Annotated in this window: 52 protein-coding genes (1 of these 52 running past the window's edge); 25 read left to right on the top strand and 27 right to left on the bottom strand. The window is 34.0% G+C overall.

Annotated features, from left to right (window positions below; all coding sequences use genetic code 11):
* The 4 genes from AC4PRO_RS13975 to AC4PRO_RS13960 form a co-directional block, all read left to right on the top strand.
* Positions 1 to 719 carry the 3' end of a CheR family methyltransferase gene (locus AC4PRO_RS13975; RefSeq protein WP_492117760.1) on the top strand. It extends 2680 nt beyond the left edge of the window, so 719 of the gene's 3399 nt are visible here — the last part of the coding sequence; its start codon lies off the left edge, out of view; its stop codon occupies positions 717 to 719.
* 21 nt (positions 720 to 740) lie between these two features.
* Positions 741 to 1139, top strand: coding sequence for a response regulator (locus tag AC4PRO_RS13970; protein ID WP_492117759.1), 399 nt, complete (start codon positions 741 to 743; stop codon positions 1137 to 1139).
* A 167-nt stretch (positions 1140 to 1306) separates the two neighbouring features.
* On the top strand, positions 1307 to 1630 hold the full coding sequence (locus AC4PRO_RS13965; protein WP_492117758.1) for a LytR/AlgR family response regulator transcription factor: 324 nt from the start codon (positions 1307 to 1309) through the stop codon (positions 1628 to 1630).
* 140 nt (positions 1631 to 1770) lie between these two features.
* Entirely contained in the window at positions 1771 to 2268 is a 498-nt protein-coding gene (locus AC4PRO_RS13960) for a hypothetical protein (RefSeq protein ID WP_492117757.1), read from the top strand.
* A 232-nt stretch (positions 2269 to 2500) separates the two neighbouring features.
* Here the strand turns inward: AC4PRO_RS13960 and AC4PRO_RS13955 are convergent, their stop codons facing one another.
* The gene (locus AC4PRO_RS13955; RefSeq protein WP_492117756.1) at positions 2501 to 3106 is read right to left on the bottom strand and encodes a hypothetical protein; all 606 of its coding nucleotides are present in this window, start codon (positions 3104 to 3106) and stop codon (positions 2501 to 2503) included.
* Positions 3107 to 3659: 553 nt separating this feature from the next.
* On the opposite strand from AC4PRO_RS13955, the gene AC4PRO_RS13950 reads away from it, so the two are divergent.
* Positions 3660 to 4934 (top strand): NAD(P)/FAD-dependent oxidoreductase, encoded by a 1275-nt coding sequence (locus AC4PRO_RS13950; protein WP_492117755.1) that lies wholly within the window; start codon positions 3660 to 3662, stop codon positions 4932 to 4934.
* A 454-nt stretch (positions 4935 to 5388) separates the two neighbouring features.
* Here AC4PRO_RS13950 and AC4PRO_RS13945 read toward each other — a convergent pair whose 3' ends face one another.
* Positions 5389 to 6600 carry a multidrug effflux MFS transporter gene (locus tag AC4PRO_RS13945; RefSeq protein WP_492117754.1) on the bottom strand — a complete coding sequence of 404 codons (1212 nt, stop codon included), beginning with the start codon at positions 6598 to 6600 and terminating at the stop codon, positions 5389 to 5391.
* A gap of 511 nt (positions 6601 to 7111) precedes the next feature.
* On the opposite strand from AC4PRO_RS13945, the gene AC4PRO_RS13940 reads away from it, so the two are divergent.
* Both AC4PRO_RS13940 and AC4PRO_RS13935 read left to right on the top strand, forming a co-directional pair.
* On the top strand, positions 7112 to 7768 hold the full coding sequence (locus tag AC4PRO_RS13940; protein WP_492117753.1) for a response regulator: 657 nt from the start codon (positions 7112 to 7114) through the stop codon (positions 7766 to 7768).
* A complete protein-coding gene (locus tag AC4PRO_RS13935; protein ID WP_492117752.1) occupies positions 7768 to 8814 on the top strand; it encodes a sensor histidine kinase in 1047 nt (348 codons plus the stop codon). The genes AC4PRO_RS13940 and AC4PRO_RS13935 overlap by 1 nt, the downstream gene beginning before the upstream one ends.
* Before the next feature lie 324 nt (positions 8815 to 9138).
* Here AC4PRO_RS13935 and AC4PRO_RS13930 read toward each other — a convergent pair whose 3' ends face one another.
* Positions 9139 to 9570 (bottom strand): FKBP-type peptidyl-prolyl cis-trans isomerase, encoded by a 432-nt coding sequence (locus tag AC4PRO_RS13930; protein ID WP_074723301.1) that lies wholly within the window; start codon positions 9568 to 9570, stop codon positions 9139 to 9141.
* A gap of 481 nt (positions 9571 to 10051) precedes the next feature.
* On the opposite strand from AC4PRO_RS13930, the gene AC4PRO_RS13925 reads away from it, so the two are divergent.
* The 7 genes from AC4PRO_RS13925 to AC4PRO_RS13895 all read left to right on the top strand — a co-directional run bounded on the left by AC4PRO_RS13925 (position 10052) and on the right by AC4PRO_RS13895 (position 18643).
* A complete protein-coding gene (locus tag AC4PRO_RS13925; RefSeq protein WP_492117751.1) occupies positions 10052 to 11419 on the top strand; it encodes an NAD-dependent succinate-semialdehyde dehydrogenase in 1368 nt (455 codons plus the stop codon).
* Positions 11420 to 11764: 345 nt separating this feature from the next.
* On the top strand, positions 11765 to 12439 hold the full coding sequence (locus tag AC4PRO_RS13920; RefSeq protein WP_074723303.1) for an NAD(P)H-dependent oxidoreductase: 675 nt from the start codon (positions 11765 to 11767) through the stop codon (positions 12437 to 12439).
* A gap of 511 nt (positions 12440 to 12950) precedes the next feature.
* Positions 12951 to 13391, top strand: a complete 441-nt coding sequence (locus AC4PRO_RS13915) for a TlpA family protein disulfide reductase (RefSeq protein ID WP_492117750.1) — start codon at positions 12951 to 12953, stop codon at positions 13389 to 13391.
* 136 nt (positions 13392 to 13527) lie between these two features.
* Complete coding sequence (locus AC4PRO_RS13910; RefSeq protein WP_492117749.1) at positions 13528 to 14622, top strand: alkene reductase; 1095 nt, start codon at positions 13528 to 13530, stop codon at positions 14620 to 14622.
* Positions 14623 to 14672: 50 nt separating this feature from the next.
* Positions 14673 to 15728, top strand: a complete 1056-nt coding sequence (locus tag AC4PRO_RS13905) for an NAD(P)-dependent alcohol dehydrogenase (RefSeq protein WP_074723306.1) — start codon at positions 14673 to 14675, stop codon at positions 15726 to 15728.
* 399 nt (positions 15729 to 16127) lie between these two features.
* Entirely contained in the window at positions 16128 to 18044 is a 1917-nt protein-coding gene (locus AC4PRO_RS13900) for a DUF294 nucleotidyltransferase-like domain-containing protein (protein WP_492117748.1), read from the top strand.
* Positions 18045 to 18046: 2 nt separating this feature from the next.
* Positions 18047 to 18643: a 3'-5' exonuclease gene (locus tag AC4PRO_RS13895; RefSeq protein ID WP_074723308.1), complete on the top strand. Its 597-nt coding sequence runs from the start codon at positions 18047 to 18049 to the stop codon at positions 18641 to 18643.
* Positions 18644 to 18652: 9 nt separating this feature from the next.
* Here the strand turns inward: AC4PRO_RS13895 and AC4PRO_RS13890 are convergent, their stop codons facing one another.
* From AC4PRO_RS13890 to AC4PRO_RS13860, 7 genes are read right to left on the bottom strand one after another with little or no spacing between them, the layout of a single operon-like run.
* Positions 18653 to 19144, bottom strand: a complete 492-nt coding sequence (locus tag AC4PRO_RS13890; RefSeq protein ID WP_074723309.1) for a 4'-phosphopantetheinyl transferase family protein — start codon at positions 19142 to 19144, stop codon at positions 18653 to 18655.
* A complete protein-coding gene (locus AC4PRO_RS13885) occupies positions 19141 to 19395 on the bottom strand; it encodes an acyl carrier protein (protein WP_074723396.1) in 255 nt (84 codons plus the stop codon). The genes AC4PRO_RS13890 and AC4PRO_RS13885 overlap by 4 nt, the downstream gene beginning before the upstream one ends.
* Before the next feature lie 11 nt (positions 19396 to 19406).
* A complete protein-coding gene (locus tag AC4PRO_RS13880) occupies positions 19407 to 20681 on the bottom strand; it encodes a beta-ketoacyl-[acyl-carrier-protein] synthase family protein (protein WP_074723310.1) in 1275 nt (424 codons plus the stop codon).
* 37 nt (positions 20682 to 20718) lie between these two features.
* Complete coding sequence (locus AC4PRO_RS13875; protein ID WP_492117747.1) at positions 20719 to 21147, bottom strand: 3-hydroxyacyl-ACP dehydratase FabZ family protein; 429 nt, start codon at positions 21145 to 21147, stop codon at positions 20719 to 20721.
* 20 nt (positions 21148 to 21167) lie between these two features.
* The gene (locus AC4PRO_RS13870) at positions 21168 to 22220 is read right to left on the bottom strand and encodes a type III polyketide synthase (RefSeq protein ID WP_074723397.1); all 1053 of its coding nucleotides are present in this window, start codon (positions 22218 to 22220) and stop codon (positions 21168 to 21170) included.
* On the bottom strand, positions 22217 to 22930 hold the full coding sequence (locus tag AC4PRO_RS13865; RefSeq protein ID WP_074723312.1) for a methyltransferase domain-containing protein: 714 nt from the start codon (positions 22928 to 22930) through the stop codon (positions 22217 to 22219). The genes AC4PRO_RS13870 and AC4PRO_RS13865 overlap by 4 nt, the downstream gene beginning before the upstream one ends.
* 6 nt (positions 22931 to 22936) lie before the next feature.
* Positions 22937 to 24064, bottom strand: coding sequence for an NAD(P)/FAD-dependent oxidoreductase (locus tag AC4PRO_RS13860; RefSeq protein WP_492117746.1), 1128 nt, complete (start codon positions 24062 to 24064; stop codon positions 22937 to 22939).
* A gap of 322 nt (positions 24065 to 24386) precedes the next feature.
* Here AC4PRO_RS13860 and AC4PRO_RS13855 point away from each other — a divergent pair, with 322 nt between their 5' ends.
* Positions 24387 to 25109 (top strand): hypothetical protein, encoded by a 723-nt coding sequence (locus tag AC4PRO_RS13855; RefSeq protein ID WP_492117745.1) that lies wholly within the window; start codon positions 24387 to 24389, stop codon positions 25107 to 25109.
* 6 nt (positions 25110 to 25115) lie between these two features.
* On the opposite strand, the gene acs is transcribed toward AC4PRO_RS13855, so the two are convergent.
* The 7 genes from acs to AC4PRO_RS13820 all read right to left on the bottom strand — a co-directional run bounded on the left by acs (position 25116) and on the right by AC4PRO_RS13820 (position 35332).
* The gene (gene acs, locus AC4PRO_RS13850; RefSeq protein ID WP_492117744.1) at positions 25116 to 27023 is read right to left on the bottom strand and encodes an acetate--CoA ligase; all 1908 of its coding nucleotides are present in this window, start codon (positions 27021 to 27023) and stop codon (positions 25116 to 25118) included.
* A 514-nt stretch (positions 27024 to 27537) separates the two neighbouring features.
* Entirely contained in the window at positions 27538 to 29007 is a 1470-nt protein-coding gene (gene ilvC, locus AC4PRO_RS13845; protein WP_492117743.1) for a ketol-acid reductoisomerase, read from the bottom strand.
* Positions 29008 to 29017: 10 nt separating this feature from the next.
* The gene (gene ilvN, locus AC4PRO_RS13840) at positions 29018 to 29545 is read right to left on the bottom strand and encodes an acetolactate synthase small subunit (RefSeq protein ID WP_074723317.1); all 528 of its coding nucleotides are present in this window, start codon (positions 29543 to 29545) and stop codon (positions 29018 to 29020) included.
* A gap of 4 nt (positions 29546 to 29549) precedes the next feature.
* The gene (ilvB, locus tag AC4PRO_RS13835) at positions 29550 to 31244 is read right to left on the bottom strand and encodes a biosynthetic-type acetolactate synthase large subunit (RefSeq protein WP_492117742.1); all 1695 of its coding nucleotides are present in this window, start codon (positions 31242 to 31244) and stop codon (positions 29550 to 29552) included.
* A gap of 40 nt (positions 31245 to 31284) precedes the next feature.
* Positions 31285 to 32958, bottom strand: a complete 1674-nt coding sequence (gene ilvD, locus AC4PRO_RS13830; RefSeq protein WP_074723319.1) for a dihydroxy-acid dehydratase — start codon at positions 32956 to 32958, stop codon at positions 31285 to 31287.
* 67 nt (positions 32959 to 33025) lie between these two features.
* On the bottom strand, positions 33026 to 34144 hold the full coding sequence (gene leuB / locus AC4PRO_RS13825) for a 3-isopropylmalate dehydrogenase (RefSeq protein ID WP_492117741.1): 1119 nt from the start codon (positions 34142 to 34144) through the stop codon (positions 33026 to 33028).
* A gap of 12 nt (positions 34145 to 34156) precedes the next feature.
* Positions 34157 to 35332 (bottom strand): 2-isopropylmalate synthase, encoded by a 1176-nt coding sequence (locus AC4PRO_RS13820; protein ID WP_074723398.1) that lies wholly within the window; start codon positions 35330 to 35332, stop codon positions 34157 to 34159.
* Between the two features lie 154 nt (positions 35333 to 35486).
* Between AC4PRO_RS13820 and AC4PRO_RS13815 the strand changes: the two genes are divergently transcribed.
* A complete protein-coding gene (locus AC4PRO_RS13815; protein WP_492117740.1) occupies positions 35487 to 37031 on the top strand; it encodes a hypothetical protein in 1545 nt (514 codons plus the stop codon).
* Positions 37032 to 37117: 86 nt separating this feature from the next.
* Here AC4PRO_RS13815 and AC4PRO_RS13810 read toward each other — a convergent pair whose 3' ends face one another.
* The 3 genes from AC4PRO_RS13810 to AC4PRO_RS13800 all read right to left on the bottom strand — a co-directional run bounded on the left by AC4PRO_RS13810 (position 37118) and on the right by AC4PRO_RS13800 (position 38341).
* Positions 37118 to 37342 carry a hypothetical protein gene (locus AC4PRO_RS13810; protein WP_074723322.1) on the bottom strand — a complete coding sequence of 75 codons (225 nt, stop codon included), beginning with the start codon at positions 37340 to 37342 and terminating at the stop codon, positions 37118 to 37120.
* Between the two features lie 113 nt (positions 37343 to 37455).
* Entirely contained in the window at positions 37456 to 37746 is a 291-nt protein-coding gene (locus tag AC4PRO_RS13805; protein ID WP_492117739.1) for a putative quinol monooxygenase, read from the bottom strand.
* 22 nt (positions 37747 to 37768) lie between these two features.
* On the bottom strand, positions 37769 to 38341 hold the full coding sequence (locus tag AC4PRO_RS13800; protein WP_492117738.1) for an NAD(P)H-dependent oxidoreductase: 573 nt from the start codon (positions 38339 to 38341) through the stop codon (positions 37769 to 37771).
* 94 nt (positions 38342 to 38435) lie between these two features.
* On the opposite strand from AC4PRO_RS13800, the gene AC4PRO_RS13795 reads away from it, so the two are divergent.
* Complete coding sequence (locus AC4PRO_RS13795; RefSeq protein ID WP_492117737.1) at positions 38436 to 39329, top strand: LysR family transcriptional regulator; 894 nt, start codon at positions 38436 to 38438, stop codon at positions 39327 to 39329.
* 189 nt (positions 39330 to 39518) lie between these two features.
* Here AC4PRO_RS13795 and AC4PRO_RS13790 read toward each other — a convergent pair whose 3' ends face one another.
* Together AC4PRO_RS13790 and AC4PRO_RS13785 are read right to left on the bottom strand one after the other, a co-directional pair.
* Entirely contained in the window at positions 39519 to 41267 is a 1749-nt protein-coding gene (locus AC4PRO_RS13790; RefSeq protein WP_492117736.1) for a DUF885 domain-containing protein, read from the bottom strand.
* 68 nt (positions 41268 to 41335) lie between these two features.
* Positions 41336 to 43312 (bottom strand): alpha-ketoacid dehydrogenase subunit alpha/beta, encoded by a 1977-nt coding sequence (locus AC4PRO_RS13785; protein WP_492117735.1) that lies wholly within the window; start codon positions 43310 to 43312, stop codon positions 41336 to 41338.
* A gap of 172 nt (positions 43313 to 43484) precedes the next feature.
* Between AC4PRO_RS13785 and AC4PRO_RS13780 the strand changes: the two genes are divergently transcribed.
* The 4 genes from AC4PRO_RS13780 (at position 43485) to AC4PRO_RS13765 (ending at position 46552) form a co-directional block, all read left to right on the top strand.
* Positions 43485 to 44435 (top strand): isopenicillin N synthase family dioxygenase, encoded by a 951-nt coding sequence (locus AC4PRO_RS13780; protein ID WP_492117734.1) that lies wholly within the window; start codon positions 43485 to 43487, stop codon positions 44433 to 44435.
* A 150-nt stretch (positions 44436 to 44585) separates the two neighbouring features.
* A complete protein-coding gene (locus AC4PRO_RS13775) occupies positions 44586 to 44915 on the top strand; it encodes a translation initiation factor (RefSeq protein WP_074723326.1) in 330 nt (109 codons plus the stop codon).
* 105 nt (positions 44916 to 45020) lie between these two features.
* On the top strand, positions 45021 to 45890 hold the full coding sequence (locus AC4PRO_RS13770) for a nucleoside phosphorylase (RefSeq protein WP_492117733.1): 870 nt from the start codon (positions 45021 to 45023) through the stop codon (positions 45888 to 45890).
* A 113-nt stretch (positions 45891 to 46003) separates the two neighbouring features.
* The gene (locus AC4PRO_RS13765; protein WP_492117732.1) at positions 46004 to 46552 is read left to right on the top strand and encodes a GNAT family N-acetyltransferase; all 549 of its coding nucleotides are present in this window, start codon (positions 46004 to 46006) and stop codon (positions 46550 to 46552) included.
* Positions 46553 to 46894: 342 nt separating this feature from the next.
* Here the strand turns inward: AC4PRO_RS13765 and AC4PRO_RS13760 are convergent, their stop codons facing one another.
* Complete coding sequence (locus AC4PRO_RS13760; protein ID WP_492117731.1) at positions 46895 to 47701, bottom strand: AraC family transcriptional regulator; 807 nt, start codon at positions 47699 to 47701, stop codon at positions 46895 to 46897.
* A gap of 170 nt (positions 47702 to 47871) precedes the next feature.
* On the opposite strand from AC4PRO_RS13760, the gene scpC reads away from it, so the two are divergent.
* The 3 genes from scpC to AC4PRO_RS13745 all read left to right on the top strand — a co-directional run bounded on the left by scpC (position 47872) and on the right by AC4PRO_RS13745 (position 51337).
* Positions 47872 to 49389, top strand: a complete 1518-nt coding sequence (scpC, locus tag AC4PRO_RS13755) for a succinyl-CoA:acetate CoA-transferase ScpC (protein ID WP_492117730.1) — start codon at positions 47872 to 47874, stop codon at positions 49387 to 49389.
* Positions 49390 to 49530: 141 nt separating this feature from the next.
* Positions 49531 to 50382, top strand: a complete 852-nt coding sequence (locus AC4PRO_RS13750; protein ID WP_492117729.1) for a substrate-binding domain-containing protein — start codon at positions 49531 to 49533, stop codon at positions 50380 to 50382.
* Between the two features lie 22 nt (positions 50383 to 50404).
* Positions 50405 to 51337 carry a transglutaminase-like domain-containing protein gene (locus AC4PRO_RS13745; protein ID WP_074723332.1) on the top strand — a complete coding sequence of 311 codons (933 nt, stop codon included), beginning with the start codon at positions 50405 to 50407 and terminating at the stop codon, positions 51335 to 51337.
* A gap of 6 nt (positions 51338 to 51343) precedes the next feature.
* On the opposite strand, the gene AC4PRO_RS13740 is transcribed toward AC4PRO_RS13745, so the two are convergent.
* The gene (locus AC4PRO_RS13740; protein WP_074723333.1) at positions 51344 to 52345 is read right to left on the bottom strand and encodes an LLM class flavin-dependent oxidoreductase; all 1002 of its coding nucleotides are present in this window, start codon (positions 52343 to 52345) and stop codon (positions 51344 to 51346) included.
* A 196-nt stretch (positions 52346 to 52541) separates the two neighbouring features.
* Here AC4PRO_RS13740 and AC4PRO_RS13735 point away from each other — a divergent pair, with 196 nt between their 5' ends.
* Positions 52542 to 54800, top strand: coding sequence for an acyl-CoA dehydrogenase family protein (locus tag AC4PRO_RS13735; RefSeq protein WP_492117728.1), 2259 nt, complete (start codon positions 52542 to 52544; stop codon positions 54798 to 54800).
* Here the strand turns inward: AC4PRO_RS13735 and AC4PRO_RS13730 are convergent.
* The 3 genes from AC4PRO_RS13730 to AC4PRO_RS13720 all read right to left on the bottom strand — a co-directional run bounded on the left by AC4PRO_RS13730 (position 54797) and on the right by AC4PRO_RS13720 (position 57315).
* Positions 54797 to 55714: a bestrophin family protein gene (locus AC4PRO_RS13730; protein ID WP_492117727.1), complete on the bottom strand. Its 918-nt coding sequence runs from the start codon at positions 55712 to 55714 to the stop codon at positions 54797 to 54799. The two genes, AC4PRO_RS13735 and AC4PRO_RS13730, sit on opposite strands and share 4 nt — an antisense overlap.
* A 286-nt stretch (positions 55715 to 56000) precedes the next feature.
* The gene (locus AC4PRO_RS13725; protein WP_492117768.1) at positions 56001 to 56237 is read right to left on the bottom strand and encodes a transposase; all 237 of its coding nucleotides are present in this window, start codon (positions 56235 to 56237) and stop codon (positions 56001 to 56003) included.
* A 181-nt stretch (positions 56238 to 56418) separates the two neighbouring features.
* Positions 56419 to 57315 carry a 3-hydroxyacyl-CoA dehydrogenase gene (locus tag AC4PRO_RS13720; protein WP_492117726.1) on the bottom strand — a complete coding sequence of 299 codons (897 nt, stop codon included), beginning with the start codon at positions 57313 to 57315 and terminating at the stop codon, positions 56419 to 56421.
* Between the last annotated feature and the right edge of the window lie 356 nt (positions 57316 to 57671).

Here is a 57671-nt window from a genome sequence, read left to right as displayed (position 1 = left end):
ATAGTCATTTAGACCAGTTTGCTAATGTAGCTAGTCACGATTTGCAAGAGCCGTTGAGAAAAATTTTAACCTTTTCCAACCGCTTGCAAGATAAACACCAAAACGAGATGAGCACAGAAGTACTCTACTATCTCAACAAAATACAAGGTGCATCCAGCCGCATGAGAACACTTATACAAGACCTGCTCAATTATTCGCGACTGCTCCAACACGAAAAAATATTTTCAACGACTGACCTAAACGAAACAGTGAAAAACGTTTTAAATGATTTTGACTTATTAATAGAAGAAAAGAAAGCAAAAATAACGATTGATTATCTACCTATGGTTGATGCGGTCCCTGTGCAAATGAACCAGCTTTTTTACAACCTCATTAGCAACGCTCTTAAATTTTCTAAAACAGATGTTCCGCCTGTTATTAACATTACATCACGAATACTTTCAGAAAAAGAAGTTGAAAAATATCCCTCCTTTAATCCTTCGATTCCTTATGTCGAAATAATTTTCAAGGACAATGGCATCGGCTTTGAACAACAATATGCAAAACAAATATTCATTATCTTCCAACGTCTGCATGATAAAGAAACTTACATTGGCACAGGTATTGGTTTAGCATTGTGTAAAAAAATTATTGAAAACCATCACGGAGAAATTTTTTCAAATTCAAAAGAAAATGAAGGTGCATTCTTTCATGTAATACTACCTCTTATACAACCGTAATAAATAACAAAACCAGAAACTATGGAGGAAATGATTTTTATGATAATAGACGATGATAAAGACGACAGGTTCTTTTTCAAAGAAGCACTAACAAAAATGCTTTCTTCTGTAAAATGTTTAGGTGCAAATGGCGGTATAGAAGCGCTTGAACTATTGAGAAAGGCAGAGCAGCTGCCGCATTTTATATTCCTCGATTTAAATATGCCCCACATGGATGGACGTGAATGCTTGAAGCAACTAAAAAGCGATCAAAAACTAAAAAATATTCCAGTAATTATGTATTCCACTTCTTTTTCAGAAGATACTATAAAAGAACTATACGAACTTGGGGCATCACGGTTTCTCAATAAACCAGCGGATATTAATCAACTTCCCGCTCAAGTTCTTGAAGCAATCAAAAGACCTAAAATACTCTCTTAATGATGTCACTAATGCGTTAACATAGTTGCAAGTTTCCATCAACAACTTGTTCTAGACATTCATATAAATTTGATTGCAGAAAACAGCATTCGCCGTGAACGAAGTAAAGTAGATCAGCAAAGTATTCTCAAACAAAATAGTCTCGCCGATGCAACAAAATCAAGTAAATGACACATAATTTTGCTTTCATAAAAATAGATAAAAAATTAATTAAACTTCACTTTGATGAAATATTAATCATCAAAGGGTTAGGTAATTACGTTGAAATCCTAACGGTTGAAAATAAAAAACACATTTACTATAAATCTTTAAAAGAACTGATCGACAATTTGCCAAATGAATTTATGCGAGTCCATAATTCGTATATCGTGAATTTAACAAATATCGATTCTTTTGAAGACAATCATATTGTTTTAAAGGGAACTAAAATTTCGGTTTCAAAAAGTTATCGGGAATGTCTAAATGCTGCTATTAATAAGTTTCTGCTTTAACAACCAAATAGAATTTGAAGCCGTTTAAATAGAAAACCCACAAGAGTACATAAATAACTTTTCTAACCTAAATAAACGTAGTTAGTTTGTTTTCAAATCATATAATATGACACGAATAATTTTAAACTAATTTTGTAATTATGGTAATTAAAAAAGGAAATTTGCAACAGGTAAAAACAAAAAAAAATTTTCCGTTAATCGAAGATGTTGCAACAATAGATGGATTAATGAAAACATTTTATGAGGTAGTTTCGGGCGAAGCTGGAGAAAAAAGACAATGGGAAAGAGATTTTTCCATTCACAATCCAAATGCGATTTACTCTTATATGTCAAATGCAAACGGAGAATTTAAACAAGTAACTTTAACAGTGAAAGACTTTCACAAAGAAACCGACGATATGGTTTTAAATTCGGCATTTTATGAAACTGAAATTAATCGAGAAGTAAAAGTATTCGGAAATATTGCAAACGTTTGGAGTACTTATGAAACTCGATTAGAAAAAAAAGGATTTGTTGCAAGACGCGGCATAAATAGCGTTCAGCTTTTTTACGCAAATAACAAATGGGAAATTATTTCTTTAGTTTTTGACAGAGAAACCGAAAACAATAGAATTCCACAACCTTTTGATCCTACATAAAAAGCATAAGAAAAACGCCTAATAAAAACTAAGGTTTTGTAGATTTTATAAACCCTAGGAGGGAGGTAACTATGAATTACAAGCTATGACCAAAGCACATCCCAAGTTTATTTCTAACTGTTTAACGTCGAAACTATAATTCACTAGTCGCTAAAAAAGCCGCTATACAATTAAGTACAGCGGCTTTTTCGACCGATTATCAATCAGTTACTAAACAAAAACTTATCTTTTATTAGAACAAAAACTTTACACCAACTTGTAAGTCTCCAATTTTTCTGTCTCCAACAGAGTTCATCGGATTAGCGTTGAAGTTGAAATTAGTTGTTTTCTCACCAACTTTTGGAGTTGTAGTACTTGAACCAACATTAAAAACTGTGAAAGAAGTTTCAACAGTTAACCATTTATTGATTACATAATCAAAACCAGGAGCTAATTCTAAAGCGACAGATGATGTTTTATCATCGGTAATTTTATCTTTACCCATCATAACTGGCAAAGCAGCTTGTCCGAAGAAAAATAAACCACCAGAAACATTCCAGTATTTTCTAGCTAAAGGTTTAATCACAAAAGTATTAGATTCAGCAAGAGTTGTTGATCCGTCTTTTGTTTTTGAATTGATGTTACCTATTCCAAGCGCAACAGTTACTGAAGGAGAGATAAATGTACCAACAATTGGTAAAATCATATTGTTAGTAGATTTTGCTGTTCCGGTTTCCGATGAACCAAAAGACACTTGGCCAGCAGCCCACCAAATTCCTTGTAAACCTTTACTTTTTTCTTGTGCATTAACGGTTAGACTCATAATTGCCACAGCCGCTACTAGTAAAATTTTTTTCATTTTGTTTTTTATTTTAATATTGTTTTTTTATTATGAGTCAAAATTAGTCGCATCCTTGCGCTTAAAAACTGATATAAATCATGTTTCTTTGTTTATACTGGTTATTCATTAACTATTGTTTAAAATATTTGCATTTTTATTAACTTTTTAACTTTTTTTATCTAAAAAAAACAACTAAACTTAGCGAAAAAGCAAAATTATCCTATCAAATAATCGAAAATTCCATGACTCATTTCGTTTTGGGTACAAATTGAGATAAAATCTATTCGATCAGGAAAATTAATATCATTATTATTTTTAAAAATATTGATAATGAGGTTTTTAGACTTGTTATATTTACCACAACATCTATTTAGAGTAATTCATTTCACCAAAATCAATCAGAAAGAACTACGAAATAAAATTATAAATTATTTTCAGGACATGAAAAGCAGAGGAAGTATTACTAAAATTATCCTATCATAGTTTTTTACTATTTGAAAATTAAATAGCCTCTCATAAATAATGTATCTTTATGGGAGATTTTTTTATTAAAACCATTAAATAAGAGCATATGAATATTGTAATAATAGGCGGAGGATTTGCGGGGATTAACCTTGCCAAAGAACTTTTAAACCAAAAAGGGATTCAGGTAACTCTTGTTGACAAAAACAATTACAATTTCTTTCCGCCACTTATATATCAGGTAGCTACCGCTTTTTTAGAACCTTCTAGTATTAGTTACCCGTTCCGTAAATTTTTTGCAGGAAAGAAGAATCTGAAGTTTCGTCTCGGAAAACTTCTAAAAGTAGTGCCATCCGAAAATAAAATCATACTGCACAATGGCGAATTAAGTTACGACCATCTGGTTTTTGCAACCGGTGCCGAAACGAGCTATTTCGGAATGGAAAACGTAAAGAAAAATGCCATTCCAATGAAAACGCTCAATGATGCCATTGAAATGCGCAATACCATATTAAAAAATTTAGAAAAAGCGGCAATTTGCAAGGACACCAGAGAACGTCGAAAACTCTTGACCATCGTTGTGGCCGGAGGAGGGCCAACCGGAGTGGAAGTTTCCGGAATGTATGCTGAAATGAGAAAGAGTATTTTCCAAAAAGAATACCCAGAACTAGGAACCTCGGCAAGTAATATCTATTTAATCGACGGTGGTCCTGCTTTACTGGCCCCAATGAGTAAAGCCTCGCAGGAAGGTACGCTTGAAGCGCTAACTAAATTGGGAGTGGTAGTACAATTGAATACGCAGGTTGTTGATTATGTAGATGATACCGTGTTTTTGTCTACTGGAAAAACGATTCAAACTAAGAACCTGATTTGGGCTGCTGGCGTATCCGCTATGGTATTTGATGGCATTCCTGCCGAAAGTTACGGTAGAGGAAGACGAATGGCCACCGATGCGTTCAATAAAGTAAACGGAACGGAGAACATTTACGCCATCGGCGATACCTGTATTCAACTCACCGATACCGCTTTTCCTGGCGGACATCCACAAGTGGCGCAAGTTGCAATTCAGCAAGGACTAAATTTGGCAGAAAATTTCAAGTTAATGACCCATAATAAACCTTTAATCCCTTTTAAATACAACGATAAAGGTTCGATGGCGATTATAGGTAAAAATAAAGCTGTAGTTGACTTACCAAAACCCAAAATGCATTTCAATGGCTTTTTTGCTTGGCTGATATGGCTATTCATTCACCTGATCTCCTTAATAACATACCGCAATAGGATACAAACCTTCTTCAACTGGATGATTGCTTATTTCTCTCAAGATCAATCGTTACGAATGATAATCAGACCTGATAAGACGAGAAAAAAAACTAGCAATTAATTTTTAAACATATAAGTCATATAAGTTTCTTTGTATAATTTTAAAAATTAAATACATAGAAATATAGGATTTAATAAACTAAAATGAGTATTTTTTTAAAACCATATAAGTCATATAAGTTTACTTGTATGGCTTATATTTTTTTTTACCATATAAGTCATTATAAGTTTCGTTACATAATTTTAAAAATCTAAACACATAGAAACAGAGAATTTACTAATCTGAAGCGATGAGTAGTTTTATTATAAACATATAAGTCATATAAGTTTTCTTTTATAGTTTCGAATGAATAATCAATTTCCACAACCTCTCTGATTTCTATCTCAAAGCGGAGCTTTCTTTTTAAAGACAAAAAAATCTATGTCTCTATGTGGTTAAAAAAAAAAGTCTCGTGTCCACTAATCCATTGGCTCCTTTAACTTATAGGACTTATATGTTTAAAAAACGCAGCAACTTAATGTTTTACTATAATCTTTCGTTTACCAAAACTTAAAACCACTAACGCCACAATAGTACTAACCATAATAATCACGACCATCGGTACCATAGAATCTTTTACAAAAACACCTACTGCAAATGAAGCAAACGCACCTAATCCCAATTGAATCGCGCCCATTAATGCCGACGCACTACCCGCATTTTTTGCAAATGGAGCCAATGTCAAGGCGGCAGTATTAGGGTTTGAAATACCCAAACAAGCCAGGAATATAAACAGCATCCCGATGGTTTCATACAATCCCAAAAGACCGTTCATAGCAGCGATTAAAAAAGCAATACTAATAACTGATTGTGTAATCAAAGCGCCAAAGATCATTTGCTCACTGCTAAATTTCCTCAGTAACAAGGAGTTCAACTGACTGGCACTGATAAAACTCAACGACATAAAAGCAAAAATCCAACCATAGGTTTTGGCATCCACTTTAAAAATATCCATGAATAGAATAGGGGAGGCGGCAACATAAGTAAATAAACCAGAGAAGGCTATTCCTCCTGTAAACGCATACGTATAAAACTGAGGCTCTCTCACCACACTCCAAAAATTAAGAATAATTGGTTTTGGTTTCAACGAGATGGAAGTATCTGGTTCGTGAGTATGCGGCAACCCAAACTGAGCGGCCAAAAGAACCACAATCCCAATCCCCATTAAAATTAAAAACACAACGTGCCATCCGTAGGCTGCCGTTACATAACCCCCAATTGTTGGGGCTAGCATTGGCGAAAGTCCAACGACTAACATCAATAGAGAAAGTACTTTTGGAATCTCTTTTACAGGAAATAAGTCCCGAACCATAGCAATCGAAGCTACCGTAGCAGCACAACTTCCCACGGCTTGTATGAATCGCAAACCAATAAACGTATCAATATCAGTAACAAATGCGCAACCCAAGGATGCCAAAATGTAAACCAGCAGTCCTATAAACAATGGCTTTTTTCTACCATAGCGGTCTAACAAAGGGCCGTAGAGCAATTGCCCCGCCGAAATCCCGATGAAATAACTCGATAAGGTCATGGCAACTTTGGCCACGGTAGTATTTAAGTCTGCTGCAATTCCAGAAAAACCAGGCAAATACATATCAATTGAAAACGGGCCAAGTGCGGTAAGGAAACCTAAAATTAAAACGAGCTGGAAATATTTTAATTTAGATCTATGTGTTGTAGTACTCAAAATTGCTTTTTTATTTTTTTGCAAAGGTAAAAAATTAAAATCCTAAAAAACCACCGCAGCTCCTTATATAATTCAGCTTTAAAATATTATTTTCAGGAGCTTTTCTCGCTATTTGTTTCAAGCTTTCTGGCTTCAACCCTTTTTCTAAGTCGTGGCAGGAGCTTCCTTTGGTCGCTCTGTCACAACAAGAAAAAAGTAGTTTCAGTCCATAAAGGCTTTTCACTGCTATCAAGGCTAAAATATTTAGTGCAAACGAATCCCGTTTACGTTTTTCCGTAAAGTAACTATCTATTAAGAAGGTATATTTGAAAAAGTATTCAGAACGAGAATATTTTAATCAGAATATTCGTAAAAATAGTATATATTTGAATATGGAGATAAACGCTATGGAATTGCGGGTATCTACCCTAAATAAGGTGTATAGTCGCTATTGAGTGGCGAGGATATACGAGTTGTAGGCTATGTTAAAAAAAAGAAGAAAAAATAACCATCAAAAAACCAAATTTAAATTATGATTATATCATTTCAAACTCTTATTGACACACCTGATTTTTGGAAAATAGCAATTGCATCAATATTTTCAATTATTACAATAACAATTGGATACAAAAATTATAAAAAGAAAAGCCCAAATACTACATCACCACTTCAAATCGAGAATAATCCTCAAATATCTCCAACAAATAATAACGCAAATAATTTAACAGTAAACTTTGCAAGTAATTCTGAACAATTAAATTCAGATAAAACCACACCAGTTATAGAAACTATTGATATTGATAAATTGCGAAAGTCAACATCAATTCTTTTTATTGACGATGACACTAAATTTAAGGTTGTAAAAATTCTTATTAACGAAGGGTGGATTAATACTAAAAGCATAACTGACTTGAAATCTTATAATGATGACGTAATTAAAAACAGTGATATTGTTTTTGTAGATGTTCAAGGAGTCGGTAAAATTTTAGAATGTAAAGATGAAGGTTTAGGACTTGCTCTAAATATAAAAAGTAAATATTCAGATAAAAAAGTAGTAATCTATTCAGCAGTGCAAATTCATAATGTATTTCACGATGCAATTCAAAAGGTAGATTTTCTTCTTTCAAAAGATGCGGAACCGTATGAGTTTATCAGTTTAATTGAAAGATTTAGTAAAGAATTAAACTAATGAGTACATATGTCAAACTCATAAATAAAGACAATGTAATTATTTATTCTAATTTACCCAAAGAACAAGATTACTATTTTGAGCTTTGCGAAAATAAAACAGAAATCATTGAAAAATGTGAATTTACAGGTAAAAAAATTAGACACGGCAAAATTAATTCTGAAAACGGAATAGCATATTTAATTACATTTAATTCTGAATTAATAAATAAACCGAGATATTTCAAAGAAAAATTAACTATTTATTCTGAACAAATTCAAGAAATAAATAATATCAAAAATAAATTAACTCAAGATATTCAAGCAGATAATCGAAGACTAATTCATAACATCACTTCATTTAACGGACATAATATTCAAGAATTATATGTGGTTGTTCCAGAAGAAAAATTAAGCAAAGATTACAGAAAAGTAAAAGAAACGATAAAAACATATTTGTCTAAAGATCCTGACGCTGTTGCAGATGCATTCTTAAGAATTGCAAAAAATAGTATTGCAATGAAAGCAGAATTTACGGTTTTTAAAAAATTAGATGGCGGTTCTGCAACACTTCAAAAACAACAACATTATATTAGAAAAGTAGTTTTAACAGTTTTGCATGTTTTTTATCAAGATTTTAAAGAATTAGATGTTCATGTTTTAGTTGAAGATAATGAAAAACTTTTAAAATTTGATTTTGAAACGATTAGAGTTGCACTTTACCATATTATAGATAATACAGCGAAATATATTTCACCAAATACACAATTGAAAATACTTTTTTCTGAAAATATAGATAATAATAATTTCAGTCTAATCGTAGAAATGATTAGTATGGAAATAAAACCAAATGAATTAGATGATGTTCTTCGTGAAGGATATTCAGGAGTTTATGCCAAGCAAAGTGGAAAAAACGGGGATGGATTAGGTTTGTATATTGTAAATAGAATTTTAAATTTAAATGATGCAAAATTAATTGTTCACATAAATCAATTACCACTTTACTCTAAAAAGATCGAAGGAATTAATTATGTTAGAAATACATTTGAAATCGTATTTGACAACTAAAAACACAGCCTACAACCGCTGTTTTGAGCTAGTGGGGTTTTAGTGGAATTATCGCTTCGCATCAAGTTTTCTTTAAGCCGTAAAATTAGCGGCTACGAAGCGTACACAATCTATAAGATATAAAAAAAAAGCCAAATCAACCACAAAAACAACCGAAATAGAATTGTAGGTCTATTTCGGGTTTTATATTTTAAAAAGTAAATTTATACGTAACTCATATAATCATATCAGACTAAAGTAGTGCTTGATAACACTTAAACAAAAAAAAAACGGGACAATAGTTTCAAAAACTACCGTCCCGTTTATAATAAAATACCGTACTAATTATCCTTGAATATCAACTACTTCAAGATCAAAAATTAGTTCTTTTCCTGCCAAAGGATGATTACCGTCAATGACGATAGTCGCTTCTTTCACTTCAACGATAAGTAAATTCATTTCGTTTCCATCAGAAGATTTAGAAACTAATCCCATTCCCACTTCAGGAGTAATATCCTCAGGAAGTTGGCTTTTATCTACTTCTTGAATTAGATCTTGGCGCGCTTCACCATAAGCATCTTCTTGCGAAATAGTAATTGTTTTTTTCTCATTTAATTTCATATCGATCAACCCTTTTTCAAATCCGGGAATCAATTTTCCTTGTCCTAAAGTAAACTCTAAAGGTTGTTTTCCTTCTGAACTATCAAATACTTGACCATCTGATAATTTTCCAACGTAATGTACCTTAACTGTGTTGTTCTCTCTAACTTGAATCATAAAATTGTTTTTTTAATTCTAAAAATACGTTTTGTGTAATTTTTACCCGCTGCGTATTTAAATTTAAACTTACATCTGCTTAGGCGCCAAAACCACGCCAAAGAGCCCGTAAATAGAAATAGTTTGTAAAAATGACTAATTTGGCAACTTATTCCTATAAAATCAATAGATTAACCAACTATTTATGAAAATTACTGAAAATTTAAAAGTAGAGTCCTGTCGCTTTACTATCTTAAAAATCATGACAATGCTGTCAGTATTTCGATTTGGCATTAAATATCCAACTTACTCTTTAAAAGTTAGTCCGTTATAAGCAATTCCCTTAGTAGCGATTTGCAAATATTTTTTTTTCCATCTGCGATAAGAAAATCAGCGAAGCTCTTTGCCAAATTAAACCAAAAGCGATTAAATTTCCGTCTTCTTTTTAGTACTTTTATACTTTACGCTAACAAACAGCTGTACATACTTAAAAATAAAAGCAATGACAAAGACGATAAGCATCAATCCGGCAACGGACGAAAAAATAAGTGAATACGATCGAATTACAAGCACTGAAGCACTCGAAATAATAGCAGCCTCAAAAAAAGAATTCCATCTTTGGAAACAAAAAACATTTGAAGAAAGAGCCAAACTAATGTACGCATTAGCCGATGTTCTTGATGCGAACAAGGAGGAATACGCACAACTAGCCACCCGAGAAATGGGAAAAGTGATTGGTCAAGCCCGCAAAGAGGTTGAAAAATGTGCATGGATCTGCCGCTATTATGCAGAACATACAAGCACATTATTAGCCAATGAAACTGTAAAAACAGAGGCTGTAAAAAGTTATGTTACGTTTCAACCTATTGGAGTAATTCTAGCAGTAATGCCGTGGAACTTTCCTTTCTATCAAGCGATTCGGTTTGCTGCTCCTTCATTAATGGCTGGGAATACTGGAGTTTTAAAACACGCTTCAAATGTTCAGGGCTGTGCTTTTGCCATCGAAGACGCTTTCATCAAGGCAGGATTTCCAAAAGGCGTCTTTACGAATTTGAATGTAGATTCTAAAGACGTAAAAACATTGATCGAAGACAAAAATATTGCTGCCATTACACTTACTGGTAGTGATGCTGCTGGACGTTCCATAGCTTCAATTGCGGGGCAAAACTTAAAGAAAACGGTAATGGAACTGGGAGGTAGTGATGCCTACATAATTCTGGACGACGTAGATTTAGAAAAAGCAACTGATTTAGCTACTTTGGGCCGACTACAAAACAACGGACAAACTTGTATCGCTGCCAAACGATTTATTGTTCATGATGCAATTTATGATGATTTTGTAGCTTTATTCACTAAGAAAATGAAAGCGGCCAAAATGGGGGATCCAACCAGCGCCGATTCCTACTACGGACCGATGGCAAGGCTCGATTTAAGAGATGAATTGCACCAACAAGTACAAAAAACAATACAACAAGGCGGGCGTTTGGTTCTTGGAGGAACAATCCCAGAAGGAAAAGGCGCCTATTATCCTGCAAGCATATTGGTTGATCTAAAACCAGGTATGGAAGCCTTTGACAACGAATTATTCGGCCCTGTGGCCTCGGTGATACGAGCAAAAGATGACACTCATGCTGTGGAATTGGCTAATAATTCGCAATTTGGTTTGGGTTCAGGAGTATTCACTAAAGATATACAACGCGGAGAAAAGTTAGCACTACAACTGGAAGCAGGAAGTAGTTTTGTAAATAAACTAGTCGTTTCTGATCCAAGATTGCCTTTTGGCGGAATCAAAAACAGTGGTTACGGAAGAGAATTAGCTGCTTATGGTATTCGTGAGTTTGTAAATACAAAAACGATTTGGATTGATTAAGAGGTAAATAAATTTTCCTTCTACATTGTCAGTAGAACACTTTTTAATCAACAATGTAGGAGGGAGGCTTATTCTACTTTCCGAATTGAACTTGGAAACAAACCCAATCAAATGCAACTTTTAAATAATAATCTAAACGAGCCGTTGTAACTTCTAGATTTCGACAAAAATAAACCAATCTTTTAGAAGCCCCTCATTTAATGGAGCCATTTAAAAAACGTAAGAGTTAAACTAGAAACGTACGTAATTATGAAAAAGTCAAATCTATCGTACTTGATATAGGTCAAGGAAGTTTCTGCTATGGTAGTGTAACTTTGTAGCCAGTAATAATTTATAAAATAGAACATGAGCACACCTAACATAGCAAAAGAAGATATTATCAATGCATTTGAATTTAGACACGCCACCAAAGAATTTGATGCTACTAAAACTATTTCAGATGAAAATATGGAATTTATTTTAGAAACAGCTCATTTATCGCCAAGTTCTTTTGGTTTTGAGCCTTGGCATTTTATCGTGGTTCAAGATGCAGCATTGCGTGAGTTGATAAAACCAGTAGCTTGGGGAGCGCCTTTAAAATTAGATACCGCAAGTCATTTTGTCTTAGGTTTATCAATGAAAGCACCCATGGTAAAATGGGATTCTGATTACATCATGTCCATGATGAAAGACGTTAAACAATGGCCGGCAGAGACCATAGAAATGTATTCTAAATTCTATAGAGAATTTCAAGAAAGCGACTTTAATTTAGATACGGATAAAAAATTATTCGATTGGTCATCTAAACAAACGTACATTGCTTTGGGTAATATGATGACATCTGCCGCTTTGGTAGGTATTGATAGTTGTCCTATTGAAGGTTTTCACCAAGAAAAAGCAGAGGCTTTATTGAGAGAAAAGTTTGGTGTGGATACAGACAAATATGGTTTGTCCTTTATGGTTGCTTTTGGATACAGAAAAGCCAATCCAGCAAACCCTAAATCAAGAAGAAATATAGAAGATATAGTTACTTGGATGTAATTTATAAAAGTTTTAATTTTATTGGTCTCAAATAGAGTTTAAAACTATGTGTACTTTCAGTGCATCTCGCTTTAGCTTCTAAAAAATGTTAACACCGCAGATTCGCAAATTTTAAAATAATTGATATAAAATAATTTGCGAATCTGCGGTAAATAGTAGCAATACAACATGCAGACTTTAAGTCTGACAACCAAATCTATGGACTTTAAGTCCATAGTGGTTTAGTCCAAACAACTAATTATTAGTTCCAAAGCGTTGCAACTTTGGAACTTTTTTAATTTAAATAAGAGAAAAGGAAAGTGATAGAGTCTAAAGAAAATCTTCCGATAGATCATATTAAATCATAACTTTGTTAATGCGCTGGATGTAATTACAAAAAACACTTAAATAGACGTTTTTAATGTAATTTTTCTTGTTCTAGATACAATTATCACAAAAAACTAATTACACTAATGGATAGCTTCGTTTCATCAATTTTGCAATAGCAATCTTAAATCAAAATCGTAATATAATGAATAAAGAAAATGCAGCTGTTGATTCCATTCTAGTTCAGGATTTTAACGGCAACCCAATCGATCTTATAAAAGAATTCCAAGGAAAAGCGATTTTGGCTATAATCTATAACAATCAGTGTTTGGGATGTACTGGGCGTGCGATTCCTTTGGCATACCAATTACAGAAGGAAAATGAAGAGGTGCAAGTAGTAGGAATTCATACCAGCTTTAATACTACACCAGTAACTGAAAGTGATATTAAAAGCATTTTTACCATTGAGGAACTTCCTTTTCCTATCTTTTTGGATGAAGGACATATGGTTTACGACCAATTTGATTCCGCAGGAACTCCGCAATGGATTTTAATTACAAAAGAGGGAGTTTTATCTCGTTCGATATTTGGCTCTCAGGAAGGGGCGCAAAATCGTTTATTTTATGCTCTTCAGCAACTCGATTAAAATAGTCTTCAGAGTCTCTCTGGAAAACTTAAGCTAAGTTAGAAAAGAGTTAAATCTATCATAATTGATATAGGTCAACGCTATTGTTGCTATAGTAATGTAACTTTGTAAATAGTAGAAATTTATAAAAAAGAACATGAGTAAACAGCATTTATTAACATCATATAGTAAAAACATTAACCTCAATAACAGAGTCGTCGTGGCACCTATGACGCGCAGTAGAGCAGATAACGAAGGCCATGTGCCAACTGATGATCTACACGGTTTGTATTACGAACAACGTGCATCAGCAGGTTTAATTATTACAGAGGGTTCTCAAGTATCTACAGAAGCGGTAGGATACATTAATACTCCAGGAATCTACACAGATGAGCAAGTAGAAGGTTGGAAAAAAGTAACCAAGCGCGTACATGATAAAGGGGGAAAAATCTTTATTCAATTATGGCATGTAGGACGTATGTCGCATCCCGATTTTCATAATGGAGCATTACCGTTATCCGCTTCAGCTATAAATCCGCACGCTAAATCATTTACTCCAGAAGGGTTTAAAGATACTGTTACGCCTAAGGCAATGACTATCGAAGATATTAAAACTACAGTAAAAGATTTTCAAAATGCAGCTGCAAATGCAGTAAAAGCAGGTTTTGATGGCGTAGAAATACATTCCTCTAATGGTTATTTATTTCATCAGTTCTTTAATGGAACGTCTAATAAAAGAACAGATGACTACGGTGGAAGTATTGAAAACAAAACCCGTTTCTTTTTTGAAGTTTTAGATGCGATTAAAGAAGTGATTCCACAAGAAAAAATTGGAGCCCGTTTTAATCCTTCATTGAATGGTCCATTTGGTATGACTATGGATGAAGACACAATCCCAACGTTTGAATACATTATTAAAAAATTAAACGATTATAATTTAGCATACGTGCATCTTTCTGAACCCTTTACAGATGTTTCAGAAATACCCTACGCTGTGACAGAAATCGCTAAACATTTCCGTCCTTTATATAATGGAACATTAATGATTAATTCAGCATTTGATCAAGAAAAAGGGAATAAAGTAATTGAAGAGGGTTATGCAGATTTAGTAGCTTATGGCAAGCCATATATATCTAATCCGGATTTAGTAGAACGTTTTGAAAACAACTTGGATTTAGCAGAATGGGATCAAGATACGTTTTATACAACAGGAGCAAAAGGGTATACAGATTATCCAAAAGCTTCGAAATAACATAGCAATACAGCAACAGAATTAAAAACAACTTTAAAAGACACATAATTATGGCAACTACAACAGTAAAAGCATATGGTGCTACGGCATCAACAGCAGATTTAAAACCTTTAGACATCGAAAGAAGAGCTGTAGGAAAGGACGATGTGAAAATTGATATTACCTATTGCGGTGTCTGTCATAGTGACATACATACCGCAAGAAACGAATGGAATGGATCAACTTATCCAGTAGTACCAGGACACGAGATTATTGGTCGAGTAGTGGAGGTTGGAAATGCTGTTAATAAATACAAAGTAGGTGATTTAGTAGGAGTTGGCTGTATGGTAGATTCTTGCCAAACATGTTCCTCTTGCAAGCAGGATTTAGAGCAATTTTGCGAAAATGGAGCAACATTTACTTACAATAGTCCAGATAAACATATTGAAGACAAACAAACTTATGGAGGTTATTCAACTTCGGTAGTTGTTGATGAAAAATTTGTATTACGTATCCCGGAAAATTTAGACGAAGCTGCAGCTGCACCTTTATTATGTGCAGGAGTTACAACATGGTCGCCATTAAGTCACTGGAAAGTAAAAAAAGGAGACAAAGTAGGTGTGGTAGGTTTAGGAGGATTAGGTCATATGGGTGTTAAATTTGCCAATGCATTAGGTGCTCATGTGGTTATGATTACGACATCTCCAGAAAAAGGAAAAGATGCTAAACGTTTAGGTGCTCATGAAGTTTTAGTATCTAAAGATGCAGAAGAGATGAAAAAACACCAAAATAGTTTTGATTTCATTTTAAATACCATTCCTGTAGGTCATGAAATGGATCCTTATTTAGGATTACTTAAAATTGATGCAACAATGGTTTTAGTTGGTGCAATAGAACCTTTAAAGCCATTTTCTGGAGGAAATATTATTATGGGACGTAAGCGTATTGCTGGTTCTCTAATTGGAGGAATTAAAGAAACACAAGAGATGTTAGATTTCTGTGGAAAACATAATATTACTAGTGATATCGAGCTTATCAATATACAAGATATAAATGCAGCTTATGACCGTGTTACAAGTAATGATGTAAAATATAGATTTGTAATTGATATGAAATCGCTTAAATAGAAATAGTTTTTTTATATAGTTTTTTAAAAAACAGCATCTAAAGTAGTTTTAGATGCTGTTTTTTGTTTTAGTAAAGTACCGAGTTAAATTAGTCTAACCAGCTTATCACAAATTACAATTTAAAATAACATTCTTAGATATAATTAGACCAATAAACATCCCTATTTATAAAGATTTAGATTATTATATTTCGAACTATAATTTATATTATGTAAAATAGGAATTGTATTAAAAAGTCTATACTGTTTTAAAAGTCAACAACAATCATATTTTAAACGCTGCTATCTCTACTACAAACAATACAATTAACTAATTAATAAAACCAAGATTTAACATGAGATAATCAAACAAATAAATAAATATTTTATTAATTTTACCCAACAAAATTATCATAAAAATATGAACACGATTATAACACGGATTGCTGATTTTTTAAAAGAATACTCGCCATTTGATCATTTGACATTTGCAGAGTTATCTGAAATTGCTGCCAATATTCGTGTCGTAAATTTAGAAAAAAACAAAACATTGTTTCAGTACAATGATGTATTGCACGATAGTTTTTATGTTGTTGCTTCCGGCGTGATTCATTTATCGGTTATAGCAGACGCTGAAGAAACGATTTTAAATAAATGTCACGAAGGTGCAATTTTTGGTTTACGCCCTTTTTTTGCAAAAAACAACTATAGAATGACTGCAAAAGCACGCGAAGAAAGCGTAGTTTATGCTATTCCAATTGCTGTTTTCAGACCATTTGTAGCAAATAATACCGAAGTTTTAAATTATTTACTGGAGAATTTTGCCACAAATACACCTAGTTCCACGGATAACGAAAATTCACGTAGCAGCCAGATTTCAGATTCCCTATTTTATACGGACAAACAATCTGAAATGCAGTATTTCCAAACGTTATCCTACAACAATACGCCGCTAATAACTACTGCAAACAGCATGGTCAGCGAAGTAGCTCAGCTTATGGCTGAAATGCGAATTACTAGTGCTGTTATTTGTGATGCTTCACTTCCTATCGGAATTGTAACTGATATGGATATGTCTTCTAAAATTGCTACAGGCCGATTTCCAATTACTGCTTCAGTGGATAAAATCATGTCATCACCAGTAATAACAGTACTGGAGAACGTTTCGCTAGCAGAAGCACAATTATTAATGTTAAAAAATAATGTCACCCATTTATGTGTCACTTTAGATGGTACAAATAAATCGAATGTCAAAGGCGTTATTTCAGAGCACGATCTGATTGTTGCGCAAGCCAGTAATCCCGGTGTCCTAATTAAAGAAATTAAGCGCGCTCAAAATGCGAAAGAACTAAAACAAATTAGGGTACGATTGACAGATCTTATTCAAACTTCGATATACAAAAACATTCCTCTTACCCATATTTCAAATATTACATCTGAGATTAATTTTGCACTTTTAAAGCGTGCAATCGAACTTTCGATTCTTGAAATGGGCTCCCCTCCTGCTCGGTTTGCTTGGTTAAGTATTGGTAGCCAGGGAAGGAAAGAACAATTGCTTCTTACAGACCAAGACAGTATTTTAGTTTTTGAAGATGTAGCTACAGAAAAGTATAGAGAAGTAAAAGATTATTTTCTTAATTTAGGAAAAAAAACGACGCTTACACTACAAGAAATAGGCTATGAATTATGCCCTAATGGGCACATGGCAAGTAATATGTCGTGGTGTAAGTCATTAACAGACTGGATAAAACAATATGACAATTGGATGAATACGCCAGGTGAAAGCAATAATAATTTGAGTAGTGTATTTTTTGATTATGAACTTGTTTTTGGCGAGCAAAAAATTGAAGATGCGATTAATAATGTTGTTTTCAAAAACGCAAATAACAATACCTTGTTCTTTGACTTTTTAGGAAATGATGCATTACGAAAAAATTCTCCTTTAAGTTTTTTCAAAAAATTAATTCTTGAAGAAACTGGCCCTAATAAAGATAAGTTTGACATAAAGACTCGTGCTTTAATGCCTCTTATAGATGGCGCCCGTTTATTTACACTCAGTCATGGAATTAAAGGAATTAATAATACCTATACTCGTTTTAAACAATTAGCGATTGAGGATCCTAAATATTCAGAAATTTATCTGAATTGTGCCGAAGCTTTCTTAACTTTATCAAAATTAAGAACTGTAGAGGGCTTAAAAAATGAAAATACTGGTCAGTTTATAAATTTGGAGGAATTATCAAAAATTGATAAAGAAAAGCTAAAAAATGCTCTTGCTCCAATGAGAGAATTAGAAGAATTAATTAAAAACAAGTTTCAACTGACTCAATTTTCCTAGTTATGCTTGATTGGCTAAAATATATCAACAAGGTATATCCGGAATTCTGGAGAACATACCTAGCTAAATTCGATAAAAAATCGAATCGCTATGTTGTTGTCTCTACTGAAAGGACTGGACTGAATCTGGATAAAGATGTTATCTTGACTATTAGCGCTTTTGCCGTTGTGGATGATAGCATACTTATAGGCGATAGTTTTGAAACTATATTATTGCAATATAAATACCTTCATGACAATAAACTTTCAAATGGGTTTATTATCGAAAGTAAGATGACTAAATTAGGGGAAGCAGATGCTATAAAATCCTTTATTGAATTTATTGGTAATTCTGTTTTAGTGGGACACCAAATTGATTTTGATGTCGAAATGATCAATGCAGCCTTGGAGAAATTAGAATGTGGCCGATTGAAAAATGAAGCCTTGGATATCGATATGATGCATCGCAAACTAAATGAAATTACAGATAAGGAATTTACATTAGAACAATTATCTGAAATTTATAAAATCCCACAAAACGATAGAAAGTCATCAACCGAAGATGCCTATAAAACAGCTTTATTATTTCTAAAATTAAAGTCAAGATTAGGGATTAAGTAAAGTGTTTTTTTATTGTTTTAAGCCAACAAAAGCGCTGAAACGGCCATGGTGGCTTACTGAAACGGGATTTAGAGAATTAGTTATATCCTCGATTAGAAATGGGATTCCCTTCCTTTTTATTATTTTTATTTCAGGTTCTAGCTCTGTCACCAGTTTAAAATCCATAATATCAGTTACCGCAACAGTATGTATTTTATCCTTTACTATTTTAGTTTTTGTATAGAAAGTATGACCGTTGCATAACACAAATCCGTTATTGGCATTTTCATACACACACACTAACTTCAAAGGAAAATAACCTCGTATACCCGTTGCTCTATTGTAGATTTTATAAGCTGCTTCCTTTCTACTCCATAGGTTCCATACCATCGTATCTGGATTCGCTGCAGTTGAAATAAGCAATTGTTCATCTGGAGTAAATATTTTATCCAGATAGCCCGGTCGTTTCCAATTACTTTCGAATCGGGCTAAAGCCAAATCTACAATGTCGTTTCCAATCACTTCTTAGCTAATTTGGTTTCTATTATCTCCAATGTTGATTTCACATCAACCATTTTTTCCATGGATTCATTATCGATATGGATTTTAAAATAATCTTCAACATCTAAAATGATATCCACCAGATTAGCTGAATTGATATTCAAATCCGTTATGAAGTCTGTATTCTCTGTGAAATTCTCAAAAGCTTCTTCATTATTAATGTAGGGCTTTACGATATTTCTTAATTGTACTAAAGTCTCTTCTCTGTTCATGTTTAATTTTTTTAAACGGTATATTTTTTTAAAATGAGGCAACCGTTAACATCTCCAAAACCAAAACTGGCTTTGGCTATAATATTTAATTCTGTTTCAATCACTTTTTGCGGAATTCTTGAGACATCAATTATGCTTTCAATTTCAGGATTTAGGTCTTCACAATTAATATTGGGAAAAATAAATCCTTCATGCAATTGCAATATCGCAGCGACACTTTCGATACTCCCAGCAGCCGACAAACAATGACCTACCATCGATTTAAGAGAGTTAATGTAGGGGAAATCAATGCCGCTTCGTCCTAAAGCTTCACTCCAATTCTCTATTTCTAAACTGTCTTTAGTCGTAGCAGTTAGATGTCCGTTGATAGCATCGATTGCATCCGCTTGGATTCCCGCATTAGTCATCGCATCTTTGATACACTTTTGAACTGCTATAGGATTTGGAGCCGTCATAGTTCCCAATCCACGCTGTCCGCCTGAATTTACATTTCCACCTAATACTTCAGCATAGATTCGTACCCCGCGTGCAAGCGCTGTTTCAAGTTCTTCTAGTACGAAAGCTCCTGCTCCGCTTCCCGGCACAAATCCGGATGCACTAGCACTCATAGGTCTCGAACCCTTTTCTGGGCTTTCATTGTGCTTAAAAGTACAGACACGCAACGCATCAAAACCACCCCAGATATAAGGGCCACTGTCACTGGTACTTCCCGCTAGTATTCTGTTAGCCAGTCCTGATTTAATACGCTCATAGGCCATTAACATACTTTCTGCCCCAGTGGTACAGGCAGAAGAATTAGTGGTCACCTGATTTCCTAAGCCTAATTTCCCACCTAAATAAGCACTAACACCACTATTCATTGTCTGAGCTACAGCAGTACTTCCTAGTCTACGGGTTTGTAGATCATCAATTTTATAAATGCTTTCGCGAAATTTATCGATACCCGAGGTTCCTGTACCAAAAATAGTTCCACTGCCCCAATCTGGTTCTTCATTGCTCATAATTGGCAACTCAGCATCCTTCCACGCATCCATTCCTGCAATTACTCCATATAAAATACCCGAGGAGTTAAAGTTTCTCAGTTCTAATTCTGTGAAATAATGCAATGACAATTCCTCAGAAATTTCCGGTTTCCCTGAAATTTGACACGAGAATTGTAGGCGTTCCAAATCTGGGTCTTTCCTGATACCAGAAATCCCATTTTTAATTGCATGGGTAAAGGCATCAAGCCCTACTCCGTTTGGAGCCACTATACCAAGTCCTGTTATTACTACTCTTCTACTCATGGAATTTTTTTTAAACTACTCTATTATAATCGCTGCATCAAACTATCATTCCTGCAATCTCACCAGTACAAACAACAATACCATTCGCATTTGTCATATTCACTTTGCACTTTAATTTACCGAATCTGAAGAACATTTTTTCTGAAACAACCGTAACTTTCTCATTTGGAAATACAGGTTTTAAAAATTCCATATTAGCTGATGTTAAAGCTATTGAAATGTCTTTATTAAAGTCATTATTTAGTAAAAAAATACCTAAGCAAACTAATCCAATTTGAGCCATAGTTTCTGTTAAAATCACACCGGGCGTCACTGGATAGTTTTCAAAATGACCTTTATAAAAATCTAAGTTTTCATCGAAAGTAAAGTTACCTTCTACTCCACTTTCATCAATTTTAGTGATTTCATCAACAAACAAAAAGGGCTTCGAATACGGTAATCTTGATATAATCTCTTGACTTTTCATCGTTTTTCTCTCTTCTTTGACTAAAACTGCAACAATACTCTTTGTGCCGAAAATCCGGGACCAAAACTTAACATCAATCCAAGATCCCCTTTTGGTGGCCTATTGTCCATGAATCGCTCTAAAACATACAAAACGGTTGCGCTTGACATATTACCATACAAACGCAAAACTTCTTTAGTATCATCGATATTTTTACCTAAATCTGAAAATAAGGCTTCGACTGTTTGTACTATTTTTTTTCCGCCAGGATGAAAAATTAAATGATCCATATCATCAATTTTTAGATTGTTTTTTTCTAAAAAAGGATGGATAATTGTCGGAAAATGAGACGCAATGGTATTTGGTACTTCAATATCTAAAATCATTTGTAAACCGGTATTCGTTAGTTTAAAACCCATCATATGCTCATTTTCATAAAAATGATACATTTCTTCTGCCAGAATTTCGGGGCCTTCATCGTCTTCGTGGGACGAAAGTAAAACGCAGGCAGCTCCATCTCCAAAAATGGCGGCACTTACAATATTAGCCATCGAAAAATCATTCAATTGAAATGTTGCTGTTGGACTTTCTACTGCGATTACTGCTGCGCGTTTACCAGGATTGGACTGCAGGAAGTTTTTGGCATAAATAATACCTGAAACACCAGCGGCACATCCCATTTCAGTTACAGGCAGCCTTACAATATCCTGACGTAGTTTTAGCTTATTTATTAAATAGGCGTCTAACGAAGGAATCATGATGCCGGTACAACTTACTGTGATGATATAATCTAAATCTTCCGGCTTCCATCCCGATTTCAACAATGCCTTTTGTAGTACTTTTTCGCCTAAATCGATGACTTCACGAACATAAATATCATTTCTTTCTTCAAATGATGTTTTTGTAAAAACTTCAATAGGATCCATAATGGAATAGCGTTTATCTACTGCCGCACCCTCAAATATTTTTTTTACTTTTCTAATAAAACGTTCGTCTTGTCCCGTGAGCCAAGCGTCCAGAAACGGAATAATTTCTTCTGTAGTTCTAGAATACTTTGGTAGTTGTTTTGTAACTGTATTTATTTTTACACTCATATCTTTGAAATTATCCATTGGTATCTAAAAGCCCATTTCCATTGGATTTTATAGTTGCTAAAATTTAATTTTTTCGAAAAACGAAGTAACTCTTCTTTTTTAAATCCTCTTAATATCGAAACCAAACCATCTTCCCTTGACATAGCATTCAATTGAAAAACAAAACACAAGGATTGAAACAACCGGTAAGCGACAGCACTTCTATGTAAATCATTAATCACCACACCAAGGCTAGCATTTTCATAAAACGTGGTCATTATTTTGATAATTTCATCTTCCTTAAAATGATGTAAAGTCAAGGTGCACAATATAATATCGTACTTTAGCTCTTTAAAAGGTTTATCAAATATATCTTCACAGCGATACGCTATATTTGGATATTTTTTTGATAAGTCAATAGCATGATTTACCGTAAAATTGTTTGCGTCAACCCCAATTAAGTTAAATTTTAAATTATGCTGTATGCCATAATCGGCAAGTGTTCTCAACATATCGCCGTTACCACAACCCACATCAACAATCGTGATTTCAGTTGTTTTAGGACTTTTGGCAATCAACTTCTTCACTCCTAGTAAAGTTAACTTGTTTCCACCTAATAGCTGATTTATTTTAGCAATTTTATCTAAAGCTTCACGCAAAATTTCGCCTTCTAAAGCAAAATCATCCATGATCTCTGGTTCATCAGTTCTGTATTTAGTATTTAACAACATATCTGATTAAAGTATAATGGGTTTACCATGGGTTTTTCTTATAATTATTCTTAAAATGAATGGGAATCTAACTACTATACGCATAAGAAACTCTGAAAGTTTTTCTTTCTGTAAAATTTTCGATAATATTCGCCCCATTTTTAATCTATTACTAAAATTGTGATTCCATTGTTCCAAATATTTTTTTTCTAATGAAGCCCTAGATTTAATTTCGCCTTTACAATAAGCACCAACTAAATCAGAAGCGATTTTAGCACTATGAATAGCCATCGCCATTCCATTACCACACAAAGGATGTATGAGCCCAGCAGTATCGCCTATCATAAGAATACTATTTTCTACTGCGCTTTTTTCCTCGAAAGAAATCTGGCTTATCGTTAACGGCTTTTCAAAAATCATCGTACTGGTATCCAAAATTACTTTTAAGTGCGGATTTTTGGATACCACGTCTTGCTGATACTCTTGGATATTTTTGTGTTTTTTAAAAGTCGTATAATCCGCTAAATAGCAAATATTAATTGCGTCATTTTCCACTTTAGAAACACCACAATAACCTCCTTTAAAATTATGCAATCCAACCAAATCACTTGGAAAATTTCCTGAATAATGTGCTTTTACCGCTAGCCAGGATGATTTTTTCTGAATAAAACTTCTATTCAATTTCTGATCAATATTAGAACGTTTCCCAAAAGCGCCAATTACAATTTCTGCCTTTAGAATTGTACTATCTGAAGTTATTACTGTGAATTGATTCTCTTTAAAATTAATACTTTCAACAGTGTCTTGTATGATGCTACAACCATTTTCCAGCGCTTTATGACACAACAATTCGTCCAGTGCGTACCGACTGATCCCAAAACCTCCGAGTGGCAATTCAATAGTTATTGATTTTCCTTTTTCTGTCGAAAATTGCAGTTGACTAATGTTTGTAGGATGTAATTTAGCAACACTGATATCCAGCCATTCTAGATAAGGCAACACTTCGTTTGAAATGTATTCTCCACAAACTTTATGTTTTGGAAATTCATTTTTTTCTATTAAAATAACGGGGACACCTATTTTAGATAAATGAATAGCTGACGTAAGTCCCGCTAATCCTCCACCAACAATTATAACAGACGCAGTCTTTTCCATAGTTTAGCTAATTTAGGTTATTTCCTGCGAAAAAAACAGCTTAAAATTAAAAAATAAAGCTTCCAATCCGGAAGCAGCTTTCTTTATAAAATTATAAAAAGACTTCATATTTTATTTCGTTTTATATTACATCCACAATTTCATAATTCAATAAAGTACGAGCATCTCATAAATTATGAGAAGAAACAACCTGTATTTTATCAAGTTTGGCTATCTGGTCTACATCATCTGAAATGTATTGGCTTATTTAGTTCAACAAATTGTTTCACAATTTTTAGATAATTTTTGTTATAAAACAATTAAGTACTAGATTTGTTTACCTATGGATACAATCACTAGTAAGAAATCATTAATATTTATACCTATAACTCTATTAGTAGTTTATTTTTGTGCTGGAATTTTTTTTAATCCGGCTCATGCTATTTATATTAAACCTTTTATAATTCCAACTTTTATAATTTATGCGGTAATAAATAATTTTGAGAAACTTACTCTAAATTATTATTTATACGTTATTTTATTTTATGTAAATGAGATACTAATTTTGTTTTGGGAATATTCAATACCACTGTTTAGAACTGCATTAGTAGCATCCTTTTTTTGTTATTTAGCACTAATAAATTTAGGCTATAATTCAATTAAAACCAAAAAACTTTACACTCTACCGCAAGGATTTTCACTTTTTATATTAGCCATAAATTGTGTGTTTTTAATAGCAATCTTATATATTTTAATGTCTGTTATTGGCGATAGTTATCTTAACATCATTTTAATTTTTAATGCAGTAGTCGCTGTTTTTCTGGGTGTTACAGCCGTTTTATATCTGGGGAAATTTGGGAATAAAAAAGCGTACTATTATTTTTTTGGTGCTTTTGCTTTAATTTTTAACGATGTTTTTGCCGCTATTGGAACTTATTTTATTGACGATGTAGTTTTGAACACCTTTGATAGAGTATTGCATTTTACTTCGTTTTATCTCATTTATCTATTCATTATAAATGATAAAAAAAAGGTTGAAAATCTTTCGACAGATTCTCAACCTTAAACTTTATTATACTTTATTATCTTTAATTTCGTCCACAATTTCAGGATTCAGTAAAGTAGAAGTATCTCCGAAATTAGAAAAATCACCTTCTGCAATTTTCCTAAGAATTCTTCGCATAATTTTACCTGAACGCGTTTTGGGTAAACCAGAAACAAACTGTATTTTATCTAGTTTGGCTATCGGTCCTACATGATCTGAAATGTATTGATTTATTTCTTTAAACAAATTTTCTTTTTTCCTGATTTCTCCAGTTTCTTTTAAAATCACATAACCATAAAGTGCATTCCCTTTTATGTCATGAGGAAAGCCAACAATAGCACTCTCTGCAACTGCAGGATGTTCATTTATAGCATCTTCAATGGGAGCAGTACCCAGATTATGTCCTGAAACAATAACGACATCGTCCACACGACCCGTTATTCTATAATAGCCCACTTCATCACGTAAAGCACCATCACCAGTGAAATAAGTCCCTGGAAAGGCCGAGAAATAAGTGTCTTTATAACGCTGATGATTACCCCAAATTGTTCTTGCAATTCCGGGCCATGGAAATTTAATACACAAGCTTCCTACGACTTGATTTCCTTCTATTTCATTACGGTTTTCATCCATTAATACCGGCTGGATTCCCGGTAAAGGTAATGTCGCATAAGTAGGTTTAGTTGGCGTTACAAATGCAATTGGAGAAATCATAATACCTCCAGTTTCAGTTTGCCACCAGGTGTCCACTACAGGGCATTTTTTTTGTCCTACATGGTCATTATACCAGTGCCATGCTTCTTCGTTAATGGGCTCTCCAACCGAACCAATTACTTTTAAGGTTTCTAAATGATGTTTTTGAACATATTCTAAATTTTCTTTGGCCAAAGCACGAATGGCTGTTGGCGCAGTATAGAATTGCGTAATTTTATGTTTTTCGATAATCTCCCAGAAACGACTAAAATCTGGATAAGAAGGAACTCCCTCAAAAATCACCGTTGTCGCTCCATTCAATAAAGGGCCATATAAAGAATAGGAATGTCCCGTTATCCAACCAATATCAGCAGTACACCAAAAGATGTCGTTTTCTTCGTAATTGAAGACATTTTTAAAAGTATAAGCGGTATAAACCATATATCCTGCCGTCGTATGTACCATTCCTTTTGGTTTTCCTGTCGAACCAGAAGTGTACAGAATAAACAAAGGATCCTCAGAATCCATTATTTCAGCAACACTATTGTCTGAAGCTTCATCTAATAAAGGCTGTAACCAAATATCTCTACCTTCTTTCATGGTAATTCCGGTACCGGTTCTTTTCACAACCAATACCTTTTCTACTGACGTACATTTTTCTAAGGCTTCGTCAATTATTTCTTTTAATTCGATTGTTTTATTTCCACGATAGCCACCATCTGATGTGATCACCATCTTACATTCACTGTCCATTATTCGTGTAGCCACGGCAGAAGCTGAAAATCCTGCAAAAACTACGGAATGAATAGCCCCAATTCTCGCACAGGCTAAAATTGAAACCGCTAATTCGGGGATCATTGGTAGATAAATACAAACTCGGTCTCCTTTGGCAATGCCTTTTTCGCGCAAAACGTTTGCCATTTTACAAACGCGCTGATGCAGTACGTTATAGGAAATATGTAAAGCTTCCTCATTTGGGTTATTGGGTTCAAAAATGATTGCCGTCTTTTCTCCTCTTTTATTAAGGTGTCTGTCAATACAGTTTTTAGCCATATTTACTTTTGCTTCGGTGAACCACTTAATTTCAGCTTCGGCCATATCAAATTCAACCACTTTATCCCATTGCTGGTACCAAGTAAAATTCTCTTCTGCGATTTTACCCCAAAATTTTCGGGGTTCACGGACAGATTTGTTATAATGTTTGAAGTATTGTTCGAAGTTTTGAATCTTATAGTAGCTCATGCTTATTTATTTTTTATAAAAGTATTAAAATTCTCTCTATTCCAAAAACAAAAAAATTTATAAATTCCCCTGATAAATTAAATACTCCATAATAATACAACAGCATAAACAAATATTTCTTAATAACATGTTGTTTTTGTACAATTTGATAGAACGCGAAAAAGACGAAGTAGATTTTCTACCCCGTCTTTTTTCATTAACAATATTTATAACAATTAATTTAATATTGAATAGACACCATTGATTAACCAAAAATCATAGCGTAAAAAACTTCAATAATACTATTTTAATATTCAGTACTTAAAACCCAATTTTTTGATTTTAAAAAATTTACTATTTGTAAAGGAACTACTTCACTTAACTTTTAGCTCGGTAGAAGTTAAGTGAATGTAATAAGCTTCCATATCCATTATTAATGTTTTAATATCTTGTTTACTAATCCAAAATAGTGGAAAACAAATAATACAGAGCAAATTACAGCACACCCTCCTGTGTGGCAATTCCTATTTTTTAGTTATCCAATTTTTTTCATTGCAGTCATGGACTCTCTAAGCCACTCGCCTGTTTCTTCAATAGGATGTTGACGGATACTTTTATTAACAGCAATCAAAACAGAATTTTCTGTGCTATTTGAATTAGAGAAAGGTTTGCCAATCACATTTGTTTCAATAGTTTTCATAAAATCAGCCAATAAAGGTTTACATGCATGATCAAATAAATAACAACCATATTCTGCAGTATCAGAAATAATTCTATTCATTTCATATAATTTTTTTCTAGCTACTGTATTGGCAATCAATGGCAATTCATGAAGGGACTCATAATAAGCTGACTCTTCAATAATTCCTGTCTCCGTCATCGTTTCAAAAGCCAATTCTACACCTGCTTTGACCATTGCAATCATCAATACTCCATTATCAAAGTATTCTTGTTCAGAAATAGTAGCTGAAGTAGCTGCTGTCTTCTCAAAATTAGTTTCGGCAGTTGCTGCTCTCCAAGTCAATAAGTTAACATCATCATTAGCCCAGTCAATCATCATATTTTTTGAAAACTCCCCTGAAATGATATCATCCATATGTTTTTGAAATAAAGGACGCATAATGTCTTTTAACTCATCAGCTAACCGATAAGCTTCTACTTTTGAAGGATTATTCAAACGATCCATCATATTGGTAATTCCGCCATGTTTCAAAGCTTCAGTTACGGTTTCCCAACCGTATTGGATTAATTTTGAAGCATACGCTGGTTCAATTCCTTTTTCGACCATTTTATCAAAACATAAAATAGATCCTGTTTGTAGCATTCCGCAAAGAATAGTTTGCTCTCCCATTAAATCCGATTTTACTTCGGCAACAAAAGAAGAGTTCAGAACTCCTGCTTTATGACCTCCTGTAGCAACAGCATACGCTTTTGCTTGAGCAAAACCAACATTCTCAGGATCGTTTTCAGGATGTACAGCTATTAAGGTAGGTACACCAAAACCTCTTTTATACTCTTCACGAACCTCAGATCCAGGACATTTTGGAGCACACATAATAACAGTAATGTCTTTACGTATTTGCATTCCTTCTTCTACAATATTAAATCCGTGAGAATAAGCTAATGTTGAACCTTTCTTCATCAATGGCATAATTGCAGTAACTACCGCAGTATGTTGCTTGTCTGGCGTAAGGTTACAAACTAAATCAGCTGTAGGGATTAAATCTTCATACGTTCCCACCGTAAAACCATTATCAGCAGCATTCATAAAAGAGGCTCTCTTTTGTGCAATTGCTTCGGCTCTTAGCGCATAAGAAATGTCTAAACCTGAATCTCTCATGTTTAAACCCTGGTTTAATCCTTGTGCTCCACAACCAACAATAACTACTTTTTTTCCTTTTAAAGCTGTTATACCATCAGCAAATTCGGATTGGTCCATGAATTCGCAAACGCCTAATTGTTCTAATTGTAATCTAAGTGGTAATGAATTGAAATAATTTGCCATTGTCTAATTTTTATTTATTTTTTAGTTCTTCTAATAGTGTTGATATTTCCATTTTCTCTTTGGAAACTGATATTCTTCCTGAACGTACAAACTGCATGATTCCGAAAGGTTTTAATTTATTGTATAGTTCCTCAATGTCAGAACGTCTTCCCGATTTTGAAATCACAAAAAAGTCTCTAGATACGGTAACTATTTCTGAGTTGCTTTCTTTTATTATATTTTGAATTAGCTTTTCGTCGAATAGTAATCCCGATTCTATTTTGAATAAGGCATTTTCCAAGAAAATAGTTTCCTCATCAATATGATAAAAGGCTTTTATAACCTCAATTTGTTTTTCGATTTGGCCTACAATATTTTGCACCCATTTTTCTGTAGTATGTACCACAATTACAAATCTAGAAACGTTTTCGATCTCTGATTCTGAAACATTTAAACTCAGTATATTAATGTGTCGCTTTAAGAATATACCTGATATTCTATTTAAGAGACCAACGTTGTTTTCTGAATAAACAGAAATGGTGAATGTTTGATTTTCCATAATATTAACTTAATCTGATATCAGAAACAGAAGCTCCTGTTGGAATCATAGGGAATACATTATTTTCTTTTTCTACCATAACCTCAAGGAAATAAGATTCTTTTGAAGCCATCATTTCGGCAACAGCAGCATCTAAATCTTCTCTTTTGGTTACTTTTTTAGCTTTGATATAATAGCCTTCTGCAATAGCAACAAAATTAGGGTTGGTCATTTCAGTAGAAGCATATCGCCTATCAAAAAATAATTGCTGCCACTGGCGCACCATTCCTAAAAATTCATTGTTTAGTATCACAATTTTAACTGGGACTTTCGTCTGAAAAATAGTTCCTAATTCTTGAATGGTCATTTGAAATCCGCCATCACCTATAATAGCAACCACTTCCCTATCTGGCATCCCCATCTTAGCACCAATCGCTGCCGGCAATGCAAAGCCCATTGTTCCTAATCCTCCAGAAGTAACATTACTTTTAGTCGAGTTGAATTTAGCATACCTGCACGTAAACATTTGGTGTTGGCCCACATCCGAGACCATTATTGCATCTCCTTTAGAATGTTTGTTAATCATTTCGATTGTTTCACCCATAGAAATTCCTTCTTTCTTAGGTTTCAATTCATCATTGATCACAGCCTCTAATTCAATTTTATATAATTCTTTGAACTCATTGTGCCAAGATTCATGTGCATTATTTTCGATAAAAGGAAGCAAAGCTGCTAGCGCTTCTTTAACGTCAGCTAAAACAGCCACTTCTGTTTTTACATTTTTGTCTATCTCAGCTGCATCAATTTCAAAGTGAATTACTTTGGCTTGTTTTGCATACGTTTCTAAATTTCCGGTTACACGGTCATCAAAACGCATTCCTAGCGCAATTAAAACATCACATTCATTGGTTAAAATATTAGGTGCATAATTTCCGTGCATTCCTAACATCCCAACGTTTAAAGGATGTTCTGTAGGCAATGCAGAAAGTCCTAAAATTGTCCAAGCAGCAGGTATTCCTGATTTTTCAACAAATGCTTTCAATAACTCTTCGGCTTGACCAAGAATAATCCCTTGACCAAAAACAATAAATGGTTTTTTAGCCTTGTTAATTAATTCCGCCGCTTCTTTTACTTTTTCAATATTCAAAGTAGGTTTTGGATTGTAGCTTCTAATTCCCGTACACTTTTTATAACTGAATTCGAATTCATCAAATTGTGCGTTTTTAGTAATATCTACTAAAACGGGTCCTGGACGTCCTGATCTGGCGATATAGAAAGCCTTTGCCATGATTTCTGGAATCTCAGAAGCTTCGGTAATTTGGTAATTCCATTTGGTTACTGGAGTTGAAATTCCAATAATATCAGTTTCCTGAAAGGCATCAGAACCCAGTAGATGTTTCCCTACCTGACCTGTGATACAAACCATAGGTGTCGAATCAATTTGCGCATCTGCAATTCCCGTTACCAAGTTTGTAGCTCCTGGACCTGAAGTTGCAATCGCTACTCCTACTTTTCCAGTAGCTCTTGCAAATCCTTGCGCTGCATGTGTAGCGCCTTGCTCATGACGTACTAAAACATGGTGCAATTGATCTTTAAATTTATATAACTCGTCATAAACTGGCATGATTGCTCCACCTGGATAACCGTAAACCAAATCTACTCCTTCTTCTAATAAGCATCTAATTACAGCTTCTGCACCAGATATTTTTTTTGTTCCCATCGGTATTTATTTATTCGCTTCAGCGCAAAGGCTCTAGGCTTTATTTGTCAGTAACACAACCTGTTGAGGCACTAGAAACTGATCGTACATATTTTAGTAATACTCCTTTTTTTACTTTTAAATCAGGCTGAACCCAATTGGCGCGCCTTGTTGCAAACTCTTCGTCAGAAATTTTCAGGTTAATAGTGTTTTTGACCGCATCAATAGTGATAATATCTCCATTTTTGACTAATGCAATTCCACCACCATCAAAAGCCTCTGGCGTAACGTGACCAACAACAAAGCCATGTGAACCACCAGAAAATCTACCGTCAGTAATTAAAGCTACACTTTTTCCTAATCCTGCACCCATAATGGCTGATGTAGGTTTAAGCATTTCCGGCATTCCTGGCCCACCTTTAGGTCCACAGTATCGAATGACGACTACATTACCTGGTTTTACTTCACCACCACGCACTCCAGTTATCACATCATGCTCGTTTTCATAAACAATTGCGTCACCTTCGAAGTATTCTCCTTCGTTACCGCTAATTTTTGCAACACAACCTTCTTCGGCAAGATTCCCGTATAGAATTTGGATATTTCCTGTTGCTTTTAATGCTTTCTGAATTTCGTGTATTACTTCTTGTCCATCATTCAAATCCGGAACAACAGCTAAGTTCTCCGCTAATGTTTTTCCGGTTACCGTTAAACAGTCTCCGTGCAACAGTCCTTGTTTTAATAAATATTTCATTACTGCAGGAACTCCACCAGCTTCATGCAGGTCTTCCATAAGATATTTACCACTTGGTTTCAAATCTGCAAGCAATGGTGTTTTATCACTAATATCTTGGAAATCTTTAAGTGTAATTTCGATGTCCACCGCATGTGCCATTGCAATTAAATGCATTACCGCATTGGTAGAACCACCTAAAACGGCTACCATCGTAATTGCATTTTCAAAAGCTTTACGTGTCATGATATCTCTAGGTTTGATATCTTTTTCTAACAAGATTCTGATTGCTTTTCCAGCATCGATACATTCTTGTTTTTTCTCTTCGCTTAATGCAGGATTAGAAGAACTAAAAGGTAAACTCATCCCTAAAGCTTCAATCGCCGAAGACATAGTGTTTGCGGTATACATTCCGCCACAAGCTCCTGCTCCAGGACACGCATTTTGAATTACTCCCTTGAAATCCTCAGGTTCAATCGTGTTGTTGAATTTTTTTCCTAATGCTTCAAATGCAGAAACAATGTTTAAAGATTCTCCTTTCCATTTACCGGAATGAATTGAACCTCCATAAACCATAATCGATGGACGATTTACTCTCCCCATAGCAATTACAGATCCTGGCATATTTTTATCACAACCGGGAACAGCGATTAAACCGTCATACCATTGCGCTCCCATTACTGTTTCGATAGAATCTGCAATGACATCTCGAGAAACCAAAGAAAAACGCATTCCGTCAGTTCCATTAGAAATACCGTCACTTACCCCAATAGTATTAAAAATTAATCCTACTAAATCTTCTTTCCAGACCCCTTTTCTAATTTCTTTAGCCAGCCCATTCAAGTGCATATTACAGGTATTGCCTTCGTAACCCATACTAACAATGCCAATTTGTGCTTTCTTTAAATCTTCTTCAGTCAGACCAATTCCGTACAACATGGCTTGCGCCGCAGGTTGTGTTTCGTCTTGAGTTATGGTCTTGCTATATTTATTTAATTCCATTTATTGTGATGTATCTGTATTTTTTTATTTAATTCGAAAAATTAAAAAGTATACTATATTTCTTTTTTTAAACAATAGTTGATTGCCCAATAGTGACATTATTACTATTAAAGTACATTAAGTCATCTTTGCTCAAAATAAAATTAGAGATAAACTCCCCAATATCGTCTGTTCCATATTTAGAATCTGGATTCAAATCGGTAGTTACCACTCCGTATCCAATAGCAATTTCGACTCCGTCATAAATCTTTTTAGCTTCTTCATGAAGTCCAAAATGTTCTAATAACATAGCAGCAGACAAGATACAGGCAACTGGGTTTGCAATATTTTTCCCTTTAGCTTGCGGATAAGATCCGTGTATTGGTTCAAATAATGCATTAGTAGTTCCTAAAGATGCTGAGGCTAATAATCCAATAGAGCCTGTTATTACGCTAGCTTCATCTGATAAGATATCACCGAACAAGTTTTCAGTCAAAATAACATCAAACTTTCTTGGATTAAGAATAATTTGCATGGCTGCATTATCTACAAACAAGAAGTCTAAAGCTACATCTGGGTAACTTTCGCTAACCGTTTTTACCACTCTTCTCCATAAACGAGATGTTTCAAGAACATTGGCTTTATCAACCATTGTTACTTTTTTTCTTCTATTTTGTGCCGATTTAAAAGCCAAATGTGCGATTCTTGTAATTTCTTCTTCTGAGTATTCACATAAATCAGAAGCGACAGTTCCTGATTCGTTTAGTTTTTTCTCTCCAAAATAAGAACCGCCTGTCAATTCTCTAAAAATAGTAAAATCAGCACCTTCAATTATTTCCTTTTTCAAAGGAGAAGCGCCTAATAATGCTGCATATGGTTTTATTGGTCGAATGTTTGCAAAAAGACCTAATTCCTTTCTCAGCCTCAATAATCCTTGCTCTGGCCGAACTTTTGCATCTGGATTATTATCGTATTTTGGATCACCGATAGCTCCAAACAACACTGCATCTGTATTGAGACAAAGGTTTAGCGTTTGTTCAGGAAGCGCGCTTCCTGTTTTATCTATAGCAATAGCGCCAATGAGTGCGTCTTCAAAAACAAATTCATGGTCGTATACAACTCCAACAGCATATAATGCTTTTTTTGCTTGTAAGATCACCTCAGGACCTATACCATCTCCTGATAATACTGCTATTTTTAAATTCATGGCTTCCGGTTATTAATTTCTTATTAAATCACTTTCTATTTTACAGGCTTCGATAATCTGATGTATATCATCATCAACCACTTCTTTTTTTACATCTGCGAATCTCAAAAACTCTATGTACACTCTATCTAATTGTACTTTTGTAAGTTCATAACCTACTTTTTTTGCTCTATAAGCTAATGCAGCTCTACCACTTCTGGCTGTAAGAACGATTAAAGACTCATTAACACCTACATCTAAAGGATCCATAATCTCATACGTAGCTCTATTTTTAATCACACCATCCTGATGAATTCCTGAACTGTGTGCAAAAGCATTTGCTCCTACTATGGCTTTATTAGGCTGTACCATCATTCCCATACTTTCAGAAACCAAACGACTCATTTCATTCAATTGTTTGGCATCAATATCAGTATATAAATTTAAATAAGGGTGTTGTTTGAAAATCATTACCACTTCTTCAAGCGCTGTATTTCCGGCTCTTTCGCCTATTCCATTAATAGTACATTCAATTTGTCGGGCTCCGTTAACAGCTCCTGAAATAGAATTGGCAGTCGCCATTCCTAAATCATTATGACAATGGCAGGAAAGAATAACGTTTTCGATTCCTTTTACATTTTCACGTAAATATTTAATTTTTGCTCCGTATTCCTCTGGCAGGCAGTATCCTGTCGTATCCGGTATATTTAATACCGTTGCTCCTGATTTTATTGCTTCCTCACAGACTCGAGCTAAAAATTCATTATCAGTTCTTCCTGCATCTTCAGCATAAAACTCCACATCTTCTACATAAGATTTCGCATGAGCAACTGCAAACTTTGCTCTAACAATAATATCTTCTCTTGTCGTATTTAATTTATGAACAATATGTGATTCAGAGGTACCTATTCCTGTATGAATGCGTGGTCTTTTAGCATATTTTAAAGCTGCTGCTGCAACATCTATATCATTTTTTACCGCTCTGGTTAATCCACAAACAGTCGCATTTTTTACAATTTTACTAATTTCAGAAACGGATAAAAAATCTCCAGGACTAGAAACAGGAAATCCAGCTTCGATTATATCAACACCCATTTCATCCAATCGATTTGCTATAACGAGTTTTTGTTTGGTATCTAATTTACATCCGGGAACCTGTTCTCCATCTCTTAAAGTAGTATCAAATATTTGGACTTTCTCTCTATTCATTTTCATTTATTTAATGTAATTTCACATCTCGATAACAAAGTTAGATTTCATTACAATAAAATAAAATCCAATTTAATGAAATATACTGTTTATAAAGACAGCAAATACTTTGTAAAATATTGATTTACATACAATTAAGCTCCTATATTATACAATGGCTAACCATCAAAAAGATTTTTTATTCGTACTAATAAAATCCTTATCGAAATCAGAAAAAAGACAATTTAAGATTTTTGCAAGTCGACTTGAGACCAGTTCGAATACAAAATTTATCGAGCTGTTTAATATTTTGGACAAATCGGAAGTCTATGATGAAAAACTTATATTGAAAAGCGGCATCATCAAAAAAGTACAATTATCGAATTTAAAATCGTATTTGTACAAACAGATTCTAGTGAGTATTCGATTGAATATTCCAAGCCAAAACATTCGCTATCAGTTAAGAGAGCAAATTGACTTTGCTAGCATCCTATACAATAAAGGATTGTACAAGCAGAGCTTAAAATTACTGGATAAGACAAAAATCCAAGCATTAGAAAACGATGAAAAGTACATGGCTTTTGAAATTGTCGAATTTGAGAAATTAATCGAGTCCCAATACATCACCCGAAGTATTCAAGGAAGAGCAGATGAACTAGTAATTCAAGCCAAAGAATTAAACTATAAAAACACCATTTCCAGTAAGTTATCTAATTTATCCCTTCAACTCTATGGTATGATGTTGAAAACTGGTTATGTGAAAAGTGATGAAGAGTACCATTATATCGACGACTATTTTCACAAACATATTACTAAATTTGATGAAAGTAAATTTGGATTTCGTGAAAAATATTGGTTTTACAATGCTAACCTTTGGCGTAGTTTTTTGGTTCAGGACTTTTTAGCAAGTTATAAATACGCCTATAAATGGGTTACTCTATTTTATGACAATCCAAATATGATTTATTTGAATCCGGTATTTTTCATAAAAGGGAATCACTATTTACTCGAGTCCTTATTCATGTTGAAATACAAATCTAAATTTAAAAAATACTTACTAAAACTAGAAGAGACTATACAAGACCCTCGTTTTCCGGTGAATGACAATATTGCTTCCTTGTCTTTCTTATATCTGTATAACAATAAATTAAATTACCATATCCTAGAAGGCACTTTTGAAGAAAGTGAGTATCTGATTCCAGAAGTGTTAGAAAAGATTAAACTGCATAGCGAACATCTTGATGAACATCACGAAATGATGTTTTACTATAAAATAGCCTGTATTTATTTTGGTACTGAAAAGTATGCCGAATCCATCTACTATCTGGAGAAGATCATAAACAACAAAAACCTTACAATGCGTGAGGATTTGATGTGTTTTGCTCGTCTGCTTTATCTAATCGAGCATTACGAAATGGGGAAAGATTTTAATTTAGAATCCCAATTAAAAAGCACATACAAATTCTTATTAAAAATGAATGACATGCATGAAGTGCAGAAAGAAATCATTCGATTCATGAAAAACTTAAATTCGTTTTATCCAAGTGACATTAAGAAGGAGTTCATAAAAATGAGAGAACGATTTATTGAATTGGAAAGAAACACCTATGAAAAAAGAGCTTTCAATTATTTAGATATCATCTCATGGCTAGAAAGTAAAATAGAAAATAGAAAAATTGCCGATATAATAAGAGAGAAAGCAAAACTAAATAACCGGTAGTGAATCAAGTAAACTAGCATCAATTTGTCCTATAAAAAGAGTCCGCCTAAACTTAGATTTTAGACGGACTCCTTATTTTGGCTTCATTACTTATATTCTTTTCTCGCTCTAATTATGTCATCAAAAGAGCAACATTTTACAAACTCTTGCTCTCCATCGATTACGATGGGTAAAAAGATGAATTCTACTTCTGATAGATCTTCTTTTAAATAAAATGCGATATCGTCCAATTTATAAAACCATTCTTTATCAAATTGCACTTTATTTATTGTAGCGTCTTTCAGTATTAATTTTTCATTTAAAGGCTTCATCTTTGAAATTAATTTTTAGATTCTAATTTTTGACAAAATTACACATTCAAAATCTAGCGGACAAATTATGATAGAATGAGCTTCTATAAAAAGGAAGCAAAACAAAAAGAGGTTTAGACTAAATGATTTGTACTAAACACTCTTGGCTTTTCTTCTAATAAAATTTTACAATCCTCAAAAAAATCTTTTAGATATACTTGATCATTGTGCAGTGCTAATGCCTGTTCATTCTCCCATGTTTCATGAAGGATAAAAACGGTTTCGTCGTCTTTGTTTTGGTGTAAATCATATTGTAAACAAGCTTTTTCTTGTGTACTTTTCTTAACTAAATCAAGTAAAGCTGCGCGTAAAGTAGCAACATCTTTCTTTTTACTTTTTAAGATAACGGTCAAATGTATTTTCATAATTAATTTATAAAGAGCGTTGTTAAATGATTATTATAAGATTTGAGATCCTTTTCAACGTCGGCATTTTTTCTATATCATGAAAATGCATACTTTCTAACGGTACCATACCAGTAAAAGCATTCATTTTATGAAAGCCGTATAAAGCCCCATTGTCAACACTATGCTGATCAAAAAATTCCCCCGGTAAAGTAAAAGCTTCTTTTGGTGCATTCCAAGAACTGGTTACCATATATTTTTTACCGTGAAGCATCCCTCCGGTTCCGTAATTAATTGTAGGATTAGCAGCAGATCTCCCGTCACTTTTATAGATTCCTTTGGCATGACCTTCGGTAAAAACGACATCGATGTACTTCTTGAATCCAAAGGGCAATTGCATCCACCAAATTGGAGTGTGGTAAATAATTACATCAGCCCATACAAAGTTTTCTACTTCCTGAGCAGGGTCATAATCATCATTTATGTTGGTTGACTTCACTTCAAAATTAGCATGACTATGGAAAAATGTAGCCGTAGCGTTAGCAATAGTATCATTAAAGCGTCCACCTGAATGACCAAATTTCTGACCTCCGTTTATTATAAATATTTTTTTCATGTTGTTTCTTTAAATTTATAAAGCAAAGATAAAACGGATACTTCTATTATTAAAATAACATAATTTATACCTTTGCATCATAATTATAATAGTTATGGTAAATTTAGAATGGTATCGAACGTTTAAAGTAGTTTATAAAACTGGAACGTTGACCAGCGCTGCAGAAGAATTATTTATTTCACAACCCGGTGTGAGTCTACATTTGAGTTCTTTGGAGAATTATGTGGGTTACAAATTATTTGATCGAACAGGTCGAAAAATGGTACCTACCGAAAAAGGAAAAGTACTCTATAATTTCATCATTGAACCTCTTTCAAAACTAGAAGAAGCAGAAAAAAATTTTCAAAGAAGTACGGAGAAAAACACGCCAACAATAAGTATTGGTATGTGTTTTGAAACCTTTCAAATTACTTTAGAACAGTATATTTCGACCTTACCTTTTAATGTTATCATTCAATTTGGTGAATACCCTGAGATGATAGACAGATTAGAAAAAGGTATTTTAGATTTAATTATTACGCCACAAATGGTCGTTAAAAATGGTATTGAATATGAGGATTTTTCTTCAGAAACGATTATTTTGGTGGGTGGAAATGAAATTGACAGTACCGCCTTTAATGCTATCGCAAAAGAAGAGAACATGATAGCCATTGAAAATTGGTTGAAACAGCAAAAATGGTACGGAACTACAGGCGACATGGAACATTTACGTCGTTTTTGGCAATTAAATTTCAATAAACATCCTGATTTCAGACCTAACTATATTGTTCCAAATCTAAATTCTATTGTACGTTGTTTGAGCAGTGGCAAAGGATTAGCTGTTGTTCCTGATTTTCTTTGCCGAAAAGAAATTGACAACGGTTCTATTAAAATTATTTGGGAAGGGAAAACACTACTAAAAAACACACTCTATTTTGCAACCAGAAAAAAGACAATGTATGAGGAAGAAATCGCTTTGATTAAGAAAATCTTCATCGAGTTAAACTAAAATTTGTTATTCTGGTAATATAGTTTAATTTTATAAATCATTAAATTTTAAACTTATGAACGGATTTTTTAAAACAATTATCGCCGGTTACGGAGCAAAAAAAATGGGTTGCGGTTGCGTAGGAACAGTCATTATGTTTATAATCATCTACTACATTCTGGGTAAATTTTAGAACGCAGTAGATTTTAGTTACTTTTTTCTCTCTTTCATCATTAATTCCTTAATGTATTTTACAGGAGCGCTACCATAGCTCAAAAATTTCTCGTGGAATTGTTTTAGGTTAAATGTAGCACCTTCTTCTTTTTTAAGCATTTCCCTAAAATCATAAATTTCAGTGTAGCCCGTAAAGTAAGAACATAGTTGAACCTGAGATAAACTAACGCGATTCCATTTTCCCTCTGCTTCCGCTTGCTGCTGAAAAGCTTCAGTAACTAATAAATTCATGGCTTCTTCCTTACTCATGTTTTTAGTATGCACCCTATAATCTAAAATTGCATTAGAAGTCGTCCTTAAATTCCACTTATAATACATCAGCCACATTTCAGGTGAATTTTTGTATCCGCTTTCCAGCATCATTCTTTCGGCATAAACTGCCCAGCCTTCTACCATCGCTCCATTTCCAAAAATCGCTTTAATGAGACTTGGCGACTGATTGCTATATACCAATTGAGTATAATGTCCCGGTATTGCCTCATGAATGTTTAGGATTTGCAAAATATAATCATTGTATTCCCTTAAGTAACTCTCTGATTTTACTGCACTCCAGCCTGACATGCTTCCTACATTATAATAGGTGTTGGCATTTTTATCATATGGTCCAGGTGCCGAAATCGATGCTCCTGCAACTCCAGCCATATAACTCGGTTCCTTGCGCACAACCAGCGGCTTTGAAGGATCTATATAAAGTAAATCTTTGGCTTTTACATACGCAACGAGTTCAGGTATTTGTTTCTCTATCTCCGACTGAAATTTAGAAGGTGTAGTATGTTGTAGCGAAATTTTGTCTATTACCATTTTGATCAATTGCAACTTATCATCTGGCTTAGGTATTGATTTCATGTATTTTGGCCACAAGGAATCGGCCAAAACAAACATCTTTTCGTGCAGTTCCTTTTTATGATTTACTGCCTTTGCAAAAATAGTATCGGCACTATAGCTAGACTGAATGTCTAAATCAAATTTCTCAGCGTACAATTTCTCACCTAACCTAAAAGAGCGCGGCGTTTTATTGTTCAAATCCTTTAACCAATTGGCATAAACTACAATGGCATGAACCGCTGTTTTTGCTTTATCTCTAATTTCTTTTTTCTCGGTATTGGATAGTTTACTTTTTCCTAAAGCAGAAATCAAATCTTTTTCAAAAACAGATACTCCTCCTAAATTCTGAGAAATAGCAAGGGCGGTATGCTCTAATGTTGGGTTTTTAATATTTGCTTTTGCTGCTTCATAATAAACTGGAATGGCATCCATCTTAACATTAAAACTGTGTAGACGTACCTCTAAAGCATCATATTTTCCATTTAATATTTCTGCGAAAGCGCCACAAACATTATATTCTGCTGGATTCCATTCATATGATTTTAGCTTATCAATTGAAAAAATAGAGCTTTTCAATTGATTTTGAATCATGTAAAAATCAATGATATTATTGTCTGAAAGGTTTTCCAAAGGATAATTTTGCAAGGAGTCCAATTGCGCATGAGCAAAATCTAATTGTCTTTTTTTGTACACGTTATCCGAAACTACCAAAACACTATCCAATTGATGATATCCTTGACTGGCAGCCCAATCCGGATACAATTCCCAAAGAGAAGTAACAAAATTTTCTTTGTATTTTTCGAAAGCTTTATTTGAATCGATTGGAGCTTTTGTTTCTTCTTTCTTCTGACATGAAAACAGTAAAACTAGGAACAGAATGGAGATAATATTTTTTTTCATTGGTTGTTTTTGAGATTTTAAAGATAAAAAAAAATGCTATTCAACGAACAGCATTTTAAAATCTATAATTAATACGCTAGAAGCGTCAATAAATCCTTTTCAAATCGGCCTTTCGGCAAATATTGATCTTCCAGTGCTTTTGTAAACGGAATGGGCGTATCTAAACTCGCTACTCTTCTGACCGGAGCATCTAGATATTTAAAGCATTCCTCCATAATCATCGCCGATATATCGCTGGCAATACCACCAAACATGCTGTCTTCCTGATAAATAATTACTTTCCCCGTTTTCTTAACGGAAGCAAAAATAGCTTCAGTATCCAAAGGTTGTAAAGTTCTTAAATCTAATAAATCGGCTGAAATTGTTGAATTTTTATCTAAAGTTTCTAATGCCCAATGTACGGCAGCTCCAAAAGCGATAATCGTAACATCGTTTCCTTTTTTTAATAAAGCAGCTTTGCCTAATGGTAAGGTGTAATAGTCTTTCGGGACTTCTTGATACACGCTACGGTATAATTGTTTGTGTTCAAAGAATAGTACTGGATTTGGGTCATTAATAGAAGCGCTTAGTAATCCTTTTGCATCATAAGGAAAAGCAGGATACACCACTTTTAATCCAGGAGTTTTAGTAAACCAAGCTTCATTGGTCTGTGAATGAAAAGGCCCAGCTTGTGTTCCGCCGCCACAAGGCATTCGAACCACAACATCTGCATTTTCTAACCAACGGTAATGTGACTTCGCTAATAAATTCACGATAGGATTGAATCCTGTCGAAACAAAATCAGCAAACTGCATTTCGACAATCGCCTTGTATCCGTTGATGGACAATCCCATTCCGGCAGATACTACAGCACTCTCACATATAGGTGTATTGATTACGCGTTCTTTTCCAAATTGTGCTACAAATCCATCGGTGATTTTAAAAGCACCTCCATATTCAGCAACATCCTGACCCATGATAACCAAGTTATTATGACGCTCCATCGACTGCCTTAAACTGCTAGAAATGGCGTCTATAAATCTTATTTTTTCTGTATCTTCTGAAGGATTAATTACTTCAGGGTTAAATGATTGAAAAACATCATTTAATTCTTCACTTAATATCGCCTCTATTTCTGGTTCTGCATTGGCAATAGCTAGATTTTCATCGATCTCTTTTTTGATTTCGCTTCTTAATGTGGTATCAAAATCGTCCGTAAGGATTCCGTTTTCAATTAAAAAATTTCGATAATTTTCTACAGGATCTTTTGCGGCCCACTCATCCATTAATTCTTGAGGAACGTATTTAGTACCACTCGCCTCTTCATGGCCCCGCATTCTAAAAGTTTTAAATTCCAATAAAACTGGGCGCGGTCTTTCAATCATCGAAATTTTCAATTCTGAGAGTAAATTATATATTTCCAGAATGTTATTTCCGTCAATAATATGACTTTCCATCCCATATCCTTTTCCTTTGTCTGCAAGGTTTTCACAACGGTATTGCTCGTTTGTGGGTGTCGAAAGGCCGTATCCATTATTCTCAATAACAAACATCACAGGCAATTCCCAAACCGAAGCAATATTCAAAGCTTCATGAAAATCTCCCTCACTGGTAGCACCTTCACCGGTAAAAACTGCGGTAATTTTCCCGTTTTTCTTTAGTTTATTGCCTAATGCGATTCCGTCAGCAACGCCTAGCTGTGGCCCAAGATGCGAAATCATCCCGATAATCTTATATTGTTGTGTTCCAAAATGAAAACTTCTATCCCGTCCTTTAGTAAAACCATTGGCTTTTCCTTGCCATTGGGAGAACAAACGGTACAATGGAATATCACGACCGGTAAATACCCCTAAGTTTCGGTGCATTGGCAAGATGTATTCATCATTATCCAAAACTGCCGTCACTCCCACCGAAATGGCCTCTTGTCCAATTCCTGAAAACCATTTGGATACTTTTCCTTGCCGAATAAGGATAAGCATCTTTTCTTCGATAAGCCTTGGTTTAAGGATTCGTTTATATAGATCAATTAAAGTTTCTTCAGTAAGGTTTTTTCTGTCAAAGTTCATTGTATTGGCTTTAGTACGCGATTCAAAGATAAAAAAATATAACAGTTTTGGTTAAAATTGTTATATTTTTTATCTTGTTTCAATCATTTAAAATTCTATTATAAAATTATTTAATATATTTGTATTTGTTAGGTTTTAAACGCCTTCTAAGTTATTAAAAAATAAGTATTATATGCAAAACATTCCTAGTGTTGACTTGCGTGATTTCCTTTCGGACGACCCGGAACGTAAACAAAAATTTGTAAATGAAATCGGAAGTGCATTTGAAGATATTGGCTTCGTAGCACTAAAAGGTCACTTCTTAGATGATCAATTGGTAGAAGAATTGTACGGTGAAATACGAAATTTTTTCACTTTACCATTAGAAACTAAACATAGCTATGAAATCCCAGGAATTGGAGGGCAAAGAGGCTATGTTTCTTTTGGAACAGAACATGCCAAAGGAAGAAAAGAGGGAGATTTGAAAGAATTTTGGCATTTTGGTCAGTATGTGAGCGAAAATTCAAAATACGCTTCAGAATACCCAGAAAATGTAGAAGTTAAAGAATTACCCCGTTTCAACGCTGTAGGTAAAGAAGCTTACCAAATGCTGGAAAAAACCGGTGTTTATGTATTGAGAGCTTTAGCTTTGCGTTTAGGTCTGGACGAATTTTACTTTGACAATTATGCCAAAGACGGAAATTCGATTTTAAGACCTATTCATTACCCACCTATTACCTCAGAACCCGCAAACGCCCTTCGCGCCGCTGCTCATGGTGATATCAACTTGATAACCCTATTGATGGGAGCTCAAGGAAAAGGATTACAAGTTCAAAACCACAAAGGCGAATGGATTGATGCCATTGCTCAACCGGATGAATTAGTAATTAATGTGGGCGATATGTTATCGCGTCATACTAACAATAAATTGAAATCTACAATTCACCAAGTGGTTAACCCACCGAGAGAATTATGGGGAACTTCAAGATATTCAGTGCCGTTTTTTATGCACCCTGTTAGTGATATGCCGTTAAATTGTTTAGAAAACTGTATTGATGCAGATAACCCGAAACAGTTTGAAGATATTACCGCTGGTGACTATTTATACGAACGTTTAGTAGATTTAGGATTAATTAAAAAATAATCTTTAAATTTATCCTATCTGTAAAAAGACATTAGGTGTATTCTTAATGTCTTTTTCCTTTTTTACCATTAAGAAAATAACGATTAATTCTGTAAAGAAGCGTAATTTTCTTAAAACCATAATGGCTTATAAATATATAATTAATAAAACATGGACTTACAAGACCAATTAAAAAATCTGTTTCCAGATCACGAACCAGCTCCAGTGGAAGCTGAGGAAGAAGTTGCCCATGAATTATACGTTCAAAAAGAACCTATGATTTGCAAATTCGAAAAAAGAAAAGGAAAAGCCACTACCATAATTGAAGGATACGAAGGTTCAGACGAAGATTTTAAAATTCTTGCTAAAGAAATTAAAACCAAGTTAAGCGTTGGCGGCACTTTTAAAGATGATTCCATTATCATTCAAGGAGACTACCGCGATAAAATTATGGAAATACTAAAGGTGAAAGGCTTTAAAGTAAAACGTGTGGGAGGTTAATAAAAAGTGATCAGTGATCAGTTTTTAGTATTCAGTCTAAAATAACTTAATAATTTTTCAAATACAAAAATCACCTAGCGCCTTTAGGGCAAAACATAAAAACATATGATACAATCATCAGAATTAATATTAAACCCAGACGGAAGTGTTTATCACTTGAATCTAAAACCGGAACATATTGCTCACGACATCATCTTTGTGGGTGATCAAAACCGTGTGGAAAAAATTACGCAATTCTTTGACAGCATCGAATTTTCTACACAAAAAAGAGAATTCAAAACTCAAACGGGAATGTTCAGAGGTAAACGAATATCGGTAATGTCAACAGGAATAGGCCCTGATAATATTGATATCGTAATCAACGAATTAGATGCCTTAGTAAATATTGATCTAGAAACCCGCAAACCAAAAGAAAAGCTGACTTCGCTAAATATCATCCGAATTGGAACTTCAGGCTCTTTACACGCTGATATTCCTGTGGATAGTTTTGTGATGGCTAAATTTGGATTAGGACTCGATAACATGCTTCGCTCCTATCTTATTGATGAAGTGTCAATCCTAGGGATGGAAGATGCTTTTGTAAAACATGCTAATTGGGATGTGCACAAAGGAAAACCTTACGTAATTGCCTGTTCAGAAAAACTGGAAAAAATCATTGAAAGCGACAAAATGCACAAAGGAATTACAGCAACTGCTGGAGGTTTTTATGGGCCTCAAGGTCGTATATTGCGTTTGAATATTCAAGACGAAAGTTTAAATTCTAAAATGGATAATTTCAAATTTGAAGATAATAGAATCACTAATCTCGAAATGGAAACTGCTGCAATATATGGTCTTTCCGCACTTTTAGGACACCATGCGTTATCATTAAATGCCATTATTGCAAATCGTGCTACAGGAACTTTTAGTGCAGATCCATACAAAGCAGTAGACGAGTTGATTGCGTATACTTTAGACAAATTAGCTAATTATTAATTGATTTAGCAGCTATTTCCCGTCTCGTCCAAAGACGAGATTGCACTCTTTTTTTTGATGAAAACCTCAAAAAAAGATTTCCGGTTCCATTCGGCCGAAAATATATAGTACAAATGCCAACTCACTGTAACATGAATGCTACTATCGAAACTGATCGTTTAACACTAAGAAAAATTATTCCTTCCGATGCGGAAGGAATGTTTCTTTTGGATTCAAATCCAAATGTACATGAGTTTCTGGGTAATCATCCCGTTATTTCAATAGAAGAAAGCAGGAAATATATCGCCAATATCAGAAACCAATACCTTGAAAACGGAATAGGTCGCTATGCGGTTATTCTGAAAGAAACAAATACTTTTATAGGTTGGTGCGGCATAAAATTCATTACTGAACCAGAAAATGGTCATGTTAACTTCTACGAAATAGGTTATCGATTTATTGAAAATTATTGGGGACAAGGATTTGGTTACGAATCGGCAAAGGCCTGGCTCGATTACGGATTCAATACTATGGACATAAAAACAATGTATGCGTCCGCAAATATTGAAAATGTTGGTTCGCGTAGGATTCTAGAGAAACTAGGAATGCAACAAAAAAACGAGTTTGATTGGAAAGGGATTGCTTGTCTTTGGTATGAATTAAATGCAAATAATCAAGGTTGAAGAATAGACAACCTTTAGTTGGAAATTGTAGAAACCATAGAAGAGGTTGTTGAAGCCTTAAGCAATGGCTGTGCCGATTATTTTACTTAAGAACATATTATGACTAAACCCTTGGCGGAATATTACAAAGAATTCGAAACTGCTGCAGTACATTGACCTTCGACGCTTTTAAGGCACAATACTTTATCGCTGGATGCTATTATTGCTAATCATGCTTCGGGAACTTTTAACCCTGATACATACAAAGCGGCAGACGAACTGATTGATTATACTTTAGATAAATTTGCGAAGTACTTTAAATTGAATATTGGAAAAAATTAAAGAAGTTAGCAAATCAAATTGCTAATTTTTTTTTAGAATTCGCTCTCCATTTATATAGTCTGACGGTCGCTGTCTAAGGATTTTGTAGAAAGTATTACTAAAAGTTGGCACACTATTATAGCCTACAGCTTGCGCCACTTCATTGACGGTAAGGTGTTTTTCTAACAATAATTCGATTGCTTTTAAAATTCTTCGAATAGTGAGGTATTGTATGAATGACATCCCTAAATCTTTTTGAAACAATCGATACAGTGAGCGCTCACTAAATCCGAATTGAACAGCTATTTTAGAAAAAAAAATGCTTTCCCCTAAATTATCATCTAAGTACTTTACTATTTTTGTTAGCCGGACGTCTTTAGAAAAAGGCAAGGATAGTGGCAAGTTATTCAAACAAATTGTAGGTAAGATTGCTTTAATTGCTTTGGTTATATCATAATTTCTACTTCCTTTTATTAAATTTCCATCCCATCTATTGGTAAAAAGCATCATTTGAAGTAGCAAATCATTGATTGGATAAATCCCTTCGCTTTCATAAAAAGTATGCTCATTCTTTTTAACCGGAAAATATAAATTACGCATTATTATATTTTGAGAATTGGTATGAATACTGTGCTCTACACCTTTCGGAATCCACATAAAATGGCGGGCTGGTAAGAAATAAGTATTGGTTTGTGTAATCACATAAACAATACCGCCTTCAGTATATAACATCTGAGCTTTGTCATGTTTATGGGTTGGAATTAGCAATTCGCCCATCAAATCATGATGGCAATAAATGCTCTTTTTATCAGTGTCAACTTTATTTATATAATATTTTTCTTCTATCATTTATCGATCTTATAGTGTCCGAAATGAATACATATTTGTCTTTTTAGAATATTTTGTCAATTATAAATTTCAGTAATATTGTAATATTAATAATTTAAAATGTCAATTGTTTTTAATTCATTAATAAAACATACGGATTATTATTAAATTCCGTACTAAAAATATAAATTATGCACTTAGAGCGAATTCGATTTCAAAGTTACAAAGACAAAGTAATTTCTGCACAAGAAGCTGCCGATTTTTTAAAAGATAAAATGGTAGTTGGTACAAGTGGATTTACAAAAGCTGGTGATAGCAAAGCGGTACTTCCTGCCTTTGCCAAAAAAGCAGAATTCGAAAATGTCGCTATTACACTTATTACTGGCGCCTCGTTAGGACATAACACTGATGCTGATTTAGCCAAAAATAATGCATTATACAAAAGGATGCCTTTTCAGGCTGACAGTTCTCTGAGGCTAAAAATCAATGAAGGAAATGTCCTCTTCATTGACCAACACCTAAGTGAGACCGCTGAATTATTGGAAAATAAACATCTACCTAAACTAGATTTTGCTATTCTTGAAGCTACTTATATTGACGAAAAAGGAAATATTATACCTACGACTTCGGTGGGGAATTCGGCCACTTTCGCTCATTTAGCAGATAAAATTATTATCGAAATAAACACTTCCATACCTTTAAATTTCAAAGGATTACACGATATTTTTATGCATGAAAAATATCCAAATCGAGATGTTATCAATATCAAATCTTCCGATGATAGAATTGGAGTCGATTATATAACTATTGACCCGAAAAAAGTAGTCGGAATTGTATTTACAGAACTCCCAGATAGTGCTGCTTTGGTTAGTGTTCCGGATAAAAAAACAACTGCGATTGCTGATCATTTGCTTGCTTTTTTTGAAAATGAAATTAAAGTTGGCAGACTGACAAAATCATTAATGCCATTACAAGTTGGTATTGGAAAAGTTGCCAATGCAGTGATGTCAGGATTTTCAAGAGGAAATTTCGAAAATTTAGTCATGTATTCTGAAGTATTGCAAGACAGCACTTTTGAATTATTCGATTCCGGAAAAATGGATTTTGCTTCGGCATCATCGATTACCGTTTCGGAGGCCTGCTACAAACATGTCTTAGAAAATTTTGATGAATATAAAGACAAAATGATTCTTCGTCCTCAAAACATAAGTAATTCCGCAGAAGTGATTAGAAGATTGGGAATTATAGCTATTAATACCGCTATCGAATTTGATATTTATGGCAATGTAAATTCAACACATATTTCAGGGACTAAAATGATGAATGGCATTGGTGGATCTGGAGATTTTGCTAGAAATAGTTTTTTGAGCATTTTTGTCACACAGTCAGCATCTAAAGAATTCGATGCAATCTCTCATGTGGTACCCATAGTTCCTCATGTAGACCATACTGAACATGATGTAGATATTTTAGTAACTGAACAAGGACTGGCCGATTTGAGAGGATTGGCTCCAAGAGAACGCGTAAAAGTAATTATTGAAAATTGTGCCCATCCAGATTACAAAGAGGAACTATCTGATTATTACAATCGTGCTTGTTTAGGTGGCGGACAAACGCCTCACCTACTTGAAGAAGCTTTTTCTTTTTATAACCGATTAGCAAAAACAGGAAGTATGAAGCAAAAAAAATCAGTTGAATTATCTTCTTAAATATAGTTTTTTTTAGTTTTACATTTGTTGATTCCCTATTCATTTTGCCGATGTTTAGGGAATTTTTTTATTTCAATTTATAAGTATTTCTTTTATTTGAAATCCTCTTATCTCTTACTACCTTAGCAATAAATTTGTAAAATGAAAACAATAAAAATTGCGGGAGTACCGGAACATTTTAATTTACCTTGGCACTTATCCATAGAAAAAGGCGATTTTGAAGCTAATAATATTGATTTACAGTGGACCGATGTTCCTGAGGGAACAGGAAAAATGTGTCAGATGCTGCGCGATGGGGAGACTGATATTGCGGTAATTCTAACGGAAGGTATTGTAAAAGATATCGTTGCCGGCAATCATAGTAAGATTGTGCAAATTTATGTGCAATCCCCTTTAATTTGGGGAATTCACGTAGCAGCTAAGTCAAAATACAAAAGCCTTTCTGATTTAGAAAATACAAAAGTAGCTATTTCCCGTTTGGGTTCTGGTTCTCAATTAATGGCTTACGTAAATGCAAATAAGCAAGGCTGGAAAGTAGATAACCTTCAGTTTGAAATTGTAAATACCATCGATGGAGCCGTTGAAGCCTTAAGCAATGGCAGTGCCGATTATTTTATGTGGGAACGTTTTATGACTAAACCCTTAGTAGACAAAGGATTATTTAGAAGAATTGGGGACTGCCCAACGCCTTGGCCTTGCTTCGTAATTGCTGTTCGTAATGAAATAGTAGAAAATAACCCTGATGTGATTAAAAGCATCTTGAGTACTATCAATAAATCCACCAAAAGTTTCAAAGACATTCCAAATATAGACAGAATGCTAGCCGTTAATTACAATCAAAAAATAGAAGATATTCAAGAATGGCTATCATTAACAGAATGGTCAGAAAAACCATTAACAACCGAAATGTTAAACAATGTTCAAAATCAACTATTTCAACTGAAAATCATTGATAAAATAGGTACTTTTGATGAAATTGTAGAACTAATCTAGTTTTTTGATTTTTGGGTTCATTATGGTAAACATTAAAAACATTCCTTTTAAATATTATATACAAAAACTTCGGGTTAAAAAACCTTGGGATGACGTTATCATTTTTGTTATGAATATTTTAATTGCGATTCCTCTTTTCATTATTGCCCATGAGAATTTAATTGAGTTAAACTGGTTTTTTAATATTGACCGTATCCTCTTGTTCTTGCTAATAATCGTTGCAATACAGTTGGTTTTAAGACTTTTAAGAACCATTATTATAATATGTATTTTCTTATATATTTTAGTTTTGTTTTACGGTACAGCATCTGGAAATTATGGTTTCAACAGTGTTTATGAAGATTATGATTCGATGTTATACACCATGTCTGATAATCCAAACCCGCAAGATATTATCATTGCGAAACTGTTGCCATTTCCCAATAAATCAAAAATTATTAATGCCATTGAGTATGAAAATCCCAGAGTAAGGAATTTTGCTGTAATGGCTACTTCAGAACACTTCAAAAATATAAAAGGCTACTCTGATTATAGAACCATAATTCAATGCTTTGCAGTGTTTAAAGAAATAAATAGTCGTTGGAATTATGTAAGTGACCCAAAAGACGGAGACTATATTGCAACTGCTAGTGAGTCCTTGAACTATTTCTCTGGAGATTGTGACGACCATTCTATTTTGATGGCTGCTGCTGTACGAGCCATTGGAGGAACTCCTCGACTAATTCACACTAAAGGGCATATTTACCCGGAAATTCTCATAGGTACCTTGAATGATCTGGAAACTGTCAATTATTTGATTAAAAATGTGCTTTTTGAAAAGGAAAGCTATAAAAAGCAACTGCACTACCATATAGATGAACGTGGTCAAGTTTGGCTTAACCTTGATTATACCGCTAAATACCCTGGAGGGCCTTTCCTATCAGAAGAAATACTGGGTGCCCTGACGCTCTACTAAGTGTAATTAGATTTCTAATTGTCCTAAAATTTCGTAGGAATGAAGTCTGGCTTCATGCTCATAAATAGCAGAGGCTACCATCAATTCATCGACTTTGGTTTTTTCAAGAAAATAGTCTAATTCTCTTTTTACTTTTTCGGATCCCCCTATGAAGGTATAGGCAATCATTTGTTGCAATGCCGCTTCTTCCATTGGATCCATAAAACCTTCCCCAGGATCAACCGCTTCTTTAAGCTGCTGTCTGTTTCCTGTTATAATTCCGAGGAACAATCTCTTAAAAGAAGTCGCTAATCGCTCCGCTTCATCATCAGAATCGGCTGCAATTACATTAATGCAAGCAATAACATAAGGTTCTTGTAATTGCTCTGAAGGTTGAAAATTATTACGGTATATTGCTATGGCGGTAAGTAGTTGAGCAGGGGCAAAATGACTAGCAAAAGCATAAGGCAATCCTTTTGCGGCGGCTAAATAAGCACTGTCAGTACTCGAACCTAAAATCCAGATTGGGACGTTTACCCCTTCTCCGGGAATAGCGCGAACTCGCCCTTTTTTATTTCCCTCAGAAAAATACAGTTGCAATTCTTCCACATTAGCTGGGAATTCCTGAGCCGCATGTTCATCTCTTTTCAAGGCTGCTGCCGTAAATTGATCTGTTCCTGGAGCACGACCTAATCCTAAATCAATTCGGTCAGGAAAAAGTGTGGCAAGGGTTCCAAATTGTTCTGCTACGATTAACGGTGCGTGATTAGGTAGCATAATGCCCCCTGAACCCACTCTTAAAGTAGTTGTTCCTGAAGCAACATATCCAATTAAAATAGAAGTTGCGCTACTGGCAATCCCTGGCATATTATGATGTTCTGCTAACCAATATCGATTATACCCCCACTTTTCGACATGCTGGGCAAGATCAAGACTGTTCTTAAAAGTATCGGAAGCACTACCACCTTCCCTAACTATTGCAAGGTCTAGAACTGATATTTTTGTATGGGAGTGATTATTTATATTCATGGATTTATTTTCTTATCGTAACTACAAAAGTAAGGATTGTATTATTTGTTTTGGCACAAACAAATACTAATAGGAAGTTAAAAAAGGGTATCTTAAACTTAACTTTTGAAGGTCATCTATTTTCTTTCTAGTTTTCATGTTCGATAGTTAAATTTCGCTATATTGAAGAAGTTTAAAAACGTAATTCAAATTCATTATGGAAAATTTAAAACTCAAAGCCTTTATACCTCTTTTTTATCTCGTATGGTCTGATGATCTCTTGAGTCAAAAAGAATTCTTGACTTTACAAAAGTTTATCGTTTCCCAGAGCTGGCTTTCGAAAGAGGAACAGGAATCTCTCCTTTCAAAAATTGCTGTGTCATCTCCACCATCTAGAGAAGTCGTGGCTAATTGGAAATCTGAAATTGAAATTATTCTTCAGAAAAACCCTTTAACAAGATCCCTTTTTGATATTTCAATTTTACTTTCTGAAAATGATAGAACCATCAGCGATCTTAAACCTGCTTTTGTAAAACTCGAAAATGATTTAGGGATATCAGGCGAAGAAGCAATGGCGGATTTCGAAACAATTGCAAATACCTTTACTTCAAATTATCAGACCAGCAATAGATTTGAAATAGAAAAACTAACTCAAATTCTGGATGGAAAACAAGCCGAAATTATTAAAAAAGTAAAATCTGTTATCAGCAGACCTGAGTTTGCATATGAAACTCCTACAGACACTGCTGTTTATCGTGAAAAAGTCTATGAGTGGTGTAAAATACTCGCAGATGAAAATCTAGGTAATATGGGTTATCCAAAACAATATGGCGGTGGCGGAAACATTCAAGATTATTTTGCAATCATGGAAACATTAAGTTACCATGATTTAAGCTTAGTAATAAAGTTTGGCGTACAATTTGGACTCTGGGGAATGAGCATTCAATCACTTGGCACAGAAAAACATTACAGTAAGTACTTAAAAGATATTGGCTCACTACAACTCCCTGGCTGTTTTGCAATGACAGAAACGAATCACGGTTCAAATGTCAAAGGAATGGAAACAACGGCGACCTATAATCATAAAAACCAAACATTTACCATTCATACACCGCATGAAAAGGCACAAAAAGAATACATTGGAAACGCTGCTGTACACGGACAAATGGCTACTGTTTTTGCAAAATTAATTATTGGTGAAACTGATTATGGGGTGAATGCCTTTATCGTTCCGCTTCGAGATACCAACAGTACAATTTTAAAAGGAATTACTATAGGTGATTGTGGACTTAAAATGGGACTTAATGGAGTCGATAATGGAACTATTCGTTTTGATAATGTAGTTATTCCAAAAGAGAATATGCTAGATCGCTTTGCCTCGATAAATGAAAAGGGAGAATTTGAAAGCCCAATTCCAAGTGATAATAGACGATTTTTTACCATGCTAGGAACTTTGGTTGGTGGCCGAATTGGAATTCCGAGATCTGCATTGGCTGCAGCCAAATCTGGTTTAACAATTGCAATTAGATATAGCAATAAGCGCAGACAATTTGGGCCCGAAGGAGGCTCAGAAGTTCCAATATTAAATTACCGTATCCATCAACGACGACTTCTTCCATTGCTGGCAAAAACATATGCAATCCATTTTGCATTGCAATACGTTACGAATCGTTTCATTACTAAAAGCGAATCTGAAATGCAGGAGATTGAAGCCCTTGCCGCGGGTATGAAGGCCTACTCTACTTGGAGCACCACTGCTATTTTACAGGAATGTCGCGAGGCTTGCGGCGGCAAAGCTTATTTATCCGAAAATCGTATTGATGCTTTAAAAAATGATACTGAAATCTATACCACTTTTGAAGGCGACAATACCGTATTAATGCAACTAGTTGCCAAAAATCGTTTATCAGAATTTAGAAAATCATTTGGCAAAATGGATGCAATGGGAATGATTAATTATGTTTATGAGAATGCTAAAACGGCTATTTCTGAAAAGAATCCAATAGTAACCAGAAAAACGGATGATTCCCATTTAATTGATGAGGAGTTTCATTTACAAGCTTTTCAATACAGGGAAAAAACGACTTTGGCATCTGCAGCAAAGCGAATAAAAAAACTAATTGATAGCGGACTTGATCCTTATGATGCTTTTAATATTGTGCAGCATCAAATGATTGATGTCGCTCAGGCCTATCTTGAACGAGTTGTATTGGAGCAGTTTCAAGAGGCCATACAAGTAATTGAAGACAAAAATTGCAAAGAAGTCATGTTGAAATTATATCAATTGTATGCACTTTCGCAGATTGAAAAAAATAAAGGATGGTATCTTGAGGATGGTTATATGGAAGCTGTAAAAACAAAAGCCATACGCAAGATAGTCAATCAGTTGTGCTGGGAAATTAGACCAGATGCTGTTTCCTTGGTAAATGCATTTGATATTCCTGACAGTTGCCTTGCTGCGCCTATTGCATTCTAAGTGATATAGTAACCATTAGCGCTTTTACTAGGTTCAATATGTTTATTATCAATCTCAGATAGTGTATTTTCAATCATAGCAGACATAGCGTCTAAGGCTAAGTCATTAGGTTCGATACCAAATGGATCTTCTAACTCATCTGCAATCGCTTCAAGAGCCACAAAGGTATAGGCAATAAAAACGATCACAAAAGGCAAAGTCCACAACATACTTTCCCCAAAACCAAAAGGAAGTAAAAAGCAATAAATATAGACTGTACGATGTAATAAAACACTGTAAGTATAAGGTATAGGAGTGCTGGCAATCCTTTCGCAACCTCCTATAATATCTGATAATTTATTGAGATTTTCATCAAAAGCGACCTGTGTTATACTATCTAATTTCCCATCATTTTTGGCTTTATTTACCCAAAGTCCCAAGTTTTTTAAAATAACAATAGGTTTAAAAACAGCTGTTTGTAGTTTTTGATCATAATAATTTGCTAATAGGCGTTTCATATCAGCATCAGGATTTGTTTCTCTTAATTGATGTTTTAAAGCATGAACCAAAGCCATCAGCATTAGTATGAAATGAGTTCGCTGTTTTTCATAATCCTCCCCGTCTACCAGCGTATGTGATTGACGAGCAAGTGAACGCGTATCATTTAATAGTGCACCCCAAAGCTTTCTACCTTCCCAAAATCGATCGTAACTAACAGTATTTCTGAAACCCAAAAAAATAGCTAAGGCAATTCCAAAGAGAGTAAAAATTGCTGGGTTGATATAAAGATGGTATTCGAGTAAAGAATCTCTAAAGTAGACAATAGCGATCGTATATAGGAAAAGTATAAATAAGCGGGGTAATAATTGAGGAAGGACTGAACCGTTCCATTCAAACAACATTCCGAACCAGTTTGTTTTTTTCTTTGTAATCATTTGGTAAATTTAATGATTTATGCGTACTCCCTTGCTAAGTTTAGCTTTGATTAATTTTAAATTAACACCTGTTATATTTAATAAAATTAAGATCAAAAAAACTTCTCAATTTCTTGAGAAGTTGTACGCGCAATCAGAACCACTTTATATAGGTTATCTATAAAAACTTAGTATATAAACTGTTTTTAAAGACTAACTAATTCAAAATCAAACATTATATCTACTAATTGTCGAAATAAATTTTCAATGCTACCTTTTAATTTTTGCCCTCTAAAGTAATTTATAGTTATAAATCTGCTTGCAACCCACCTGAAAGCCACATAAAATAAATATTTCCCTTTACTCCTTTAGCGATTTTTCTATAAGAATAAGTATTGTTTAAATAGCCATAAAATAGAATTTTAAGTACCATTTTAGGGTGATAACTTGACGTTCCACCACCTTTATATTTCGAAAAGATGTTCAAAATCTCGAGTTTCTCAACAACTGAATCAATTAATCTTGCAGCATGATCCTTTGAGATTAAATCATTTAAATTTTACGAAAAAATTCTTGTTGATGAACAGAATGATGTTTAAAAACTGGCTACATAAACCTTAATTTTTTAACTTAAATAAACTAATAATCAAAATAGTAAACAAAAAAAACTGCCCAAAATTTACTTTTCGGACAGCCTTATCAGAGTCTATAAAGTTAGCTAAAAGCTATTTTAAAAAATCAGGATCTTTATATGCTGGATTTGGGTATTTATAAAACCCTTCACCAGTTGAAACACCTAATTTATTTTTATCAATAAAATTCTCTTTTAAGTATTTTACTGTTTTTATTTTTAACTCATCTTGGTTTTTCTCTACTGCGATTTTATTAATATTATAAGCTGTTGTAATACCTACTACATCTAGAATCGCAAAAGGTCCTAGAGGTGCTCCAGTTGCTTTCATCCAAGTTTTATCTATAGTGTGTGGATCAGCAACTTCATTCACAAGCAAGTTAGTTGCCGCACTTAACAAAGGCACTAACAAAGAATTAAGTATGTAACCTGGCTGCTCTTTATGTAGCGGTAAAGCCAGCATACCAATAGCTTTGGCAAAACTAACTAGATCTTCAAAAACTTTTGGATCTGTAGTAGCGTGTCCCATGATTTCTGCCGTGTTATGAATCCAAATCGTATTAGCAAAATGTAAGGCTAAAAATTTTGAAGGTCTTCCTGTAGCATCTGCAAATTCACTCGGTAAAAGCGTTGATGAGTTTGTAGCAAAAACAGTTTTTTCGGGGGCGACTTTAGCCAATTTATGGTAAAAATCTATTTTTATTGCTGGACTTTCCGGTACCGCTTCAATTAGCAAGTCTGCATTTGCAACTGCTGCAGCTAAATCAGAATTGTAACTAAGGTTTTGAAAGGTTTTATCTAATTGTTCTTGTGTTGCATTTAAATCTTTTTTATATGATTCACTCAAACTATTGAATTTTGTTTTTGCTTTTTCTAACACTTCATCATTAATATCGTAAACGATGACATGAAAACCATGAAACGCTGTTTGAAACGCAATTTGGTATCCTAAAACACCACTTCCGGCAACGGTAATATTTTTATAATTCATATTTATAGTTTTTAATTTTTTAATAATATTTTAATCAAATATAGTAAGATACTTATTTTAAAAGTTAGTTTTTACGGAATAACATGCTTGCTATTTACCAGCTGTTTTTTGCAAGATGAATAAAATAGTATCCTATTGAGTACCCTAAATTTACTAAAAAATTAAGCTTAATCAATTGAAAATAATCTCCAATACAATAAAATGCATCAGGGGATTTTTTAAAGAGTTCAGAATTACTGAATTGCAATATCATTTTTTAGAATAAAATTAGTATTACACTGGATCAAGACAAAATGTTGTGGGGAAATATTAAAATCTTGATATTTGTGTTTCCAAATTATACCAAATGCAAGACT

This window comes from Flavobacterium sp. DW-iso2 (assembly GCF_058725285.1).
Note: the sequence above shows the minus strand (reverse complement) of the source record. Positions and strands in the feature narration are given on the sequence as shown.

What these genes read in the sequence shown, in the direction of transcription:
- AC4PRO_RS13970 (WP_492117759.1), top strand. Translation starts at nt 741, where the DNA reads ATGGAGGAAATGATTTTTATGATAATAGACGATGATAAAGACGACAGG.
- AC4PRO_RS13965 (WP_492117758.1), top strand. Translation starts at nt 1,307, where the DNA reads ATGACACATAATTTTGCTTTCATAAAAATAGATAAAAAATTAATTAAA.
- AC4PRO_RS13960 (WP_492117757.1), top strand. Translation starts at nt 1,771, where the DNA reads ATGGTAATTAAAAAAGGAAATTTGCAACAGGTAAAAACAAAAAAAAAT.
- AC4PRO_RS13955 (WP_492117756.1), bottom strand. Translation starts at nt 3,106, where the DNA reads ATGAAAAAAATTTTACTAGTAGCGGCTGTGGCAATTATGAGTCTAACC.
- AC4PRO_RS13950 (WP_492117755.1), top strand. Translation starts at nt 3,660, where the DNA reads ATGAATATTGTAATAATAGGCGGAGGATTTGCGGGGATTAACCTTGCC.
- AC4PRO_RS13940 (WP_492117753.1), top strand. Translation starts at nt 7,112, where the DNA reads ATGATTATATCATTTCAAACTCTTATTGACACACCTGATTTTTGGAAA.
- AC4PRO_RS13935 (WP_492117752.1), top strand. Translation starts at nt 7,768, where the DNA reads ATGAGTACATATGTCAAACTCATAAATAAAGACAATGTAATTATTTAT.
- AC4PRO_RS13930 (WP_074723301.1), bottom strand. Translation starts at nt 9,570, where the DNA reads ATGATTCAAGTTAGAGAGAACAACACAGTTAAGGTACATTACGTTGGA.
- AC4PRO_RS13925 (WP_492117751.1), top strand. Translation starts at nt 10,052, where the DNA reads ATGACAAAGACGATAAGCATCAATCCGGCAACGGACGAAAAAATAAGT.
- AC4PRO_RS13920 (WP_074723303.1), top strand. Translation starts at nt 11,765, where the DNA reads ATGAGCACACCTAACATAGCAAAAGAAGATATTATCAATGCATTTGAA.
- AC4PRO_RS13915 (WP_492117750.1), top strand. Translation starts at nt 12,951, where the DNA reads ATGAATAAAGAAAATGCAGCTGTTGATTCCATTCTAGTTCAGGATTTT.
- AC4PRO_RS13910 (WP_492117749.1), top strand. Translation starts at nt 13,528, where the DNA reads ATGAGTAAACAGCATTTATTAACATCATATAGTAAAAACATTAACCTC.
- AC4PRO_RS13905 (WP_074723306.1), top strand. Translation starts at nt 14,673, where the DNA reads ATGGCAACTACAACAGTAAAAGCATATGGTGCTACGGCATCAACAGCA.
- AC4PRO_RS13900 (WP_492117748.1), top strand. Translation starts at nt 16,128, where the DNA reads ATGAACACGATTATAACACGGATTGCTGATTTTTTAAAAGAATACTCG.
- AC4PRO_RS13895 (WP_074723308.1), top strand. Translation starts at nt 18,047, where the DNA reads ATGCTTGATTGGCTAAAATATATCAACAAGGTATATCCGGAATTCTGG.
- AC4PRO_RS13885 (WP_074723396.1), bottom strand. Translation starts at nt 19,395, where the DNA reads ATGAACAGAGAAGAGACTTTAGTACAATTAAGAAATATCGTAAAGCCC.
- AC4PRO_RS13880 (WP_074723310.1), bottom strand. Translation starts at nt 20,681, where the DNA reads ATGAGTAGAAGAGTAGTAATAACAGGACTTGGTATAGTGGCTCCAAAC.
- AC4PRO_RS13875 (WP_492117747.1), bottom strand. Translation starts at nt 21,147, where the DNA reads ATGAAAAGTCAAGAGATTATATCAAGATTACCGTATTCGAAGCCCTTT.
- AC4PRO_RS13870 (WP_074723397.1), bottom strand. Translation starts at nt 22,220, where the DNA reads ATGAGTGTAAAAATAAATACAGTTACAAAACAACTACCAAAGTATTCT.
- AC4PRO_RS13865 (WP_074723312.1), bottom strand. Translation starts at nt 22,930, where the DNA reads ATGTTGTTAAATACTAAATACAGAACTGATGAACCAGAGATCATGGAT.
- AC4PRO_RS13860 (WP_492117746.1), bottom strand. Translation starts at nt 24,064, where the DNA reads ATGGAAAAGACTGCGTCTGTTATAATTGTTGGTGGAGGATTAGCGGGA.
- AC4PRO_RS13855 (WP_492117745.1), top strand. Translation starts at nt 24,387, where the DNA reads ATGGATACAATCACTAGTAAGAAATCATTAATATTTATACCTATAACT.
- acs (WP_492117744.1), bottom strand. Translation starts at nt 27,023, where the DNA reads ATGAGCTACTATAAGATTCAAAACTTCGAACAATACTTCAAACATTAT.
- ilvC (WP_492117743.1), bottom strand. Translation starts at nt 29,007, where the DNA reads ATGGCAAATTATTTCAATTCATTACCACTTAGATTACAATTAGAACAA.
- ilvN (WP_074723317.1), bottom strand. Translation starts at nt 29,545, where the DNA reads ATGGAAAATCAAACATTCACCATTTCTGTTTATTCAGAAAACAACGTT.
- ilvB (WP_492117742.1), bottom strand. Translation starts at nt 31,244, where the DNA reads ATGGGAACAAAAAAAATATCTGGTGCAGAAGCTGTAATTAGATGCTTA.
- ilvD (WP_074723319.1), bottom strand. Translation starts at nt 32,958, where the DNA reads ATGGAATTAAATAAATATAGCAAGACCATAACTCAAGACGAAACACAA.
- leuB (WP_492117741.1), bottom strand. Translation starts at nt 34,144, where the DNA reads ATGAATTTAAAAATAGCAGTATTATCAGGAGATGGTATAGGTCCTGAG.
- AC4PRO_RS13820 (WP_074723398.1), bottom strand. Translation starts at nt 35,332, where the DNA reads ATGAATAGAGAGAAAGTCCAAATATTTGATACTACTTTAAGAGATGGA.
- AC4PRO_RS13815 (WP_492117740.1), top strand. Translation starts at nt 35,487, where the DNA reads ATGGCTAACCATCAAAAAGATTTTTTATTCGTACTAATAAAATCCTTA.
- AC4PRO_RS13810 (WP_074723322.1), bottom strand. Translation starts at nt 37,342, where the DNA reads ATGAAGCCTTTAAATGAAAAATTAATACTGAAAGACGCTACAATAAAT.
- AC4PRO_RS13805 (WP_492117739.1), bottom strand. Translation starts at nt 37,746, where the DNA reads ATGAAAATACATTTGACCGTTATCTTAAAAAGTAAAAAGAAAGATGTT.
- AC4PRO_RS13800 (WP_492117738.1), bottom strand. Translation starts at nt 38,341, where the DNA reads ATGAAAAAAATATTTATAATAAACGGAGGTCAGAAATTTGGTCATTCA.
- AC4PRO_RS13795 (WP_492117737.1), top strand. Translation starts at nt 38,436, where the DNA reads ATGGTAAATTTAGAATGGTATCGAACGTTTAAAGTAGTTTATAAAACT.
- AC4PRO_RS13790 (WP_492117736.1), bottom strand. Translation starts at nt 41,267, where the DNA reads ATGAAAAAAAATATTATCTCCATTCTGTTCCTAGTTTTACTGTTTTCA.
- AC4PRO_RS13785 (WP_492117735.1), bottom strand. Translation starts at nt 43,312, where the DNA reads ATGAACTTTGACAGAAAAAACCTTACTGAAGAAACTTTAATTGATCTA.
- AC4PRO_RS13780 (WP_492117734.1), top strand. Translation starts at nt 43,485, where the DNA reads ATGCAAAACATTCCTAGTGTTGACTTGCGTGATTTCCTTTCGGACGAC.
- AC4PRO_RS13775 (WP_074723326.1), top strand. Translation starts at nt 44,586, where the DNA reads ATGGACTTACAAGACCAATTAAAAAATCTGTTTCCAGATCACGAACCA.
- AC4PRO_RS13770 (WP_492117733.1), top strand. Translation starts at nt 45,021, where the DNA reads ATGATACAATCATCAGAATTAATATTAAACCCAGACGGAAGTGTTTAT.
- AC4PRO_RS13765 (WP_492117732.1), top strand. Translation starts at nt 46,004, where the DNA reads ATGCCAACTCACTGTAACATGAATGCTACTATCGAAACTGATCGTTTA.
- AC4PRO_RS13760 (WP_492117731.1), bottom strand. Translation starts at nt 47,701, where the DNA reads ATGATAGAAGAAAAATATTATATAAATAAAGTTGACACTGATAAAAAG.
- scpC (WP_492117730.1), top strand. Translation starts at nt 47,872, where the DNA reads ATGCACTTAGAGCGAATTCGATTTCAAAGTTACAAAGACAAAGTAATT.
- AC4PRO_RS13750 (WP_492117729.1), top strand. Translation starts at nt 49,531, where the DNA reads ATGAAAACAATAAAAATTGCGGGAGTACCGGAACATTTTAATTTACCT.
- AC4PRO_RS13745 (WP_074723332.1), top strand. Translation starts at nt 50,405, where the DNA reads ATGGTAAACATTAAAAACATTCCTTTTAAATATTATATACAAAAACTT.
- AC4PRO_RS13740 (WP_074723333.1), bottom strand. Translation starts at nt 52,345, where the DNA reads ATGAATATAAATAATCACTCCCATACAAAAATATCAGTTCTAGACCTT.
- AC4PRO_RS13735 (WP_492117728.1), top strand. Translation starts at nt 52,542, where the DNA reads ATGGAAAATTTAAAACTCAAAGCCTTTATACCTCTTTTTTATCTCGTA.
- AC4PRO_RS13730 (WP_492117727.1), bottom strand. Translation starts at nt 55,714, where the DNA reads ATGATTACAAAGAAAAAAACAAACTGGTTCGGAATGTTGTTTGAATGG.
- AC4PRO_RS13720 (WP_492117726.1), bottom strand. Translation starts at nt 57,315, where the DNA reads ATGAATTATAAAAATATTACCGTTGCCGGAAGTGGTGTTTTAGGATAC.